The 41,060-nt window shown below is 58.4% G+C and carries 55 protein-coding genes (1 of these 55 cut by a window edge); 42 read left to right on the plus strand and 13 right to left on the minus strand.

The window, feature by feature from the left end:
- The 4 genes from LRL22_RS17205 to gntU all read right to left on the minus strand — a co-directional run.
- Positions 1-255 carry the start of an AsmA-like C-terminal region-containing protein gene (locus LRL22_RS17205; RefSeq protein ID WP_270905946.1) on the minus strand. 1,863 nt of this gene lie to the left of the window's left edge, so only the first 255 of its 2,118 coding nucleotides appear in the window; the start codon lies at positions 253-255; its stop codon lies off the left edge, out of view.
- Positions 256-398: 143 nt separating this feature from the next.
- Complete coding sequence (gene recG / locus LRL22_RS17210; RefSeq protein ID WP_270905947.1) at positions 399-2,468, minus strand: ATP-dependent DNA helicase RecG; 2,070 nt, start codon at positions 2,466-2,468, stop codon at positions 399-401.
- A gap of 190 nt (positions 2,469-2,658) precedes the next feature.
- Positions 2,659-4,008: a CDP-diacylglycerol--serine O-phosphatidyltransferase gene (gene pssA / locus LRL22_RS17215; protein ID WP_021230775.1), complete on the minus strand. Its 1,350-nt coding sequence runs from the start codon at positions 4,006-4,008 to the stop codon at positions 2,659-2,661.
- Positions 4,009-4,158: 150 nt separating this feature from the next.
- Positions 4,159-5,499, minus strand: a complete 1,341-nt coding sequence (gene gntU, locus LRL22_RS17220; protein WP_005355418.1) for a gluconate transporter — start codon at positions 5,497-5,499, stop codon at positions 4,159-4,161.
- Positions 5,500-5,744: 245 nt separating this feature from the next.
- Between gntU and LRL22_RS17225 the strand changes: the two genes are divergently transcribed.
- The 4 genes from LRL22_RS17225 to LRL22_RS17240 all read left to right on the plus strand — a co-directional run bounded on the left by LRL22_RS17225 (position 5,745) and on the right by LRL22_RS17240 (position 9,532).
- On the plus strand, positions 5,745-6,254 hold the full coding sequence (locus LRL22_RS17225) for a gluconokinase (protein WP_005340649.1): 510 nt from the start codon (positions 5,745-5,747) through the stop codon (positions 6,252-6,254).
- Positions 6,251-8,047 carry a phosphogluconate dehydratase gene (edd, locus tag LRL22_RS17230; protein ID WP_270905948.1) on the plus strand — a complete coding sequence of 599 codons (1,797 nt, stop codon included), beginning with the start codon at positions 6,251-6,253 and terminating at the stop codon, positions 8,045-8,047. The genes LRL22_RS17225 and edd overlap by 4 nt, the downstream gene beginning before the upstream one ends.
- Positions 8,048-8,056: 9 nt before the next feature.
- A complete protein-coding gene (locus LRL22_RS17235; RefSeq protein ID WP_005342660.1) occupies positions 8,057-8,698 on the plus strand; it encodes a bifunctional 4-hydroxy-2-oxoglutarate aldolase/2-dehydro-3-deoxy-phosphogluconate aldolase in 642 nt (213 codons plus the stop codon).
- Positions 8,699-8,839: 141 nt separating this feature from the next.
- Complete coding sequence (locus LRL22_RS17240) at positions 8,840-9,532, plus strand: helix-turn-helix domain-containing protein (RefSeq protein WP_270905949.1); 693 nt, start codon at positions 8,840-8,842, stop codon at positions 9,530-9,532.
- On the opposite strand, the gene LRL22_RS17245 is transcribed toward LRL22_RS17240, so the two are convergent.
- Both LRL22_RS17245 and LRL22_RS17250 read right to left on the minus strand, forming a co-directional pair.
- Entirely contained in the window at positions 9,521-9,910 is a 390-nt protein-coding gene (locus LRL22_RS17245) for a nuclear transport factor 2 family protein (RefSeq protein WP_270905950.1), read from the minus strand. The two genes, LRL22_RS17240 and LRL22_RS17245, sit on opposite strands and share 12 nt — an antisense overlap.
- Before the next feature lie 113 nt (positions 9,911-10,023).
- Entirely contained in the window at positions 10,024-11,031 is a 1,008-nt protein-coding gene (locus tag LRL22_RS17250; protein WP_270905951.1) for a substrate-binding domain-containing protein, read from the minus strand.
- Between the two features lie 89 nt (positions 11,032-11,120).
- Here LRL22_RS17250 and LRL22_RS17255 point away from each other — a divergent pair, with 89 nt between their 5' ends.
- Positions 11,121-11,771, plus strand: a complete 651-nt coding sequence (locus LRL22_RS17255) for a Qnr family pentapeptide repeat protein (RefSeq protein WP_270905952.1) — start codon at positions 11,121-11,123, stop codon at positions 11,769-11,771.
- 133 nt (positions 11,772-11,904) lie between these two features.
- On the opposite strand, the gene envC is transcribed toward LRL22_RS17255, so the two are convergent.
- Both envC and gpmM read right to left on the minus strand, forming a co-directional pair.
- Entirely contained in the window at positions 11,905-13,257 is a 1,353-nt protein-coding gene (gene envC / locus LRL22_RS17260) for a murein hydrolase activator EnvC (RefSeq protein WP_236322889.1), read from the minus strand.
- Between the two features lie 9 nt (positions 13,258-13,266).
- Positions 13,267-14,796: a 2,3-bisphosphoglycerate-independent phosphoglycerate mutase gene (gene gpmM / locus LRL22_RS17265; RefSeq protein ID WP_005356867.1), complete on the minus strand. Its 1,530-nt coding sequence runs from the start codon at positions 14,794-14,796 to the stop codon at positions 13,267-13,269.
- Between the two features lie 246 nt (positions 14,797-15,042).
- Here gpmM and LRL22_RS17270 point away from each other — a divergent pair, with 246 nt between their 5' ends.
- The 3 genes from LRL22_RS17270 to gpsA are packed head-to-tail and all read left to right on the plus strand — an operon-like array spanning position 15,043 to position 17,002.
- Positions 15,043-15,474: a rhodanese-like domain-containing protein gene (locus LRL22_RS17270; RefSeq protein ID WP_005340640.1), complete on the plus strand. Its 432-nt coding sequence runs from the start codon at positions 15,043-15,045 to the stop codon at positions 15,472-15,474.
- A gap of 50 nt (positions 15,475-15,524) precedes the next feature.
- Positions 15,525-15,995 carry a protein-export chaperone SecB gene (secB, locus tag LRL22_RS17275; protein ID WP_042054222.1) on the plus strand — a complete coding sequence of 157 codons (471 nt, stop codon included), beginning with the start codon at positions 15,525-15,527 and terminating at the stop codon, positions 15,993-15,995.
- A 2-nt stretch (positions 15,996-15,997) separates the two neighbouring features.
- Positions 15,998-17,002 carry an NAD(P)H-dependent glycerol-3-phosphate dehydrogenase gene (gene gpsA / locus LRL22_RS17280; RefSeq protein ID WP_005356865.1) on the plus strand — a complete coding sequence of 335 codons (1,005 nt, stop codon included), beginning with the start codon at positions 15,998-16,000 and terminating at the stop codon, positions 17,000-17,002.
- A gap of 69 nt (positions 17,003-17,071) precedes the next feature.
- Here gpsA and nfuA read toward each other — a convergent pair whose 3' ends face one another.
- Both nfuA and LRL22_RS17290 read right to left on the minus strand, forming a co-directional pair.
- Positions 17,072-17,650, minus strand: coding sequence for a Fe-S biogenesis protein NfuA (nfuA, locus tag LRL22_RS17285; RefSeq protein ID WP_005340636.1), 579 nt, complete (start codon positions 17,648-17,650; stop codon positions 17,072-17,074).
- Positions 17,651-17,730: 80 nt separating this feature from the next.
- The gene (locus LRL22_RS17290; RefSeq protein ID WP_270905953.1) at positions 17,731-18,459 is read right to left on the minus strand and encodes a ComF family protein; all 729 of its coding nucleotides are present in this window, start codon (positions 18,457-18,459) and stop codon (positions 17,731-17,733) included.
- 38 nt (positions 18,460-18,497) lie between these two features.
- Here LRL22_RS17290 and bioH point away from each other — a divergent pair, with 38 nt between their 5' ends.
- From bioH to LRL22_RS17310, 4 genes are all read left to right on the plus strand, one after another.
- Positions 18,498-19,262 (plus strand): pimeloyl-ACP methyl ester esterase BioH, encoded by a 765-nt coding sequence (gene bioH, locus LRL22_RS17295; RefSeq protein WP_042054220.1) that lies wholly within the window; start codon positions 18,498-18,500, stop codon positions 19,260-19,262.
- A 71-nt stretch (positions 19,263-19,333) separates the two neighbouring features.
- The gene (locus tag LRL22_RS17300) at positions 19,334-19,567 is read left to right on the plus strand and encodes a flagellar hook protein FlgE (RefSeq protein WP_042054219.1); all 234 of its coding nucleotides are present in this window, start codon (positions 19,334-19,336) and stop codon (positions 19,565-19,567) included.
- A gap of 1 nt (position 19,568) precedes the next feature.
- A complete protein-coding gene (locus LRL22_RS17305; RefSeq protein WP_204384907.1) occupies positions 19,569-20,336 on the plus strand; it encodes a putative metalloprotease CJM1_0395 family protein in 768 nt (255 codons plus the stop codon).
- A gap of 86 nt (positions 20,337-20,422) precedes the next feature.
- Positions 20,423-20,701, plus strand: a complete 279-nt coding sequence (locus tag LRL22_RS17310; RefSeq protein ID WP_204384908.1) for a hypothetical protein — start codon at positions 20,423-20,425, stop codon at positions 20,699-20,701.
- Positions 20,702-20,771: 70 nt separating this feature from the next.
- Here LRL22_RS17310 and LRL22_RS17315 read toward each other — a convergent pair whose 3' ends face one another.
- Positions 20,772-23,081, minus strand: a complete 2,310-nt coding sequence (locus tag LRL22_RS17315; RefSeq protein WP_270905954.1) for a Tex family protein — start codon at positions 23,079-23,081, stop codon at positions 20,772-20,774.
- A gap of 190 nt (positions 23,082-23,271) precedes the next feature.
- A complete protein-coding gene (gene greB / locus LRL22_RS17320) occupies positions 23,272-23,745 on the minus strand; it encodes a transcription elongation factor GreB (protein ID WP_167565218.1) in 474 nt (157 codons plus the stop codon).
- A gap of 248 nt (positions 23,746-23,993) precedes the next feature.
- Here greB and ompR point away from each other — a divergent pair, with 248 nt between their 5' ends.
- Both ompR and envZ read left to right on the plus strand, forming a co-directional pair.
- A complete protein-coding gene (gene ompR, locus LRL22_RS17325) occupies positions 23,994-24,716 on the plus strand; it encodes an osmolarity response regulator transcription factor OmpR (RefSeq protein WP_005340625.1) in 723 nt (240 codons plus the stop codon).
- Positions 24,713-26,023 carry a two-component system sensor histidine kinase EnvZ gene (envZ, locus tag LRL22_RS17330; RefSeq protein WP_270905955.1) on the plus strand — a complete coding sequence of 437 codons (1,311 nt, stop codon included), beginning with the start codon at positions 24,713-24,715 and terminating at the stop codon, positions 26,021-26,023. The genes ompR and envZ overlap by 4 nt, the downstream gene beginning before the upstream one ends.
- 37 nt (positions 26,024-26,060) lie before the next feature.
- Here the strand turns inward: envZ and LRL22_RS17335 are convergent, their stop codons facing one another.
- Positions 26,061-26,975: a DMT family transporter gene (locus LRL22_RS17335; protein ID WP_005355344.1), complete on the minus strand. Its 915-nt coding sequence runs from the start codon at positions 26,973-26,975 to the stop codon at positions 26,061-26,063.
- 356 nt (positions 26,976-27,331) lie between these two features.
- Between LRL22_RS17335 and rpsJ the strand changes: the two genes are divergently transcribed.
- From rpsJ to rplQ, 28 genes are all read left to right on the plus strand, one after another.
- Entirely contained in the window at positions 27,332-27,643 is a 312-nt protein-coding gene (rpsJ, locus tag LRL22_RS17340) for a 30S ribosomal protein S10 (protein WP_005307944.1), read from the plus strand.
- A 22-nt stretch (positions 27,644-27,665) separates the two neighbouring features.
- The gene (gene rplC, locus LRL22_RS17345; RefSeq protein WP_005340620.1) at positions 27,666-28,298 is read left to right on the plus strand and encodes a 50S ribosomal protein L3; all 633 of its coding nucleotides are present in this window, start codon (positions 27,666-27,668) and stop codon (positions 28,296-28,298) included.
- 17 nt (positions 28,299-28,315) lie between these two features.
- Positions 28,316-28,921: a 50S ribosomal protein L4 gene (rplD, locus tag LRL22_RS17350; RefSeq protein ID WP_005340616.1), complete on the plus strand. Its 606-nt coding sequence runs from the start codon at positions 28,316-28,318 to the stop codon at positions 28,919-28,921.
- On the plus strand, positions 28,918-29,220 hold the full coding sequence (gene rplW, locus LRL22_RS17355; RefSeq protein WP_005307955.1) for a 50S ribosomal protein L23: 303 nt from the start codon (positions 28,918-28,920) through the stop codon (positions 29,218-29,220). The genes rplD and rplW overlap by 4 nt, the downstream gene beginning before the upstream one ends.
- A 15-nt stretch (positions 29,221-29,235) precedes the next feature.
- Positions 29,236-30,057, plus strand: a complete 822-nt coding sequence (rplB, locus tag LRL22_RS17360) for a 50S ribosomal protein L2 (RefSeq protein ID WP_005340614.1) — start codon at positions 29,236-29,238, stop codon at positions 30,055-30,057.
- 22 nt (positions 30,058-30,079) lie between these two features.
- On the plus strand, positions 30,080-30,358 hold the full coding sequence (gene rpsS, locus LRL22_RS17365) for a 30S ribosomal protein S19 (protein WP_005307960.1): 279 nt from the start codon (positions 30,080-30,082) through the stop codon (positions 30,356-30,358).
- Between the two features lie 10 nt (positions 30,359-30,368).
- Positions 30,369-30,713, plus strand: coding sequence for a 50S ribosomal protein L22 (rplV, locus tag LRL22_RS17370; protein ID WP_005319741.1), 345 nt, complete (start codon positions 30,369-30,371; stop codon positions 30,711-30,713).
- A gap of 3 nt (positions 30,714-30,716) precedes the next feature.
- Positions 30,717-31,430: a 30S ribosomal protein S3 gene (gene rpsC / locus LRL22_RS17375; protein ID WP_005307962.1), complete on the plus strand. Its 714-nt coding sequence runs from the start codon at positions 30,717-30,719 to the stop codon at positions 31,428-31,430.
- A gap of 13 nt (positions 31,431-31,443) precedes the next feature.
- Positions 31,444-31,857: a 50S ribosomal protein L16 gene (gene rplP / locus LRL22_RS17380; RefSeq protein ID WP_005340612.1), complete on the plus strand. Its 414-nt coding sequence runs from the start codon at positions 31,444-31,446 to the stop codon at positions 31,855-31,857.
- Positions 31,857-32,048 carry a 50S ribosomal protein L29 gene (gene rpmC, locus LRL22_RS17385; protein WP_005307965.1) on the plus strand — a complete coding sequence of 64 codons (192 nt, stop codon included), beginning with the start codon at positions 31,857-31,859 and terminating at the stop codon, positions 32,046-32,048. Before rplP ends, rpmC begins: the two co-directional genes overlap by 1 nt.
- A complete protein-coding gene (gene rpsQ, locus LRL22_RS17390; RefSeq protein ID WP_005307966.1) occupies positions 32,048-32,296 on the plus strand; it encodes a 30S ribosomal protein S17 in 249 nt (82 codons plus the stop codon). The genes rpmC and rpsQ overlap by 1 nt, the downstream gene beginning before the upstream one ends.
- A gap of 147 nt (positions 32,297-32,443) precedes the next feature.
- Positions 32,444-32,812, plus strand: a complete 369-nt coding sequence (gene rplN, locus LRL22_RS17395; protein WP_005307975.1) for a 50S ribosomal protein L14 — start codon at positions 32,444-32,446, stop codon at positions 32,810-32,812.
- An 11-nt stretch (positions 32,813-32,823) separates the two neighbouring features.
- Positions 32,824-33,141 (plus strand): 50S ribosomal protein L24, encoded by a 318-nt coding sequence (gene rplX, locus LRL22_RS17400; protein ID WP_005307977.1) that lies wholly within the window; start codon positions 32,824-32,826, stop codon positions 33,139-33,141.
- Between the two features lie 13 nt (positions 33,142-33,154).
- Entirely contained in the window at positions 33,155-33,694 is a 540-nt protein-coding gene (rplE, locus tag LRL22_RS17405) for a 50S ribosomal protein L5 (protein ID WP_005331162.1), read from the plus strand.
- A gap of 10 nt (positions 33,695-33,704) precedes the next feature.
- Positions 33,705-34,010 carry a 30S ribosomal protein S14 gene (rpsN, locus tag LRL22_RS17410; RefSeq protein WP_005340609.1) on the plus strand — a complete coding sequence of 102 codons (306 nt, stop codon included), beginning with the start codon at positions 33,705-33,707 and terminating at the stop codon, positions 34,008-34,010.
- Between the two features lie 21 nt (positions 34,011-34,031).
- Entirely contained in the window at positions 34,032-34,424 is a 393-nt protein-coding gene (rpsH, locus tag LRL22_RS17415; protein ID WP_005307980.1) for a 30S ribosomal protein S8, read from the plus strand.
- A 13-nt stretch (positions 34,425-34,437) separates the two neighbouring features.
- Positions 34,438-34,971: a 50S ribosomal protein L6 gene (gene rplF, locus LRL22_RS17420; RefSeq protein WP_005340607.1), complete on the plus strand. Its 534-nt coding sequence runs from the start codon at positions 34,438-34,440 to the stop codon at positions 34,969-34,971.
- A 9-nt stretch (positions 34,972-34,980) separates the two neighbouring features.
- Positions 34,981-35,334: a 50S ribosomal protein L18 gene (gene rplR / locus LRL22_RS17425; protein ID WP_005340606.1), complete on the plus strand. Its 354-nt coding sequence runs from the start codon at positions 34,981-34,983 to the stop codon at positions 35,332-35,334.
- Positions 35,335-35,348: 14 nt separating this feature from the next.
- Positions 35,349-35,849 carry a 30S ribosomal protein S5 gene (rpsE, locus tag LRL22_RS17430; protein ID WP_005340605.1) on the plus strand — a complete coding sequence of 167 codons (501 nt, stop codon included), beginning with the start codon at positions 35,349-35,351 and terminating at the stop codon, positions 35,847-35,849.
- A gap of 6 nt (positions 35,850-35,855) precedes the next feature.
- Positions 35,856-36,035, plus strand: a complete 180-nt coding sequence (rpmD, locus tag LRL22_RS17435) for a 50S ribosomal protein L30 (protein WP_005307985.1) — start codon at positions 35,856-35,858, stop codon at positions 36,033-36,035.
- A gap of 2 nt (positions 36,036-36,037) precedes the next feature.
- Positions 36,038-36,475: a 50S ribosomal protein L15 gene (gene rplO, locus LRL22_RS17440; RefSeq protein WP_005340604.1), complete on the plus strand. Its 438-nt coding sequence runs from the start codon at positions 36,038-36,040 to the stop codon at positions 36,473-36,475.
- An 8-nt stretch (positions 36,476-36,483) separates the two neighbouring features.
- Complete coding sequence (gene secY, locus LRL22_RS17445) at positions 36,484-37,812, plus strand: preprotein translocase subunit SecY (RefSeq protein ID WP_005340602.1); 1,329 nt, start codon at positions 36,484-36,486, stop codon at positions 37,810-37,812.
- A gap of 27 nt (positions 37,813-37,839) precedes the next feature.
- Entirely contained in the window at positions 37,840-37,953 is a 114-nt protein-coding gene (gene rpmJ / locus LRL22_RS17450; protein ID WP_005319705.1) for a 50S ribosomal protein L36, read from the plus strand.
- Positions 37,954-38,092: 139 nt separating this feature from the next.
- On the plus strand, positions 38,093-38,449 hold the full coding sequence (gene rpsM, locus LRL22_RS17455) for a 30S ribosomal protein S13 (RefSeq protein WP_005307991.1): 357 nt from the start codon (positions 38,093-38,095) through the stop codon (positions 38,447-38,449).
- 14 nt (positions 38,450-38,463) lie between these two features.
- Complete coding sequence (rpsK, locus tag LRL22_RS17460) at positions 38,464-38,853, plus strand: 30S ribosomal protein S11 (protein ID WP_005307993.1); 390 nt, start codon at positions 38,464-38,466, stop codon at positions 38,851-38,853.
- Positions 38,854-38,892: 39 nt separating this feature from the next.
- Positions 38,893-39,513, plus strand: coding sequence for a 30S ribosomal protein S4 (gene rpsD / locus LRL22_RS17465; protein WP_005340600.1), 621 nt, complete (start codon positions 38,893-38,895; stop codon positions 39,511-39,513).
- 25 nt (positions 39,514-39,538) lie between these two features.
- Positions 39,539-40,528, plus strand: coding sequence for a DNA-directed RNA polymerase subunit alpha (locus LRL22_RS17470; protein WP_005307997.1), 990 nt, complete (start codon positions 39,539-39,541; stop codon positions 40,526-40,528).
- Between the two features lie 43 nt (positions 40,529-40,571).
- Positions 40,572-40,955, plus strand: coding sequence for a 50S ribosomal protein L17 (gene rplQ / locus LRL22_RS17475; protein WP_005307999.1), 384 nt, complete (start codon positions 40,572-40,574; stop codon positions 40,953-40,955).
- Positions 40,956-41,060: the final 105 nt, after the last annotated feature.

A 41,060-nucleotide genomic window follows, 5' to 3' on the forward strand; every position in this document is an offset into this window, starting at 1 on the left:
GATGCTCTCGATCTCCAGATAGATCTTGTCGAGGGAGACCGCATCGCCGTAACGCACCTGCTCAGCCAGCAGGGTGTAGGGGTGGAGCGGGTTGAATACCAGCCGCCCTATGGTGACCGGCACACCTGTCTGCTGGCTGATCCAGCTGGCGATGGGGCCTTTGGCGCGCTCGGCGTCGAACAGGCCGAGGGCAACCCAGACAAACAGCAGCAGGAAGGCGAAGGTGTAGAGCAGGCCGCGTAGCCAGGAATTCATGGTTGCTTTCCTCCTGTTTTGGGGTGTGTTGTCAGGCGTTTGAGTAGTGGTCTCGCAGACCGAGCCAACGCCGTATCAAGGGTTCGACATGACTCGGATGCCTATCCATAAGGAGATGTGCCCATCTTCTGCATCTATTTCGATCAGGCATTGGAATAGTGATCCCGTAAGCCGAGCCAGCGCCGTATCAAGGGTTCGACATGACTCGGGTGCCTATCCATCAGGAAGCGCGCCATTTTTTGCACCTGCGGAATAAGCGGCTGATCCCGCACCAGATCAGCGATCTTGAGATCGGCCAGACCGGTCTGGCGAGTGCCGAGCAGTTCCCCCGGGCCGCGCAGTTCCAGATCGCGCTGGGCGATGAGGAAGCCGTCGTTGGTCTCCCGCAGCACCCCGAGCCGGCTCTGGGCCGTCTTGGACAAGGGGGCATGATAGAGCAGCACGCAGTGTGAGGCCACCGCCCCCCGGCCAACCCGACCGCGCAGCTGGTGCAGCTGCGCCAGCCCGAGCCGCTCCGGGTTCTCGATGATCATCAGGCTGGCGTTGGGCACATCCACCCCCACCTCGATGACGGTGGTGGCGACCAGCAGTTGCAGTATGCCTGCCTTGAACTCCTCCATCACCCGCTGTTTCTCGACCGGCCGCATTCGGCCGTGTACCAGCCCGATATGCAGGCCGGGCAGCAGGTTTTGCAGCTCGGCGGCGGTATCCTCGGCAGCCTGACACTCCAGCACCTCCGACTCCTCGATCAGGGTGCAGACCCAGTAGGCCTGCTTGCCCTCGGTGCAGGCGAGCTTGACCCGTTCGATCACATCGCCACGACGACTGTCGGGCAGCGCGACTGTGGTGATGGGGGTGCGGCCCGGCGGCAGTTCGTCGATGACCGAAGTATCGAGGTCGGCATAGGCGGTCATCGCCAGGGTGCGGGGGATGGGGGTGGCGGTCATGATGAGCTGATGGGGATGTACCCCTTCCCGCTCCCCTTTCTCGCGCAGGGCGAGGCGCTGATGCACCCCGAATCTGTGCTGTTCATCGATGATGACCAGCGCCAGGCGCTGGAACACCACCTGCTCCTGAAAGATGGCGTGGGTGCCCACCACCATCTTGACGCTGCCATCGGCGATGGCGGCCAGCGACTCTTCCCGCGCCTTGCCTTTCTGTTTGCCAGCCAGCCAGCCGACCCCGATGCCGAGCGGCTCCAGCCACTTGGCGAAGTTGATGGCGTGCTGTTCCGCCAGCAGCTCGGTCGGCGCCATCAAGCCCACCTGACAGCCATTGCCGATAGCCTGCAGGGCGGCCAGCGCTGCGACCAGGGTCTTGCCGGATCCCACATCCCCCTGCACCAGCCGCATCATGGGGTGACTCTGTTGCAGATCCTTACTTATCTCGGCCACCACCCGGCTCTGGGCGCCGGTGGGCTTGAACGGCAGGGCGCCGAGCAGCTGTTCAACCAGCGCGGGCGCCGGTTTGAGGGCGCGAGCCAGCTGGGTTTGCGCCTGAGCGCGCACCTTGAGTACCGAGAGGTTGTGAGCCAGCAGCTCCTCCAGTACCAGTCGCTGCTGGGCCGGATGCTGGCCGCTTTCCAGCAGCGGCAGCGCCACCGAGGGGGGTGGGCGGTGCAGCAGCTTCAGAGCAGCGGCCAGCTCAATCTGGTGGGGATAGAGGCCGGCGGGCAGCAGCTCCTCGACGCCATAGAGGTCGAGCTGAGCCAGCGCCTGATCGGTGAGGCTGCGCAGGGTGAGCTGGCGCAGCCCTTCGGTCGTCGGGTAGACGGGGGTGAGCGCCTCTTCGGTCTGACCTGCCTGCTCCTCGCCGAGCAGCTTGTACTCGGGGTGGGCCATCTCCAGCCCGTATTTGCCGGGGCGCACCTCGCCAAAACAGCGGATCAGGCGGCCCGCCGCCAGACTGTTTTTCTGGGCGGCGGTGAAGTTGAAGAAGCGCAGGGTGAGGGTGCCGGTGCCATCGCTGATGCGACAGACCATCATGCGGCGGCGCCCCATCACCAGCTGAGTGTCCTGGATTTCGCCCTCGACTGCGCCGTGCAGGCCGGGCGGCAGATCGCCGATGGGCCACACCTGGGTGCGGTCCTCGTAGCGCAGGGGAAGGTGGAACAGCAGATCCTGTACCGTGGCCAGCCCCAGCCGCTCGAGCTTCTCCAGCATCTTGCTGCCGACACCCTTGAGGCTATCGAGAGGAATTTTATCCAATTTCATCAATTAGATGCCCGAAAACACTGTAAATATGTCCAGATGATAGGGGTTGTTGAGGGGCCGATGCAAGCCGAGTTGCTGCTGGCAGGGCCGTCAAGGCGGGGGAAACGGCGGATATAACAAAGGCCTGCCGAAAACGGGAGGCCTTTGTGCGGCTGCCAACAGGCAAGGTGCGGGCGCATGGCGCCCGGAGTCAGATGATGCGTTTGAGCAGCAGGTGGGCTTTGACCCTGTGGATCCGTCCCAGCAGCTTGCGCACCTGTTCCGGGTAGTCCTGAATCTGCTCAACCTGATCAAAGTGGCTGATCCGCTTGGTGTTGGTCAGGATGTTCTCCCGCTCCGCGTTGAACTGGGGACGCAGCAGGTGGCGACGATCGTGTACCAGCAGGCCATTCTCCAGATCCAGCGCCCAGGCGCGCGGGTTGAGGTTGTTGCCGGTGAGCAGGGCCCACTCGTCATCCACGAAGATCCCCTTGAGATGGTAGGAGTTGCGTTCGCAACACCAGAGCATCAGGTTGAGGCGGCCGTCGTCGATGTGACGCTGGTTGCGCTCGGCAAACTTGCGCAGGTTGGTCTCGTAGAGATAGGGCAGGCCACCGATGGTGGAGAACTTCTCTTCCGGCGGAATGAAGAAGTCGTTGGCGGTCTTGTCGCCCACTACGATGGTGACTTTGCAACCGCGCTGCAGCAGATCCTCGATATCCTTGCTCAACTCCTTGGGCGGGTTGAAGTAAGGGGTGCAGATGAAGATCTCCCGCTCGGTGGCGCGCACCAGATTGCGGATCATCAGGTTGAGCTGATTGTTGCGTTTGCCCAGACCCACCATGGGGGTGACGGCCACCTCCTGGGTGTTGACCGGCATGGTGCTGAAACGGTACTGGCTCTGGCGCAGGCTCTGCTTGAAGCGGCGGATCGGCCCCTTCAGCTGTTTGGCGCTGGGGATATCGCTGTGATCCAGTCGCTGCACCGCGTCGCTCTTCACGAACAGGTCATCCACATAGTTGACCATGCTGCGGGCCAGCTCCGGGCTGGTGATCTGGTGATAGCGATCGAAGCGGTAGCGATCCTGCTGGTGCAGGTAGATGTCGTTGAGGCTGGCACCGGAGTAGAGCACCACATCATCAAAGATGAAGCCCTTGAGGTGGAGCACGCCGAGCAGCTCGCGCCCCTTGACCGGTACGCCGTAGATTTCGATCTGGTGCTCGTGTTCGGCAGCCATGGCCTGATACATCAGGTGGTTGCCGCCCTGCTTGCCCTTGCCGATCAGGCCGCGCTGGGCACGGTGGAAGTCGACGAACAGCTTGATGTCGAGGGCCGGATTGCGCTGCTTGGCGGCGTAGAGGGCGGAGAGGATCTCCCGGCCTGCTTCGTCATCCTGCAGATAGAGCGCGACCAGATAGATGCGCCGGGTGGCACTGGCGATAAGCGCAAGAATGCGGCGTTTGAAATCCTGGGCGCTGTAGAGCACTTCAAACTGATCCGCTGCGACGGCGATCTGGGGCAGGCGCGCCAGCAGTTGTCGATAATGGGCCGATGAATGCATAGATAAACCTGAAATCACGGGGTTAAGCGTTCCACTCGGAGCGATGAATAGGCGATTCTAGCAATCTCGCCCTCTGGGCCAAAGCAAGAATCATCAGAAAGATGAAAAAGGCCTCACGAGTGAGGCCTTTTTGTCAGCATTTCGCCCTTGTCAGAGGAAGCTGTAGATGATCATCGCCATCACGCCGCCGGTGGTGCCGATGATGGTCTCCATCACGGTCCAGGTCTGCAGAGTCTGCTTCTCGGTCAGGCCGAGGTAGCGGTTCGCCAGCCAGAAACCGGAGTCGTTGACGTGGGAGAGCACGATGGCACCGCCGCCGATGGCGATGGTGACGGCCGCCAGCTGGGCACCGTTCAGGCCGAGGGGTTCCAGCATCGGCAGCACCAGACCGCAGGCGGTCAGCATGGCGACGGTGGCGGAACCCTGAATCACCCGTACCGCAGCGGCCAGAATGAAGGCCAGCGCGACGATGGGCAGACCGGAGTCGGCCAGCATGTTGCCCAGAGCGGCACCCACACCGGAATCAACCAGTACCTGTTTGAACACGCCACCGGCACCGGTCACCAGGATGATGACACCGGCGGGCTGGATGGCGCTGTTGCAGACGCTCATCACCTCGTCACGGGACATGCCGCGGCGAATACCCAGCAGATAGAAGGCGGCCAGACAGGCGACCATGATGGCAGTGAAGGGGTGACCGATGAACTCCAGCCAGTTGTGCAGGGTGGAGCCCGCCTCGACGAAGCGACCGACGATGGTCTTGAGGCCGATCAGCAGCAGCGGCAGGCCGATCAGACCCATGGCCAGCCCGAAGGAGGGCAGGGATTTGCTGTCATCGTGGACGCTGTTCTGGGCATCGGCAGGCAGCGGTACATCGACGATCTTGCTGATGAAGTCGCCGAACAGCGGGCCAGCAAGGATCAGCGCCGGTACGGCAGCGATCAGACCGAACAGGATCATGTAGCCGAAGTCGGCACCCAGCTGGGATGCCACCAGGATCGGGCCCGGCGCCGGGATAAGGAAGGCCTGGCAAGTGGCGATACCGGCCAGCAGAGCGATACCAATCTTCACCACGCTGCCGCCACCACGACGGACGATGGCGAAGGCGACGCCGATCAGCAGCACCACGGCCACATCAAAGAACAGCGGCAGGGCGCAGACAAAGCCGGTCAGGGCCATGGCCCAGTTGGCGCGCTTGACGCCGAACTTGCCGAGCAGGGTGTGAGCCACCCGGTCGAGGGCACCGGTCACTTCCATCACCTTGCCGAACATGGCGCCCAGCGCCACCACTACCGCGACGAAACCGAGGGTGCCACCCATCCCTTTCTGGATGGTGTTGGCGATATCGGCCGGGTTCATGCCAGCGGCGAGACCCGCCACCATGGAGACCAGGATCAGGGCTACCACGGCGTGGAGCCGGGCCTTCATCACCAGGAAGAGCAGCAGCACAATCGAGCCGGCGGCTGTCATGATCAGGGAGAGGTCAGACATTGTTATGCGTTCCTTTTTCCAAGTTCAGTCGTGACACCTTGCCGATCCGTCGGCAAACCATATCTTTATGATTTATTTAGATTTATGGCAAGGGCTCAACATCATATGCCCAGGTGACTATGGGTTTGCTCAGTCTGTGGCAGACTTCACATTTTCAATGGTTACCGGTAACATGTTACCGGTAACGTGTTAGATTAGAACCCATCAACAGCTGGTTTTTTGAAAAGTGGGACAGAGGTCAAATTATGGCGGGTAAGTGCATTATCGTGATGGGTGTGTGTGGTAGCGGCAAATCCAGCGTGGGTCTGAAAGTGGCCGAAGCGCTGGGTGCCAAGTTCATCGATGGTGATGACCTGCACCCCAAGGCCAACATCCAGAAGATGGCTGGCGGCAACCCCCTCAACGATGAGGATCGTGCCCCCTGGCTGGAGCGGATCCGCGACGCCGCCTACAGTCTCGAGCAGAAGAACGAGACCGGCATCATCGTCTGTTCCGCTCTCAAAAAGAAGTACCGCGACCAGATCCGCGAAGGCAACGAGTCGGTCAGCTTCATCTTCCTCGATGGCAGCCAGCCGCTGATCCTCGAGCGGATGCGTGCCCGCAAGGGCCACTTCATGCGCGAAAGCATGGTACAAAGTCAGTTCGATACCCTGGAGCGCCCGGATGGCGAAGCCGGTGTATTCCACATTGATATAGACGGCACCTTCGAACAGGTGGTTGACCGCGCCGTCACAGCATTGGAGCAAGCCCAATGATTCATAAGGTAATTTCCGACGTCACTGCCCGCATCCGCGAGCGCAGTGCCGCCCGCCGTCAGGCCTTTATGGCCCGCATCCAGCGTCAGGCCGAGCAAGGCAAGACCCGCGCCGCACTGGCCTGCGGCAACCTGGCCCACGCCGTGGCCGCCTGCAGCAGTGACGAGAAGGGTCGCATCCTCGACATGACCCGTGCCAACGTCGGTATCGTCACCGCCTACAACGACATGCTGAGTGCCCATCAGCCCTATCAGGGCTATCCGGATATCATCAAGGGCGCGCTGGCCGAACTGGGCCACAGTGCTCAGGTCGCCGGCGGCGTGCCCGCCATGTGCGATGGCGTGACCCAGGGGCAGCCGGGGATGGACATGTCCCTCTTCTCCCGCGACCTGATCGCCCAGGCGACCGCGCTGTCGCTCTCTCACAACACCTTCGACGCCACCCTGCTGCTCGGCATCTGCGACAAGATCGCTCCGGGCCAGATCATGGGGGCCCTCTCCCACGCCCACCTGCCGACTGCATTTGTTCCTGCTGGCCCGATGGCGAGCGGCATCAGCAACGACGAGAAGGTGAAGGTGCGTCAGAAGTACGCCGCCGGTGAAGTGGGTCGCGATGCTCTGCTGGAGATGGAGTGCGGCGCCTACCACGCGGCAGGCACCTGCACCTTCTACGGCACCGCCAACACCAACCAGCTGGTGTTCGAGGCCATGGGCCTGATGCTGCCGGGCTCCGCCTTTGTGCACCCGCATAGCGAGCTGCGCCGCGCCCTGACCGCTGAAGCGGCCCGCCGCATCAGCGCCATGATCCCGGGTTCCCCGGCCTATCGCCCGCTGAGCGAGGTGCTGGATGAGCGCTCGCTGGTCAACGGTCTGGTGGCCCTGCTCGCCTCTGGCGGCAGCACCAACCACAGCATCCACATGGTGGCGCTGGCCCGCGCGGCCGGTCTGGTACTGACCTGGGATGACATCAGCGATCTCTCCGACGTGGTGCCGCTGCTGGTTCGCATGTACCCGAACGGCCCGGCCGACGTCAACGCCTTCGAACAGGCAGGCGGCGTGCCCGGCCTGATGCGCCGTCTGGCAGAAGAGGGGCTGATCCACATGGACGCTACTCCGGTCTTTGGCGAGATGCAGGATTACCTCAGCCGTCCGGCACTGGTGGATGGCCAGCTGGTATGGCAGCCGGTGGGCGAAAGCGGCGATGCGAGCGTGTTGTCACCTTCCGGCAGCGTATTCCAGGCCACCGGCGGCACCAAGCTGCTGGCGGGCAATCTGGGCCGCGCCGTGGTCAAGGTCTCCGCCGTGGCTCCCGAGTATCGGGTGATTGAAGCACCGGCGCGGGTCTTCTCCTCCCAGCATGCGGTGGAAGCAGCCTACAAGGCGGGCGATCTCAATCAGGACGCCGTGATCGTGGTGCGCCACAATGGCCCGGCCGCCAACGGCATGCCGGAGCTGCACAAGCTGATGCCGGTGCTCGGCAACCTGCAGAAGGCGGGTTACAAGGTGGCGCTGGTCACCGATGGCCGTCTCTCCGGCGCCTCCGGCAAGATCCCGGCCGCCATCCACGTCACCCCGGAAGCGCTGCACGGCGGGGCCATCGGTCTGCTGGCTGACGGCGACCTGCTGCGGGTTGACGCGGTAAACGGCAGCCTCGACTGCCTGACTGATTTGAGTGGCCGTACCCAGGCCGAGATTGACCTCACTCTGGAACAAGAGGGGTGGGGCCGTGAACTGTTCAGCGTGATGCGTCGCGCGGTATCGAGCGCCGAGTGTGGCGCTACCATCTTTGACTAAGGAAGAGCTATGCAGAACTGGAAAGTGACCCCGGCCGAGGTGTTTGCCGCCTCCCCGCTGGTACCCGTGATGGTTATCAACGAGCTGGATCAGGCCCTGCCGATGGCCAAGGCGCTGCTCGACGGCGGCATCTCTGTCTTCGAAATCACCCTGCGCACCCCGGTGGCGCTCGATGCCATCGCCCTTATCGCCAAGGCGATGCCGGATGCCATGGTCGGTGCCGGTACCGTGCTCAACTGCGAGCAGTTTGATGCAGCCGTTGCTGCCGGTGCCCGCTTCGTCATCTCCCCGGGGATGACCCCGGCCCTGCTGGCCCACGCGGCCAAGAGCACTGCACCGCTGATCCCGGGCGTGGCTACTCCGTCTGAAGTGATGCAGGCGCTGGAAGCGGGCTACGACCATCTGAAGTTCTTCCCGGCTGAAGCGAACGGCGGCACCAAGGCGCTCTCTGCCATTGCCGCGCCGTTGCCCCAGGTGAAGTTCTGCCCGACCGGCGGTATCGGCCCGAAAAACGTGGCCGACTATCTGGCGCTCAAGTGCGTCGCCACCGTCGGCGGTTCCTGGATGCTGCCGGCCGATGCGGTCAAGAGCGGCAACTGGGAAGAGGTGACTCGCCTCTCCCGCGAAGCGGTTGAGCTGGTAAAACGCTAAGCATCAGTTGTGTCCAGAAAACCAAACAGGCCACCCTCGGGTGGCCTGCTTCTTTTGGCCATTCTGACGGCGGAAAAGCCATTTACAGGGTGCCGTCTGCTCCCTTATGGTCGTGGTCGGTTTCTTATCCGGCTGGCCGACATGTCTTTTCTCCATCGCTCCTGCCCGCAAGGGCACTTCACTCCGCTGCACTGCCATCCGCAGGCCCAGTATTGCTACATGCACGACGGTGGCGGCGTTATCACCGGCGGTGCTGCCAGCGAGCTGCTGGTTGCCGGCCAGCTCTGCTTTATTCCGGCGGGCTGGGAGCACGAATTTCGCGTGCTGCGCCACTCTCGCCTCTCGCTTATCTATACCCCATCGTCCGCATCAGCTCCTTTTGGCCTGCGCCAGCTGACACCACTGCTGGCCGGCCTCTTTGCCCGTCTCAGTGAGTTGGAGGAGGGGGCCGAGCGGGAGGCCTATCTGACGGTGATTGGCCACGAGTTGGCGCGAGCTGCCCCGCAAGCGGCCCAGCCTGCGCTGGCGGCCAACCTCGACCCGCGCCTGCTGCGGGTGCTGGATCGCTTCTGTCAGGCTCCCTCCATCAACACCACGCTTGCCGAGCTGGCCGTGGATTGCGGCGCTTCGCTACGCACTCTGAACCGGCTTTTCCTTCTGCAGCTGGGCTGTACCTTCCGCCAGTGGCGCGAGCAGGTGGTGATGGGGCGGGCCTGCCAGTTGCAGTATCAGGGGGTCACATCGGCGCAGATTGCCGACCTGCTCGGTTACGAAGATCCTGCCGCCTTCTCCCGCGCGCTCCAGCGCTTCGCCCGGCGCGACTCAGCGTCGTGAACCTATGTCGGCATCCTGCTCGCAGCCGCTCAGCAGGCAGGTCACCTCGTCGGTCTGGCAGATCTTGCCGTCGCGAAAGGTGAAGAGACCGCTCACCTTGCAGACCAGCGGGGCGCCATCGTGGCGGGTGGCTCGTACCACATGGGTCGAGTGCACCCTGTCCCCTTGCGCGATGGTGGCGACAAACTCGATGGTGGCTTCGGCCAGATGATCTCTGAGCGTCGCAATGTGCTGGCGAAAGTCGGCGTAGTCGAGCTGCTCGCCGTTTACCTGCTGGCAGTAATCCAGGGTGAACCACTGGTCAAGCTCGGCTAGGGTAAAGCGGGGATTGCAGACAACGCGCTGCAGGCAGGCTTGCAATCGTTCGGTGTTGTTCATCTTCTGCTCCTGACATGTGGTTGGTATGCCGGGCCAGCATAGAGCAGAGGATGGCGATAAGAGGTTGCAGGATGCGCCATCATGACGGGCGAACGCGCCATGATGGCAAGGGATCAGCCCAGACTCTCCCCGACATAGAGGGAGAAGCCGATATCCTTGCGGGTGTCGGGTTGGGATGGGCCGTTGAGACGCGCCAGCAGCATGGTGGCCGCCTCCCGACCTATCGCTTCCCGCGGGGTGGCGATACTGGCCAGCTTGGGGGTCATGGCGTGGCCGATGTCGAGGGCGTTGCAACCGGCGATGGCGATCTGCTGGGGCACCGGGATCCACTTGGCCTGACACTGCAGCAGAGCACCCACCGCCAGGTCATCGTTGGTGCAGAACAGGCCGTCGAGGTCGGGATAGCGCACCAGCGCCTGATCCAGCAGCTCGCTCCCCAGAGTGAAGCTGGAGGATTGTTCGGTCAGCAGATGCTGGCCGGTGAGGCCGAAGTCGGTCATCGCCTGATAGTAACCCTCCATCCGCAGTTGGGTACGCACGTCGAGCCGCGCCCCCAGATAGACCACCTTGCGTCGGCCCCGGCGCAGCATCTCTGTTACCATGGCCCGGGCCGCGGCTCTATGGTCCATGCCGACCACCATGTCGATGGGGGTTTGCGGCAGATCCATGGTCTCCACCACCGGAATGCCGGCGGTGGCGATCATTTTGCGGGTGCGTTCGGTGTGCTGGCTGTCGGAGAGGATCAGCCCATCCACGTGATAGGAGAGCAGGGACGCGACCTGCTCCTCCTCCCGCTCCGGACTATAGCCGTAGTGGGCCAGCAGGGTCTGGTAACCGGCCGGTCGGGTCACCGACTCGATGCCGTGGATCACCGCCGAGAAGACCTGGTTGGAGAGGGAAGGGATCAGGATGCCGATCGCCTTGCTGGTCGCGTTGGAGAGAATATCCGGCGCCCGATTGGGGATATAACCCAGCTCTTCCACTACAGCTGCGATCCGCTCGCGGGTCCCCTCCGCTACGGTCTGCGGGTCGCGCAGATAGCGGCTGACAGTCATCTTGGTCACGCCGGTCTGGTCGGCGATATCTTGCAGGGTGGGGCGGCGCTTGCGGGTGGGGCTCATAGGGGTGTCCAGCGTGGATGTTACATGTAACATTACCGTTTTTGGCGGATAAAGTCAGCATATGAAGCCGTTTTTGCAGGAGTTTTCCGATGATCAGAGGCAAGCAGTTCGTGGATGTCCGGTTCGAGCAACAGGATGTGGAGGGGGAGCAGTTCTCGGAGTGCCGCTTTATCGGCTGCAACTTCTCCTGGCTGGATTTGAACGATAGCCGCTTCATCGACTGCAGCTTCTACGATCGGGAGAGTGAACGGGGCTGCCTGTTGCAGGGTTGCGATCTGCGCGAGGCCAGCTTCCTGCGCTGCGATCTCACCATGGCCGATTGCAGCCGCAGCCAGTGTCTGGGGTTGGAGATGCGCGACTGTCAGGCGGTCGGTATCAACTTCAGCCATGCCAGCTTCGCCAACCAGATCACCGCCAAAAGCTACTTCTGCGAGGCCCATCTGACCGGCAACAACTTCAGCTATGCCAGCTTCGAGGGTTGTCTGCTGGAGAAGTGCGAGCTGACCGGCAACCGCTGGCAGGGAGCCAACCTGTTTGGTGCCTCGCTTGCGGGTTCCGATCTCAGCGGCTCCGAGTTTGGCCAGATTGACTGGACCAGCTTCAAGCTGCAGGGCTGCGATCTGCGCCAGTGCGATCTGCCGGGGCTGGATCTGCGCCGGGTCGATCTGCAAGGGGTGCAGATCAACGAGGATCAGCAGCAGACCTTGCTGGAGCAGATCGGTCTGGTTGTCTTCCCCTGAGCCGAGCGAAAAATTAGGTAATTTTTCATCAAATGGGAGCGACAGCGGGTTGCTGTACTCCTGAAACGACAAAAGCCTGCGTGATGCAGGCTTTTGCTAGTGAGCGTGTGATGCGTTTGTCGGCCGGGTTGACTCAACCCTTGGCCAGCCATTTGGTTGGGTTGATGGCCTCGCCCTGATAGCGAATTTCGAAATAGAGGCCCGGTCTGTCCTGACCGCCACTGTCACCGACCAGTGCCACAGGTTCACCCTGTTCCACATTCTGGCCCACCTGACGAAGCAGCGACTGATTGTGACCGTAGAGGCTCATATAGCCCTTACCGTGATCGATTACCAGCAGCATACCGAAGCCATCGAGCCAGTCGGCGTAAACCACTTGTCCCGGTGCGACCGCCTTGACCTGAGTTCCTTCGCTGGCGCCGATCAGGGTGCCTTTCCACTTAAGCTGGGCGGTGCGCGGCGAACCGTAAGAGATGAGGATCGGTCCCTGCACCGGCCAGCGCAGGCTGCCATTGGTCTTGAGGCCGCTATAGTGACCGGCACTGCTGATGCCCGAGCCGCGCTCCGGTTTGCTGCTGGCCACCTCTTCGGCAGGTTCTGCCGGTTTGACGGTTTTATTCTGCTGGGCGGCGAGTCGTTGTTGCTCGGCGCGGCGCTGTTCGGCCAGCTTGCGCTGACGCTCCTGCTCCGCTTTCAGCTTGGCCAGCCGTTCGCGCTCGGCCCGTTCACGGCGCTCCTGCTCTTCCCGCTTGCGACGCAGCTCTTCCAGCCGGGCTTTCAGCGCTTTCTCCGCCTTGACCAGCTTGGTGAGCTTCTGCTCGTCATCCTGTACCGACTGCTGCAACTGGTTGCGCACCTTGGCCCGGCTCTGCTGGCTGGCCAGCAGGGTCTGGTGATGCTCCTGCTGTTCGGCAAGCAGGGTCTGCAGTCTGGTTTCGGTCTCTTTGGTTGCCTGCTGGTTTTTCGCCAGCTTGTCGCGGGTGGCGCGCAGGGCGTCGATGGCCTCGATGCGGGCCTTGTTGAGGTAGTCGTAGTAGTCGAGTGAGCGGCTCAGTTTGGCCGGATCCTGCTGATTGAGCAGCAGTTTGAGGTAGTCGTGGTTGCCCGCTTGAAAGGCGCTCTCCGCCTGTTTGGCCAGCAACTGTTTTTGATGTTTGGCTTGAACTTCCAGCCCCAGCTTGTCTTTTTGCAGGGTCGCCAGCGTCTGCTGGTTCTGCTTCAACTGTTGCCTGGTCTGGTTGAGTTTGGCGGCGGCGGCCGAGATGGCCTGCTCGTCAGCCTTGAGCTGGGTATTGAGCTTGGCAAGCTCCTGCTTGCTGAGCTTGATGGTCTTCTGTTGTTCTTTGATCTGGGACTGCATGGTCCCCAGCTGCTGATTGGCGGCCAAAGCCGGTGTGCTGGCGCCAATCGACAGGCAAAAAAACAGCGCGCCGGCCAACAGGCCGACGCGACTGGTTTTCTGTGAAATAACTTCGCATCCCCGCATGGGGAAGGATTATTTCAGAATCATCAGGGGCTTGCCAGTCATTTCCGGCGGCACCGGCAGACCCATCAGGGTCAGCATGGTGGGGGCCAGATCGGACAGTTTGCCACCTTCAACCACCTCGGCTTTGCGACCGAAATAGATGAGCGGAACCGGCAGATTGGTGTGGGCGGTGTGGGCCTGACCAGTCTCTTCGTCCAGCATCTTCTCGGCGTTACCGTGGTCGGCAGTGATCAGGCACTCGCCACCCACTTCGGCCAGGGCGTCGGTCACGCGACCGATGCAGTGGTCAACGGCTTCACAGGCTTTGACGGCGGCATCGAACACACCTGTGTGACCAACCATGTCGCCATTCGGGTAGTTACAGATGATGACGTCGTACTTGCCGCTCTTGATGGCCGCAACCAGCTTGTCGGTCAGCTCTTCGGAGCTCATCTCCGGCTGCAGGTCATAGGTCGCCACTTTCGGGCTGGCCACGATCTCGCGATCTTCGCCTGTGAAGCAGGACTCTTCGCCACCGTTGAAGAAGAAGGTGACGTGAGCATACTTCTCTGTTTCGGAGATGCGCAGCTGGGTCTTGCCCTGCTTGGCCAGCCACTCACCCAGGGTGTTGACCAGAGCGGTCGGCGGGTAGGCACAGGCAGTTTTGATGTCGGCCGCGTATTCGGTCAGCATCACGAAGTTCAGCTTCGGCTCAACGGCACGGGCGAAGCCGGTGAAGTCGGTGTCAACGAAGGCGCGGGTGATTTCACGGGCACGGTCGGCACGGAAATTCATGAAAATCAGCGCATCGCCATCTTCCATCGGTGCAGCTTCGCCGATGCGGGTGGCTTTGACGAACTCGTCGTTCTCGTCGCGGGCATAGGCGGCAGCCAGCGCTTCGGTGGCGCTCTCGGCGGTGAACTCGCCCTTGCCCTGGGTCATCAGGTCATAGGCTTGCTGCACGCGATCCCAGCGGTTGTCACGGTCCATGGCGAAGTAACGGCCGATCATGGAGGCGAAGCGACCCTTGCCCAGCTTGGCGAACAGGGCGTCGAACAGCTCGATGGAGGACTGGGCGGAGCGCGGCGGAACGTCGCGGCCATCCAGGAAGGCGTGCAGGTAGATCTTCTCGGCGCCACGCTTGGCTGCCATTTCGATCATGCCCATGATGTGCTCTTCGTGGCTGTGTACGCCACCCGGGGACATCAGGCCCATGATGTGAACTGCTTTGCCGTTGGTCACGGCAGCGTCAACAGCCTTGGCCAGCTCGACGTTCTGGAAGAATTCGCCATCCTGGATGTCTTTGGAGATGCGGGTCAGCTCCTGATAGACGATGCGACCGGCACCGATGTTGACGTGGCCCACTTCGGAGTTGCCCATCTGGCCATCCGGCAGACCGACATCCAGACCGGAGCCGGAGATAAGGGTGCTGGTGTAGTCACGGGCCAGACGATCGAGGTTGGGAGTCTTGGCGGCAGCGACGGCGTTGTGCTCTTGCTTGGTGCTGTAGCCCCAACCGTCCATGATGACCAGAACCAAAGGTTTCTTAGCTGTTGACATAAGACTATGTCCTCTCGGATTGGAAAAAATGCGGGAAATGAAACTAGCGTAATATTACTACATCTGCCGAAATAGTCACCTGATAGCCAAGGGGCGCTCCCGTGGCCCCGCAAGCCACGCTCTTCTTGCCATGCTCGCAGCCCAATGATGATGGGAGCCTGCTCGCGCTTTGCCGCCAAGATGGCTGATCTTATCAATACCCCCATGTATACTCGGGCCCTTGTCTTGGTCCCTGGATAGTAGAAGATGCAAGAGTATTTGGATTTTGCGGCCCGTAACCCGCTGCTGACCGCAGCCTGGTTGGGTCTGGCTGGCACCCTGGTTTACACCACTGTGCGTGCCCGTTTGTCTCCGGTAAAAACCGTCAACAATCACACCGCGACCCTGCTGATCAACCGCGAGAATGCTACCGTGGTGGATATTCGCAGTCAGGAAGAGTACGCCAAGGGCCATCTGGCCGGTGCCCAGCACCTGCCGCTGACCCAGATCCAGAGCAATAATCTGGGCCCGGTTGAAAAGCATAAAGATGCCCCCATCATAGTGGTGTGCGAGTCGGGAATGACTGCGGGCGGCGCGGGCCGTCAGCTGAGCAAAGCTGGCTTCAAGCAGGTTTATGTGCTCGGCGGTGGCATGGCCCAATGGCGTGCAGAAAATCTGCCGGTAACCAAGAAACGCTGATTTAAGCAGGGCCTGAGCCCACTTATCCATATAACAAGGAATCAAACGAAATGGCTGACGAGATCAACAACCAGGAAGTACAACCGGAATTCCACATCCAGCGTGTTTACACCAAGGATGTCTCTTTCGAAGCGCCGAACACCCCGCACATCTTCCAGAAAGAGTGGCAGCCGGACGTCAAGCTGGATATGGATACCAAGACCAACATCCTGGCTGAGAGCGTGTACGAGGTTGTCCTGACCCTGACCGTAACCTGCAAACTGGAAACCGAAACTGCCTTCCTGTGCGAAGTACAGCAAGCCGGTATCTTCACCATCGGTAACCTGCCGGAGCCGCAACTGGCCCACTGCCTGGCTGCCTTCTGCCCGAACATCCTGTTCCCGTATGCCCGCGAAGCCGTGGCCAACATGGTGAGCAAGGGTTCCTTCCCGCAGCTGAACCTGGCACCGGTCAACTTCGATGCCCTGTTTGCCCAGCACATGGCGCAAGCACAGGCCCAGCAGGCGACTGCGGAAGCCTGATAATGGCTGACCAGATCGCTATCTCGGTCTTGGGGGCGGGGTCTTATGGCTCCGCCCTTGCCATTTCTCTGGCGCGCAACGGTCATCCGACCCTGCTGTGGGGTCACGACCCTGCTCATGTCGCCGAGCTGGAACAAGACCGCTGCAACAAGGCTTTTCTGCCTGATGTCCCTTTTCCTGCCGATCTGCAGCTAACTGCGGATCTGCAACGTGCGGTACAGGCTGCCCCCGTGCTGCTGCTGGTCGTGCCGAGCCATGTATTTGGCGATGTGCTGACCCGGATCAAGCCCTTCCTGCGCCCCGATACCCGTATCGCCTGGGCCACCAAGGGTCTGGAGCCGGACAGTGGCCGTCTGCTGCAGGATGTGGCTCGTGAAGTGCTGGGTGACGAGATACCACTGGCGGTGATCTCTGGTCCCACCTTCGCCAAGGAGCTGGCTGCCGGTTTGCCGACCGCCATCTCGGTCGCTTCGACCCACGACGAGTTCGCCGACGATCTCTCCCACCTGCTGCACTGTGGCCGCTCGTTCCGGGTCTATACCAATCCGGACTTCGTCGGTCTGCAGCTGGGTGGGGCGGTGAAGAACGTCATCGCCATCGGTGCCGGTCTCTCCGACGGGCTCGGGTTTGGCGCCAATGCCAGAACCGCGCTCATCACCCGGGGCCTGGTGGAGATGCAGCGTCTGGGTGCGGCGCTGGGTGCCGATGCCAAAACCTTTATGGGGATGGCGGGGCTCGGGGATCTGGTGCTCACATGTACCGACAACCAGTCGCGCAACCGTCGCTTCGGGCTGGCCCTCGGGGCTGGCAAGGATGTGAACACCGCCATGACCGAGATCGGTCAGGTGGTGGAGGGGTATCGCAACACCAAAGAGGTGCATCTGCTGGCGGCCCGCTGCGGCGTCGAGATGCCCATCTGCGAGCAGATCTTCAAGGTGCTCTACGAGGGTAAGAACCCGAAAGAGGCGGCCATCGCCCTGCTGTCGCGAGACAAGAAGGACGAGTAATCTGCCGATTGCCCATGCAAAAGGCCCCGCCAGATGGCGGGGCCTTTTCTTTGCTGCAAGGGCTGCAAATCAGTAGTAGGAGTGGTCGCCGCGCTGGTGCTCGGTGGCGTCTTTCACACCGTTGAGTTCGCCCGGGAACTTCTCCAGCAGCTGCTTCTCGATCCCCTCTTTCAGGGTGTAATCGACCATGGAGCAACCGTTGCAACCACCGCCAAACTGCAGGATGGCCAGTTTGTCTTCAGTCAGCTCGACCAGGGTGACCTTGCCACCGTGACCGGCCAGCATGGGGTTCACTTCGGACATCAGCACGTACTCGATGCGCTCGATCAGTGGCGCGTCATCGGCCACTTTACGCATCTTGGCGTTCGGTGCCTTCAGGGTGAGCTGGGAGCCCATCTGATCGGTCACGAAGTCGATGGTGGCATCCACCAGGAAGGGGGCGCTCAGGGGATCGACCATGCAGTCGAAGCCGCTGAAGGGCAGGTGTTGATCTTCCGGGTCCACGGCATCGGGCGGGCAATAAGATACGCCACACTCGGCATTCTGGGTTCCCGGATTGACCACAAACACCCGGATATTGGTGCCATCAGGCTGTTTTTCCAGCAGTTTACGGAAATGGGCCTGGGCGGCGTCGGAAATGCTGATCATCACTATCCTCATAAACCTGAGTGTACGACTAGGGTATTCATGATAACGCGGTTATTAATGCTTGGGTAGCATGCCGATGGCTACTTGCTGTGTCGCAGGGTACGACAGATTGCCCACACTTCTACCTTTGTGATGCCGCTCTCATGGAGCAAACGGCTGAGCTGCCCAGCGGTGGCGCCTGTGGTCACGACGTCATCGAGCAGGGCGACATGGCGATAGTGGTGGGGGCGGATCCGGAATGCCCCGCGCAGATTGCGCCGCCGCTGCCCGGCGCTCAAGGTTGTTTGTTGCGGGGTCGCCTTGATGCGTTGCAATAGAGTGTTGTCGCAGGGAATACCGGTGAACTCGCCAAGGGCTTGTGCGATCTCCCCCGCCTGATTGAACCCACGCCGCCACTGCCGCCACCAGTGCAGGGGAACCGGAATGATCGCCTCCGGCGGCTCGCTGCTATCCAGATGATCGGCCAAGAGGCGTGCCAGTAGCGGCGCCAGCAGGATCTGGCCGGAATATTTGAGCCGGGGGATCAGCATGGGGTAGGGGGTTTGGTAGTCGCCGATCACCTGCAGCCGCTCCCAGGGGGGAGGTCTGCGTTGGCAGCGGCCGCAGACCGGTATGTTCTCTTTTATATAGTCAGCCAGCGGTGCGGCGCAGAGGCGGCATCTTGGCTCTGATTGGTGCAACGCCTGCCGACACCAGCTGCAGAGCAGGGGCTCGTTGTCACAAGGCTGATTACAGAGCAGGCAGCTCCCTTGCCAGTCGGCGTGGCTGCCGAGCAGTGGGCTTGCTTTAGCGAGCAGTCGCTTTAACATGCTGACCCCAAGAGCATGAACAGGGATCTTTAGTCTAGATGAGCATATCGGTAGAGCAGTTTGGCCAGGGGCCCGATCTGGTGCTGTTGCACGGTTGGGGGATGAATGGTGCGGTCTGGCATGGCATTGCCCAACAGTTGGCGTCCCACTATCGGGTTCATCTGGTGGATTTGCCCGGTTTTGGCAACAGCCCGCTGGCAGACGAGGTGGATTACAGCCTGCCCTGGCTTGCCGAGCAGGTGGCTGCCATCATGCCGCAGAAGTGCCATCTGCTTGGTTGGTCGCTCGGGGGGCTGGTGGCAAGCCAGTTGGCGCTGATGCATCCCGATCGGCTGCACTCCCTGATCACCGTGGCCAGCTCCCCTTGTTTTATGGCCCGCGACGAGTGGCCGGGGATCGCCCCCAAGGTACTGACCGGCTTCAACCAGATGCTGGCGGGGGATTTTCGCCAGACCATAGAGCGCTTTCTGGCGATCCAGGCGATGGGCAGCGAACATGCCCGGGACGATATCCGTCAGTTGCGCCACTGGCTGGCCGAGCGGCCGGCGCCCGAGTTTGCCGCACTCGAGGCTGGACTGACACTGTTGGCCGAGATTGACCTGCGCGAACCGCTGCAGGAGCTCGATCTGCCCTGGTTGCGGATCTATGGGCGACTGGATTCATTGGTACCCAAGGCGGCCATTCCCCTGCTGGATGATCTCTATCCTGCCAGCCGCAGCGTGACCCTCAATAAGGCCTCACACGCACCTTTTATCTCCCACCCTGACGAATTCATTGAAATCGTTCGAGATTTTGTTGGATAAAAAATAGTCAACAAGCTTCATTAATCCTCTGGTCTGGCGGATAATTAAGCTGTGACCAGAGGAGTAACATCATGCGTATTGATTCTGCTTTCAACAGCGGGGTACAGGGATTTCAGCGAGCCGAGCAGATTGCCGACAAGGCATCCAATCAGATCGCCCGTCTCAACACCCCCAGCGGGGATCAGGTGCAAGTGACCGATGAGCTCGTCAATCTCAAGGTGGCCGAGCTGCAGGCTGGCGCTTCCGCCAAGGTAGTGCAGACCGCCAGCGATATGATGGGAACCCTGATCGACATCCGGGTGTGAGATGAACATCAATGTCAGTCTGCCCCCCCTTATTCCGACACAGCTGCAACCTCAGGTGGAAGCAGCGAGGACGGATAATCGCCGGGCAGAACTGATCCCGCAGGCCCGGGCGGGCCAAGCCTCCGTTGCCGAATCTGAAGTCGGCTCCCAGAAAGAGAAATCCAAAGCCGGTCAGGCCTCCAGCAATCAGAGCTCCCAGAACAGCCGTGAAACCGGGCAACCGGCGCCGACGACACTGCCAGACAATCGCTTTGTCGAGGCCACCGGTGAGGATGGGCAGCGCAAGCAGCAAGATCCCAAACAGCAGGAGCAGCAACAGCGGCAAGAGCAGCAGGTTCAGGATCTTGTCGAGCGTGACAAGGAGGTGCGCACTCACGAGCAGGCTCACCAGTCTGCGGGTGGAGAGTACGCCAGCTCGCCCACCTATCAGTTTACGCAAGGGCCGGATGGCAAGCGTTATGCTACGGGTGGCGAAGTCCAGATCGATACCAGTGTCGTACCCGGTGACCCTGCGGCTACCATCGCCAAGATGCAGCAGATCCGCTCTGCAGCGCTGGCGCCTGCCGAGCCTTCCGCGCAGGATTTGGCCGTTGCACGCAGCGCCGCCGCGAGTGAAGCCAAGGCGCGCAAAGAGCTGATGGCCGAGCAGAGCGCGAAATCGGGCGGTGTGCTGAGTGCCTATATGGACAAGCGCAACAGCGTCATCGCGGGCCACTATCAACAGGCTGTCAGCCCGGCCTCGACCCAGTCCCTCAGTCTGCATATCTGAATCCCCCCTCACCAAACTTTCAGCTGCTTTGCCTGTTTTGCAACTAACCTGAAGATCAGGCCCATTCCAATTTCACAGGAGCTGTCATGCATTTCGATGAAGTCAAAGCGGAAGATTTCGCCACCTTCTCCCGTGTACCGCCCCCCCACCTGCAGATGGAGCAGTTTCTGATGCAGCTCGGGGGAGGGGGAACTGAAGGAACCAGTTTCAAGAAGAAAGTGATGCTGGCGGCTGGTTGGAGCCACACCGGTGTCGTCTCTTACGGCAAATATCCGCAAGAGGCCTGCAAGGCATTCAACCGACTGCGGGAGGTGCTGGCCCAGCATGGAGAGCCCGAGAGCATTCTTGCTGCCCTGACGCAGTGATCCTGATCTTCGCGTGTAAAAAAGCCCCTTGCGGGGCTTTTTGCATTCAGAGGACTTCTGGAAGGCTTCGCTACTTTTTCGCTTTGGAGAGCGCTGCCGCGAAGGCGTTGCCCATGGCACCACCCATAGGGGGGCTTTGGCGCGGCTCATTTCTTGGTTTGGTGTTGCCAGCACTGCTGTTGCGCGCTTCAGCCGGCTTGCGGGCGGGTTGCCCTGCCTTTTCGTCGAGGCGCATGGTCAGACTGATCCGCTTGCGCGGGGCGTCCACTTCCAGCACCTTGACCCGAACAATGTCGCCCGCCTTGACCACCTCACGGGGATCCTTGACGAAACGGTCGGTCAGGGAGGAGATGTGCACCAGACCGTCCTGATGAACACCGATATCGACGAAGGCGCCGAAGTTGGTGACGTTGGTGACTACACCTTCCAGTACCATCTCTGGCACCAGGTCGCTGATCTGCTCCACACCTTCCTTGAAGGTCGCGGTTTTGAACTCGGGGCGCGGGTCGCGGCCCGGCTTGTCCAGCTCGCCGATGATGTCGGTGACGGTAGGTACGCCGAATTGCTCATCGGTGTAATCGGCCGGTTTCAGGCTGCGCAGCAGGCTGCTGTTGCCGAGCAGGCTCTCCACTGTCTGCTCCAGCTTGGCGAGGATCCGCTCCACGACCGGATAAGACTCAGGGTGCACCGCCGAGCTGTCGAGGGGGTTGCTGCCGCCGCGAATGCGCAGGAAGCCGGCACACTGTTCGAAGGCTTTGGGGCCGAGTCGGCTCACTTTCAGCAACTGCTGACGGCTCTTGAATGCGCCGTGCTCATCCCGGTAGGCAACGATGTTCTGGGCCAACGTCTGGGAGAGGCCGGAAACCCGGTTGAGCAGGGCGACCGAGGCGGTGTTCACATCGACCCCGACCGCGTTTACGCAATCCTCAACCACGGCATCCAGCCGGCGGGCCAGCTGGCTTTGGCCGACGTCGTGCTGATACTGGCCGACCCCGATACTCTTGGGATCGATTTTGACCAGTTCGGCCAACGGGTCTTGCAGGCGGCGGGCGATGGAGACGGCGCCACGGATCGAGACGTCGAGATCCGGGAACTCCTGGGAGGCGAGTTCGGAGGCGGAGTAGACCGAGGCTCCTGCTTCGCTCACCACTATCTTCTGCGCCTTGGCGGCGGGGTAGCGCTCGAACAGGTCGCTCACCAGCCGGTCGGTCTCCCGCGAGGCGGTGCCGTTGCCGATGCTGATGAGCTCGACCTTGTGTTTCTGGCACAGCTCGCTCAGGGTCTTGAGGCTCTGATCAATCTGGCGTTTTGGTTCGAACGGATAGATGGTGGCGTGATCGACCAGTTTGCCGGTGGCATCCACCACGGCAACCTTGACCCCGGTACGGATGCCCGGATCCAGCCCCATGGTGCAGCGCATGCCCGCCGGGGCCGCCATCAGCAGATCCTTGAGGTTCATGGCGAACACCTTGATCGCCTCCTCCTCTGCCGATTCGCGGATACGGCCGATCAGCTCGGTCTCCATCTGAAGCGACAACTTGATCTTCCAGGTCCAGCTCACCACCCCTTGCAGCCATTTGTCGGCCGGGCGGTTCTGCAGATTGAGCTTGAAGTGGTGGGCAATGATCCCTTCGCAGGGGCTGGCACTATCATCGTCACCGGTTACCAGCGCCAGATTGAGGATCCCTTCATTACGGCCGCGCAGCATGGCCAGCACCCGGTGGGAGGGGGCCTTGTGCAGTGGTTCGTCGTGTTCGAAATAGTCCTTGAACTTGGCCCCTTCCTGCTCCTTGCCTGCCACCACGCGGGCGCTCAGGGTGGCATTTTGCCACAGGTAGTCACGCAGCTTCTCCAGCAAGTCGGCCTGCTCGGCAAAGCGCTCCATCAGGATATAGCGGGCGCCGTCGAGGGCAGCCTTGCTGTCGGCAATGCCCTGTTCGGGATTGAGGAAGGTGGCTGCAGCGTGCTCGGGATCCTGCATCGGGTCGCTGAGCAGCAGGGTGGCCAGCGGCTCCAGCCCCGCTTCGATGGCCATCTGTCCCTTGGTGCGGCGTTTGGGCTTGTAGGGGAGGTAGAGGTCTTCCAGCCGGGTCTTGCTGTCGGCGCCATTCAATTCGCGCATCAGCTCGGGGGTCAGCTTGCCCTGCTCTTCGATGGAGCGAATGATCACCTGACGGCGATCTTCCAGTTCACGCAGATAGCCGAGGCGGCTCTCCAGAGTACGTAGTTGGCTGTCGTCCAGACCGCCGGTCACCTCTTTACGGTAACGGGCGATAAAGGGCACGGTCGAGCCTTCATCCAGCAGGCGAACTGCGGCCTGCACCTGCTCCGGGCGAGCATTGAGCTCACCGGCAATCTGTCTCTCTATGGTTTGCATCATGATGTTGTTGAGGGCCTCTGTGGTCGAGTCCGCGCCATCAGGCGCCAAGTGTGAGCACTATATGGGGTCGTGTTGCGGGATGCCACCCTGCGCTGGGGGCTGCACCCGTCAGACTGAGAAAGTCGCAGGGGAGGCGTTTATCTTGCCATTGCACCTGTGACTCAGAATGTGCCTGTGGCAAGCAGTCCGGCTATTTGGGGTAGTTGATCTCGTTGATATACCAGCAGACGTCACCAACTGGCGTACGGACGATGGCCTCATCACCGACCTCTTTCTTGAGCAGGGCGCGGGCCATGGGGGAGTCGATGGAGATGTAATCCTTGCGCTCGAAGATCTCGTCATAGCCGACGATGCGAAAGCGCTTGGTCTCGCCCTCTTCGTTTTCCACCTCGACCCAGGCGCCGAAGAAGACCTTGCCCTCCTGCGCGGGGGCATAGTCGACGATCCCCAGCTCTTCGAGACATTTGCGCAGGTAACGCACCCGCCGGTCGATCTCCCGCAGCCGCTTCTTGTTGTACTGGTAGTCGGCATTTTCGCTGCGATCCCCCAGGCTGGCGGCCCATGCCACCTTCCTGGTGACCTCGGGGCGCTCCTGACGCCAGAGGAAATCGAGCTCTTCTTTCAGCTTGTTGTAGCCTTCGCGGGTGATCAGCTTTGTCTTCATGGTGATGCGGACCTGTCAAAGAGGGGTATTCATCGCTAACTGCTCGGGAATATTAGCTTTTGTCCTCTTGCTGTCGAGGGAAATCGTGATGGCTCGGCTGGCGCCATTCAGGGAGTCGCTGGCCAGCGCAGTGACTTGATGGCTGTCACGCTCTCGGGACGGGTAATAACCGGTAACATATTTGTGCTTTGCTCCCGCTATATCCCCCCCTAGTATTGGGGGCAGCTAAAGAATGAAGAGGCAAAGCAATGAGTCAGCAGCAATACAAGGTCCTGGTCGTGGACGATGACCTGAAATTACGTTCCCTGTTGGAGCGCTATCTCACCGAGCAGGGATTCGTAGTGCGCGGCGTGGCCAATGGCGAGCAGGCCGATCGCTTGCTGACTCGTGAAAACTTCAGCCTGATGGTGCTCGACCTGATGTTGCCGGGGGAGGATGGGCTCTCCATCTGCCGTCGTCTGCGGGAAGCGGGCAACCAGATCCCGGTGTTGATGCTCACCGCCAAGGGGGATGAAGTGGATCGCATCGTCGGGCTCGAGATGGGGGCCGATGACTATCTGCCCAAGCCGTTCAATCCCCGCGAACTGCTGGCGCGGATCCGTGCCGTGCTGCGCCGCCATACCGTCGAGTTGCCGGGGGCCCCTTCTGCTGCAGAGAAGGTGGTCAACTTCGGCGCCTTCCAGCTCAATCTGGCGACCCGCGAGCTGAGCCGGGATGGTGAGCCGATGGCGCTCACCAGTGGTGAATTTGCGGTGCTCAAGGTACTGGTCAGCCATCCGCGCGAGCCGCTTTCCCGCGACAAGTTGATGAATCTGGCACGTGGCCGCGAATATACCGCCACCGAGCGCAGTATCGACGTACAGGTCTCTCGTCTGCGCCGCCTGCTGGAGCAGGATCCGGCCCAGCCCCGCTACCTGCAGACCGTCTGGGGTCTGGGGTATGTGTTCGTGCCAGATGGTGACGGTGCATGAAAAAGGTCGGCAGCATGTTCTCGCGCATGCTCTGGTTTCTGGCCGCCGTTCTGGTGGTCTATCAAGCAGTCTCCTACGTCACCTTCTATAACTATCTGCTGGCGCCAACCGTCAAGCAGATCAGTCACTTGCTGGCCAATCAGGTCAAGCTGATCTTTCCGGTCAACACTGAACAACTGGCGCTGAGTGAAGATGCCGAGGCGCTGGTCTATGTGACGACCGGTACCGACATCTATACCCAGAGCGAAGCGGTGCAGCATGGCTTCAACAATGCCAAGCCATACCCCTATCTGGAGGAGAACATCAGTCGCGAGCTGGGTGGCCCGGCCAAGGTGCGGGTCGAGATCCAGGATCACTACATCATCTGGATCCAGCCGCCGCAGGCCAGCAAAATCTGGGTGCGGATCCCGCTGACCGAGATTGAAGATGACGATATCGAACCCCTCATCATCTATCTGAGCGTGCTGCTGGTGATCACCCTGTTTGCGGCCTGGCGCTTTGCCCGGCAGCTGGTGCGCCCGCTCGAGGATCTCGAGGCTGGTGCAGTTGCTGTTGCCAGGGGGCATTTCCCCGAGGCGCTGGGGGAGCTGGGCTCAAGGGAGGTGCGGCGGCTGACCCGCACCTTCAACCATATGTCGCACTCCATCAAGAGCCTGATCGAAGAGCGTAACCTGATGATGGCGGGGGTCTCCCATGATCTGCGTACCCCGCTGACCCGCATCCGGCTGGCGACCGAGATGATGTCCTCCGGTGACGAGTACCTCAAGGAGAGCATCAACGCCGACATCGATGAGTCCAATGCCATCATCGATCAGTTCATCGACTACATCCGACCGGATGAGGGGCAGGATTTGGAGCCTATCGACCTGACCCAGCTGGTGCATGATACCTTGCTGATCTACTCGGAGCAGGGGCTGGAGGTCGATCTGGCGCTGCCGCAAGAGGCGGTGCGGGTGGCCTGCAATCCGGTAAGTATCCGGCGGGTGTTGAACAACCTCTCAAGCAACTCGCAGCGTTATGGGGCGAGCCGCTTGCATGCCGAGCTCAAGGACGACGGGCACTGGGTGCGCTTGCGCCTTTCCGATGATGGCCCCGGCATTCCGGAGCAGGACTACTCCCGGGTGCTCAAGCCGTTTACTCAGGGGAATGTGGCGCGTACCGTTGGCGGCAGTGGCTTGGGGTTGGCCATCGTGGCCAAGATAGTCGCCCAGCACCACGGCACTATCCGGTTGGGAAGTTCGGAGCTCGGCGGCCTGCTGGTCGAGATGCGGCTGCCGAAACATCAGCCACAGGAGTGGATGGATTGAGAGAAGGGCGTATCCGTGGATACGCCCTTCTGCATGGTCAGCTCTTTGTTTCGACTGATGCACGATAGCGTTTGCCGTACTTGAGCTGCTGGATCAGCAGGGCGGCAACGATGAGCGCCAACCCGATGGGGGTGGCCGGATGGATGGCTTCGCCGATCAACAGGTTGAGCAGTACCAGTGAGGCAAACGGCGAGATAAAGATGAGGTTGCTGATGGGGGCCGTGTTGGTGGCATGGCGCAGCGCCATCAGCCAGAGCACGAAACCGAAGCCCATTTCGAACAGTCCCACATAGATGGCACCAGCCCATCCCTGCCAGGCGGTCATGGCAAAATCGGAGAGCAACCAGGTCGCCACGACTATAAAAGGCAGGCTGATCATAAAGCCGAGCAACAGGCTGACAATGGGATCGCCCTGATTGCGGGTGTTGAGGATCCAGTAGCTGGCCCAGATGAGGGTCGAGACCAGCGCCAGCGTCACGCCGAGGGGGCTGTCGAACTGCAGGCCGAATACATCCCCTCTGGTGGCGATCACCAGCGCGCCAAAATACCCCAGCACGATAGCGACGCCATCGCGCCGACGCAGCTTCTGGCCGAGGAAGGGGACGGCCAGCAGACTGAGGGTAATGGCCCAGGTGTAGTTGAGGGTCTGTGCCTGCTGGGCAGGTAGCAGATCATAGGCTTTGAACAGCAACAGGTAATAGAGAAAGGGATTAAGCACGCCCAGAGTCAGATAGTAGAAAGGGCGGGCCTTGATGTAGCTCCCCAGCAGCGGCAGTTTGCCCTGTTTGGCGACGACGGCTGTCAGCGTGAGAGTCGAGGTGAAGGCGGCCACAAGCAACAGTTGCACAGGTTCGAAATAGGCGAGGGAGATCTTGAAGGCGGTGGCGACCGTCGACCAGAGGGCAACGGCGCAAAGGCCATACTGATAGGCTTTCTTTTGATCTTTGAGCATGGGATGTCGTTCCACTGACAGAGGCAAGCGCACAGTCTACCAGTCTGCTTGTAACATTGTCGTTACCTGGGTGTCGGCAGCATAGTGTGTTGCCGCAGGCGAGATCCATCTGTCACATAAAACTGCGCATAATCTGTTCGCTCTCCCTTGCGCAAATTTGAAAAATCCGTATAATCCCCTCCGCTTACCCATGAGGTAAGCCAGACGATATGTCTGCTGCTGAGTTTCCTGTTTACAGGAGCCAGCCATACAGTCCTCCCGATATGGGGGGAAACGTGAAAAATCACACCTCTGGCGGGAGTAATCTCGGTCGGGCGGTGTTGATTTATGTTCTTTTATCTATTGGAGCTCTGTCAATGCAGAACCAAAGAATCCGTATCCGCCTGAAGGCTTTTGATCATCGCCTGATTGATCAATCCACTGCGGAAATCGTTGAAACTGCTAAGCGCACTGGCGCGCAGGTTCGCGGTCCTATTCCGCTGCCGACTCGCAAAGAGCGCTTCACCGTCCTGATCTCCCCGCACGTCAACAAAGATGCGCGTGATCAGTACGAGATCCGCACTCACAAGCGTCTGGTAGACATCGTTGAGCCGACTGACAAGACCGTAGACGCCCTGATGCGTCTGGATCTGGCAGCTGGTGTAGACGTCCAGATCAGCCTGGGTTAATTACGGAAAGAGGTTGATAACAATGACAATCGGTCTTGTAGGTCGCAAAGTGGGTATGACTCGCATCTTCACTGAAGATGGCGTTTCTATCCCGGTGACTGTTATCGAAGTTGAAGCTAACCGTGTAACTCAGGTCAAATCTGTAGAAACCGACGGCTACAACGCTATTCAGGTTACCACTGGCGCCAAGAAAGCCAGCCGTGTGACCAAGCCGGAAGCTGGCCACTTCGCCAAAGCTGGTGTAGAAGCCGGTCGCGGTCTGTGGGAATTCCGCCTGAACAACGGTGAAACTTTCACTGTTGGTAGCGAGCTGAAAGTAGATCTTCTCGCTGACGTTAAGCTGGTAGACGTTACCGGCACATCCAAAGGTAAGGGCTTTGCTGGTACTGTTAAGCGCCACAACTTCCGCACCCAGGATATGACCCACGGTAACTCCTTGTCTCACCGCGTTCCGGGTTCTATCGGTCAGAACCAGACTCCGGGTCGTGTATTCAAGGGCAAAAAGATGGCTGGTCACATGGGTGCTGAGCGTGTAACGACTCAGAACCTGGAACTGGTTCGTGTTGACGCTGAACGCAACCTGCTGCTCATCAAAGGTGCAGTACCGGGTGCAACCAACGGCAACGTGATCGTCAAACCTGCCGTCAAAGCGTAACGTCTGAGGAGATAGTAATGGAATTGGTAATGAAAGACGCCAAGAGCGCTCTTGAAGTTTCCGAGACTACCTTCGGGCGCGAATTCAACGAAGCTCTGGTTCACCAGGTCGTCGTTGCATATGCCGCTGGTGCCCGTCAGGGTACTCGTGCGCAGCTGACTCGCTCTGAAGTGTCTGGTGGCGGCAAAAAGCCGTGGCGTCAGAAGGGTACTGGTCGTGCCCGTGCTGGCTCCATCCGTTCGCCCATCTGGCGTTCCGGTGGTGTGACTTTTGCCGCTAAGCCGCAAGATCACAGCCAGAAAGTAAACAAGAAGATGTACCGCGGCGCTATCCGTAGCATTCTGTCCGAGCTGGTACGTCAAGAGCGCCTGATCGTTGTTGAGAAGTTCGGCATCGAAGCTCCGAAGACCAAAGAACTGATCGCCAAGCTGAAAGAAATGGAACTGACTGACGTTCTGATCGTGACTGCTGAAGTCGATGAGAACCTGTTCCTGGCTGCTCGCAACCTGTACAAAGTTGACGTGCGTGACGTTGCCGGTATCGACCCGGTCAGCCTGATCGCTTTCGACAAGGTTCTGATGACTGCTGATGCAGTTAAGCAAATCGAGGAGATGCTGGCATGATCCGTGAAGAGCGTCTGCTGAAAGTTCTGAAGGCTCCGCACATCTCTGAAAAGAGCACCATGGTTGCAGAAAAGCAGAACACTATCGTGTTCAAAGTTGCTGTTGATGCTACCAAGGCGGAAGTCAAAGCTGCAGTTGCGAAACTGTTCGAGGTCGAAGTTGAGACCGTCCGTACCCTGAACATGAAGGGTAAGACCAAGCGCGCAGGTGCACGCGTAGGCCGTCGTTCCGATTGGAAAAAGGCTTATGTGACCCTGAAAGCTGGTCAGGACATCGACTTCATGGGCGCAGCCGAGTAAGAGGAGTTCTCAAAAATGGCAATCGTTAAGTGCAAGCCTACTTCTCCGGGCCGCCGCCACGTCGTCAAGATCGTCAATCAAGAGCTGTACAAGGGCAAGCCCTTCGCCGCTCTGCTGGACAGCAAAAGCAAGTCCGGTGGTCGTAACAACAACGGCCGTATCACTACCCGTCATATCGGTGGTGGTCACAAGCAGCACTACCGTATCGTCGACTTCAAGCGCGACAAAGACGGTATCCCGGCTAAAGTAGAGCGCCTGGAATACGATCCGAACCGTACCGCTAACATCGCTCTGGTGTTGTATGCAGACGGTGAGCGTCGTTACATCCTGGCTCCGAAAGGCCTGAAAGCTGGTGACGCGATCGCTTCTGGTGCTGATGCAGCCATCAAGGTAGGTAACGCCCTGCCGATGCGCAACATCCCGGTTGGTTCTACCGTTCACGCTGTAGAGATGAAGCCTGGTAAAGGTGCCCAGCTGGCTCGTTCCGCTGGTACTTTCATCCAGATCCTGGCTCGTGAAGGTAACTATGTAACTCTGCGTCTGCGTTCCGGCGAAGTACGTAAAGTTCTGGCCGAGTGCCGCGCTACCATCGGTGAAGTCGGTAACTCCGAGCACATGTTGCGTCAACTGGGTAAAGCCGGTGCAAACCGCTGGCGTGGTATTCGTCCGACCGTTCGCGGTATGGCGATGAACCCGGTTGACCACCCGCACGGTGGTGGTGAGGGTCGTAACAAGGGCATGCAGCCTGTGTCCCCATGGGGCCAGAAGGCTAAAGGCTTCAAGACCCGTAAGAACAAGCGTACCGACAAGTACATCGTACGTCGTCGTAACAAGTAATTGTTAACATAGAGGAATCACCATGCCACGTTCTCTCAAGAAGGGTCCATTTATTGACCTGCACTTGCTGAAGAAGGTAGAGAAAGCGGTGGAAAGCGGGGATAAAAAGCCGGTTAAAACCTGGTCCCGTCGTTCAATGATCATCCCGAACATGATCGGTTTGACCATCGCTGTCCATAATGGTCGTCAGCACGTTCCGGTTTTCGTTACCGAAGAAATGATCGGTCACAAACTGGGTGAATTCGCACCGACTCGTACTTATCGCGGCCATGCTGCTGATAAGAAGGCTAAGAAGCGCTAAGGGATAAATGATGGAAGCTATCGCTAAACACCGTTATGCCCGTACTTCTGCCCAGAAAGCTCGTCTGGTAGCCGATCAAGTACGTGGTCTGTCCGTAGACAAGGCTCTGAATATCCTGACCTTCAGCCCGAAAAAGGCTGCAGTGCTGGTTAAGAAAGTGCTGGAATCTGCCATTGCAAACGCTGAGCACAACGAAGGCGCCGATATCGACGCGCTGCGTGTTGCTACTATCATGGTCGACGAAGGTCCCTCCATGAAGCGCATCCGTCCGCGTGCCAAAGGTCGTGCGGATCGTATCCTCAAGCGTACCGCTCACATCACTGTAGTGGTATCCGACGCTAAGGCTGGGAGATAAGCAATGGGTCAGAAAGTACATCCTAATGGCATTCGCCTGGGTATTACCAAGCCTTGGAATTCTACCTGGTTCGCGAACACCAAAGACTTCGCTGACAACCTGTACAGCGATTTTCAAGTACGCCAGTTCCTGACCAAGGAACTGAAAAACGCGTCCTTGTCCAAGATCACCATTGAGCGTCCGGCCAAGAGCATCCGTGTGACCATTCACACCGCTCGTCCGGGTGTTGTAATCGGTAAGAAAGGCGAAGACGTTGAGAAGCTGCGCAAAGCTGTAGCCACTATTGCTGGCGTGCCTGCTCAGATCAACATTTCCGAAGTCCGCAAGCCGGAGCTGGATGGCAAACTCGTTGCCGACAGCATCACTTCCCAGCTGGAGCGTCGTGTAATGTTCCGTCGTGCTATGAAGCGCGCCGTACAGAACGCAATGCGCCTGGGTGCCAAGGGCATCAAAGTGGAAGTTTCCGGTCGTCTGGGCGGCGCTGAAATCGCGCGTACCGAATGGTACCGTGAAGGTCGTGTGCCGTTGCACACCCTGCGTGCCGACATCGACTACGCAACTTCTGAAGCCCACACCACTTACGGTGTGATCGGCGTTAAAGTTTGGATCTTCAAGGGCGAAGTTCTGGGCGGTCTGGCTGCTGTTAACGCTGCCGCTGCTCAAGAGCAAGCTCCTGCAAAGCCCAAGCGTGACAACAAGCGCCGCGCTGCTAAGTAAGGAGATTCGGTAAATGTTGCAACCTAAGCGTACTAAATTCCGCAAGACCCACAAGGGTCGTAACCGCGGTCTGGCCACCTCTGGTAACGAAGTATCCTTCGGTACCTTTGGCCTGAAGGCGACATCCCGTGGTCAACTGACTGCTCGTCAAATCGAAGCAGCCCGTCGTGCCATGACCCGTCACGTTAAGCGTCAAGGTAAGATCTGGATCCGTGTGTTCCCGGACAAGCCCATCACCGAAAAGCCCCTCGAAGTTCGTATGGGTAAAGGTAAGGGTAACGTGGAATACTGGGTTTGCCCGATCCAGCCTGGCAAGGTTCTGTACGAGATGGACGGTGTACCTGAGGCTCTGGCGCGTGAAGCGTTTGCCCTGGCCGCAGCTAAGCTGTCTGTTCAGACCACTTTCGTAATTAAGACGGTGATGTGATGAAAGCCCAAGATCTGCGTCAAAAGAGCGTCGAAGAACTGAACCAGGAGCTGCTGGGCCTGCTGCGTGAGCAATTCAACATGCGCATGCAAGCGTCCACCGGCCAGCTGGCTCAGACTCACACTCTGAAACAAGTGCGTCGTGACGTCGCACGTATCAAGACTGTACTGACTGAGAAGGCAGGTGCGTAATGACTGACAAGATCCGTACTCTGCAAGGTCGTGTAATCAGCGACAAGATGGACAAGTCCATCACTGTTGCTATCGAGCGCAAGGTAAAGCACCCGATCTACGGTAAGATCATCAAGCGCACTACCAAGCTGCACGTACATGACGAAAACAACGAGTGCAAAGCTGGCGACCTCGTGGAAATCCGCGAATGCCGCCCGCTGTCCAAGACCAAGTCCTGGACCCTAGTTGCCGTTGTAGAAAAGGCCTAATCGGTACTTTGTAGTCCAAGCGGCCCCTTTCAGGGGCCGTTTGTTTTTTAGGCTACCTTTTCTGAAAATCCTGTGTTATAGTTTCGCGCCTTTTGAAGGCAGCCAGATCCCATTAGGGATAAGAAGTAAACAAAGCGGAGCACTAAGATGATCCAGATGCAAAGTATGCTGGGTGTTGCCGACAACTCCGGCGCTCGCAGTGTAATGTGTATTAAGGTTCTGGGTGGCTCGCACCGCCGTTACGCCGGCATCGGCGACATCATCAAGGTTTCCATCAAGGAAGCCATTCCTCGCGGTAAAGTGAAGAAAGGTGATGTGTATAACGCGGTGGTCGTACGCACCCGTAAAGGCGTTCGTCGTCCGGACGGCTCTGTCATCCGTTTCGACAACAATGCGGCTGTGTTGCTTAACAACAACCAACAGCCAATCGGTACTCGTATTTTTGGCCCGGTGACCCGTGAACTGCGTAATGAGAAGTTCATGAAGATTGTGTCCCTGGCACCCGAAGTACTGTAAGGAGTCGAACGATGGCAGCTAAAATCCGTCGCGAAGACGAAGTGATTGTTCTTACCGGCAAAGACAAGGGCAAGCGTGGCAAAGTCACTCAAGTCCTGATTGCAAAAGGTAAGGTAATCGTGGAAGGCATCAACCAGGTGAAGAAACACCAGAAGCCGGTACCCGCACTGGGTCAGGCTGGCGGTATCGTCACCAAAGAAGCCCCCATCGATGTATCAAACGTAGCGCTGTTCAACTCTGCCACTGGCAAAGCTGACCGCGTTGGTTTCCGGATTGAAGACGGCAAAAAAGTCCGTTTCTTCAAATCCACCGGCGAACTTGTGAAGTAATTGGAGTTTAACGATGGCGAAACTGCATGATTACTACAAATCCGATGTAGTAAATGAACTGTCCAAGCAGTTCGGTTACAAGACTATCATGCAAGTCCCTCGGATCGAGAAAATCACCCTGAACATGGGTGTTGGTGAAGCGATCTCTGACAAGAAGTTGCTGGAAAATGCTGCTGCCGATATGGCTGCCATTTCCGGTCAGAAGCCGCTGATCACCAAAGCTCGCAAATCTGTTGCGGGCTTCAAGATTCGTGAAGGCTACCCGATAGGTTGTAAAGTAACCCTGCGTGGCGAGCGTATGTGGGAGTTCCTGGAACGGCTGATCTGCATCTCCGTACCGCGTATCCGTGACTTCCGTGGCCTGAACGCTAAAGCGTTCGACGGTCGTGGTAACTACTCCATGGGCGTGCGTGAGCAGATCATCTTCCCGGAAATCGACTATGACAAAGTCGATCGCGTCCGTGGTCTGGATATCACCATCACCACTTCCGCGAATACCGATGAAGAAGGCCGTGCTCTGCTGGCTGCCTTTAACTTCCCATTCCGCAAGTAAGGTTAGGGTTATGGCTAAAACATCCATGAAAGCGCGCGAAGCAAAGCGTGCCAAGCTGGTAGCCAAGTACGCGACCAAGCGTGCCGAGCTGAAAGCTATCATCGTTGACATGAACGCTTCTGAAGAAGCGCGTTGGGATGCTGTACTGCAACTGCAACAGCTGCCCCGTGATTCCAGTCCGTCCCGCCAGCGTAACCGTTGCAATATTACTGGTCGTCCGCACGGTTTCCTGCGCAAGTTTGGCCTGTCTCGCATCAAGGTGCGTGAGCATGCCATGAAGGGCGAAATTCCGGGCCTGAAGAAGGCTTCTTGGTAACGAATCTCGGGAGTTAGACTTATGAGCATGCAAGATCCGATCGCGGATATGCTGACCCGCATCCGTAACGGTCAGGCGGCGAGCAAAGTTGCGGTTTCCATGCCTTCTTCCAAGCTGAAAGTGGCTATCGCCAAAGTGCTGAAAGAAGAAGGTTACATCGCTGGCTACTCCGTAGCTGGTGACGTGAAGCCGGAACTGGAAATTGAACTGAAATATTTCCAGGGCAAGCCAGTTGTAGAACTGATCCAACGCGTAAGCCGTCCAGGCCTGCGTATTTACAAGCGCACTACTGATCTGCCGAAAGTTATGGGCGGTCTCGGTGTTGCTATCGTGTCCACGTCTAAAGGTGTGATGACTGACCGTGCTGCTCGCAAAGCAAGCATGGGCGGTGAGATCATCTGCTACGTCGCTTAATAGGAGGTAGGAAATGTCTCGTGTTGCTAAGGCACCCGTCACTATTCCTGCTGGCGTAGAGGTGACTCTGAACGGCCAGGAACTGACCATCAAAGGTGGTAAAGGTTCTCTGGTTCGCTCTATTCACGCCGGTGTAGAAGTGACCAAAGAAGACAATGTACTGAAGTTCGCCCCGCGCGGCAGCATCGCTGGTGCTGACGCTCAGGCCGGTACTGCCCGTGCATTGGTCAACAACATGGTAATCGGTGTTACCCAAGGCTTCGAGCGCAAGCTGCAGCTGGTTGGTGTAGGTTATAAAGCCTCCATCAAGGGCAATGCTGTTGCGCTGGCTCTGGGCTTCTCTCACCCGGTAGAGCATGCGCTGCCGGCTGGTGTGACCGCTGAGTGCCCGACTGCTACAGAAATCGTTCTGCGTGGCGTCGACAAGCAGCTGGTTGGCCAAGTCGCCGCCGATATCCGTGCTTACCGCGCTCCGGAGCCCTACAAGGGCAAGGGTGTACGCTATGCCAACGAGCAAGTGCGTACTAAAGAAGCTAAGAAGAAGTAAGGTAACACTATGGACAAGAAAGCAGCTCGTCTCCGTCGTGCTACTCGTGCTCGGAAAAAGATGCAGGAACTGGGAGCTACCCGTCTGGTTGTTCACCGTACCCCGCGTCATATCTATGCGCAGGTTATTGCAGCCAACGGTTCCGAAGTTCTGGCCTCTGCTTCCACAGTAGAGAAAGCCATCAGTGAAGCTCTGAAATACACCGGTAACGCAGATGCTGCTACCGCTGTAGGTAAGGCTATCGCTGAGCGTGCTATTGCCAAAGGCGTTCAGAACGTATCTTTCGATCGTTCCGGTTTCAAGTATCACGGTCGCATCGCTGCCCTGGCAGCTGCCGCACGTGACGCTGGTCTTCAGTTCTAAGCTAGGAGTCGAAGATGGCTAAAGTCGAATCTCAAGCCGGCGAACTGCAAGAAAAGCTCATTGCAGTAAACCGTGTTTCGAAAACTGTTAAAGGTGGTCGTATCATGTCCTTCACCGCGTTGACCGTGGTGGGTGATGGTAACGGCCGTGTAGGTTACGGTTACGGTAAAGCCCGTGAAGTTCCGGCTGCTATTCAAAAAGCCATGGAACAGGCTAAGCGTAACCTGAACAAGGTTGAGCTGAACAACGGCACTCTGCACCACCCGGTGCGTGGTGTTCACTCTGGCTCCACCGTGTTCATGAAGCCGGCCTCCCAAGGTACTGGTATCATTGCAGGCGGCGCTATGCGTGCTGTTCTGGAAGTTGCCGGTATTCACAACGTGCTGGCCAAGACCTACGGTTCCACCAACCCAATCAACGTTGTTCGCGCTACTGTAGACGCTCTGGTTCACGGTCAATCACCGGAACAGATCGCTGCCAAGCGTGGTCTGCGCGTTGAAGAAATTCTGGGGTAATGCGACATGGCTAACACTGTAAAAGTAACTCAAACTCGCAGCTCTATCGGCCGTCTGCCAAAGCACAAGGCGACTCTGCGTGGTCTGGGTCTGCGTCGCATTGGTCACACCGTTGAGCTGGAAGATACTCCTTGCGTACGCGGCATGATCAACCAGGTTTATTACATGGTTAAGGTGGAGGGCTAAGCATGCGTCTGAACACTCTGTCTCCGGCCGCTGGTTCCAAGCCTGAAAAACAACGTCGTGGTCGTGGTATCGGCTCCGGCCTGGGCAAGACTGGTGGTCGTGGTGTTAAAGGCCAAACCTCTCGTTCCGGTGGCGGTAAAGTCCGCAACGGTTTCGAAGGCGGCCAGATGCCTTTGAAAATCCGTCTGCCGAAGTTCGGTTTCTTCTCTCGCAAATCTTTGGTTTCTGCCGAAGTGCGTCTGAACGAAATCGCCCTGGTAGAAGGTGATGTGGTCGACCTGAGCACTCTGAAGCAAGCCGGTGTTGTTACTAAGAACATCGTGTTCGCTAAAGTTGTTCTGTCAGGCAACATTGACCGTGCTGTGACCGTTCGTGGTCTGTCCGTCACCAAAGGTGCACGCGCAGCCATCGAGGCCGCTGGCGGTAAAATCGAGGAATAATCAGTACAATGGCTAAGAAACCAGGATTGGATGTTAAAGCACAGGGTGGTCTGAGTGAACTGAAGAGCCGTCTGCTCTTCGTTCTCGGGGCGATTATCGTTTTCCGTGCAGGCTCTTATGTGCCGATTCCTGGTATTGACGCCGCCGTACTGGCCGAGTTGTTCCAGCAACAGAAGGGCACCATCATTGAGATGTTCAACATGTTCAGTGGTGGTGCACTCTCGCGTGCTTCTATTCTTGCGTTGGGGATCATGCCGTACATTTCGGCGTCGATCATTATCCAGCTGCTGACAGTGGTTCACCCCGCTCTTGCTGAACTCAAGAAAGAAGGTGAATCCGGCCGTCGCAAGATTAGCCAATATACCCGTTGGGGCACGCTGGTTTTGGGAACTTTCCAGGCCATTGGTATTGCAACCGGTCTGCCGAATATGATGCATGGACTCGTGACTAATCCGGGTCTGGGCTTCTATTTCACAGCGGTTGTGAGTCTGGTCACCGGTACCATGTTTTTGATGTGGTTGGGTGAACAGATTACCGAGCGTGGGATTGGTAATGGTATCTCGTTGATTATTTTCACAGGTATCGTTGCTGGTCTGCCGCATGCCATTGGCGCTACGGCCGAACAGGCACGTCAAGGGGAATTGCACATCCTGCTGTTGTTGTTGCTGGGCTTGATTGTTTTCGCAGTGACTTACTTTGTGGTGTTCGTGGAGCGTGGTCAGCGTCGTATCGTCGTTAACTATGCCAAGCGTCAACAAGGCCGCCAGGTATTTGCCGCGCAAAGCACACACCTGCCGTTGAAAGTGAATATGGCTGGTGTGATTCCTGCGATTTTCGCATCCAGTATCATCCTCTTCCCGGGGACCATTACCTCCTGGTTTGGTCAGGGTGAGGGTAAAGTAGCTGATATCCTGCAACAGGTCTCTATGGTCCTGCAGCCGGGTCAACCGCTTTACGAGATGCTGTATGCAGCAGCCATTATCTTCTTCTGCTTCTTCTATACCGCGCTGGTGTTCAACCCCCGCGAGACAGCAGATAATCTGAAGAAGAGTGGAGCCTTTATCCCGGGGATCCGCCCGGGCGAGCAGACAGCACGTTACATCGATAAGGTTATGACTCGCCTGACATTGGCAGGTGCGCTCTATATAACCTTTATCTGTCTGGTACCCCAGTTCTTGATGACTGCCTGGAACGTACAGTTCTACTTCGGTGGCACTTCGCTGCTGATTATCGTGGTAGTTATCATGGACTTCATGGCTCAGGTACAAACCCATATGATGTCTCATCAATATGGCGACGTCCTGAGGAAGGCCAACCTGAAGGGCTACGGCCGCTAAAGGTCGGCGTAGTTACGGAGTTAAGCAATGAAAGTTCGTGCTTCCGTTAAGGCAATCTGCCGTAACTGCAAAATCATCAAGCGTCACGGTGTGGTGCGTGTGATTTGCAGCGAGCCAAAGCATAAACAGCGCCAAGGCTAATTTTTTACGGTTAGTACTTGCAACAAATAGTTGTGCTGGCTAATATAGCCAGCCAACTTTTGTTGTGTATTGGTTGACCGCCACGTATCCGCTCACGGGCTTTGTGGTGGTCGTAATCTACTATATGTAGGAGTGAATAGTGGCCCGTATCGCTGGCATTAACATTCCTGACCATAAGCATGCAGTCATCGCTTTGACTGCTATTTATGGCGTCGGTCGTACCCGCTCCAAGGCCATCTGTGCCGCAGCCGGTATCGCTGAGAATGTGAAAATTAAAGACCTGGACGAAGCTCAGATCGAGAGTCTGCGTGAACAAGTAGGTAAATTCACCGTTGAAGGTGACCTGCGTCGTCAGATTTCCATGAACATCAAGCGATTGATGGATCTGGGTTGCTACCGTGGTTTGCGTCACCGTCGTAGCCTGCCTGTTCGTGGTCAACGTACCAAGACCAACGCTCGTACCCGTAAGGGTCCGCGCAAGGCTATCAAGAAGTAACGGGAAGGTAGAAAATGGCTAAAACTCCGACTCGTGCTCGCAAGCGCGTTAAAAAGCAAGTGAGCGACGGTATTGCGCACGTTCATGCATCTTTCAACAACACAATCGTGACCATTACTGACCGTCAGGGCAATGCTCTGTCTTGGGCTACTTCTGGTGGTTCCGGTTTCCGTGGTTCTCGTAAGTCCACCCCGTTCGCTGCTCAGGTAGCTGCCGAACGCGCTGGTGAGATGGCCAAAGAATATGGCGTCAAGAACCTGGAAGTCATGGTCAAAGGTCCGGGTCCCGGTCGTGAGTCTTCCATCCGCGCCCTGAACGCGGCTGGTTTCCGCATCACTAACATTACTGATGTGACTCCGATCCCGCACAACGGTTGTCGTCCTCCCAAGAAGCGCCGCGTATAACGCTGTAGCTACTTGGTCTAGGATTGTTGGAGAAAGAAGATGGCAAGATATATCGGTCCTAAGCTTAAGCTTAGCCGTCGTGAGGGCACCGACCTCTTCCTGAAGTCAGGTGTTCGTGCGATTGATTCTAAGTGCAAGATTGACACCGCCCCTGGTCAGCACGGTGCGCGTAAAGCGCGTCTGTCCGACTACGGTGTTCAGCTGCGCGAGAAACAAAAAGTTCGTCGTATCTACGGCGTATTGGAAAAACAGTTCCGCAACTACTACCGCGACGCTGCCCGTCAAAAGGGTAACACCGGTGAAAACCTGTTGCAGCTGCTGGAAGGTCGTTTGGACAACGTTGTTTACCGTATGGGCTTCGGCGCTACCCGTGCTGAATCTCGTCAGCTGGTGAGCCACAAGGCCATCATGGTAAACGGTCGCGTTGTGAACATTCCTTCTTTCCAGGTTTCCCCTGAGGATGTGATCTGCGTTCGTGAGAAGGCTAAGAAGCAAGCGCGTATCAAAGCTTCCCTGGAAGTTGCTGGTCAGCGTGAGAAGCCGACTTGGGTAGAGGTTGACGCCGCTAAAATGGAAGGTGCTTTCAAGCGTCTGCCAGAGCGTTCCGACCTGTCTGCCGACATTAACGAACAGCTGATCGTCGAGCTTTACTCCAAGTAAAGCTAGCTTCTAAAGAGAGGACACAATGCTGGGTTCTGTAACAGATTTTCTTAAACCGCGGCTAGTTGACATCGAGCAAGTTAGCCCGACTCATGCGAAAGTGACTCTTGAGCCACTCGAGCGTGGCTTTGGTCACACGCTGGGCAACGCCCTGCGTCGTATTTTGCTGTCTTCTATGCCCGGTTGTGCAGTTACTGAAGTCGAAATTGACGGGGTACTGCATGAGTACAGCAGCAAAGAAGGTGTACAGGAAGACATTCTTGAAATCCTGCTCAACCTGAAAGGTATCGCTGTGAAGCTGGAAGGCAAGGACGAGGTAACTCTGTCCCTGACCAAGTCTGGAACAGGCCCCGTTACCGCAGGTGATATCACTCACGGTGATGAAGTCGAGATCGTAAACCCGGAGCACGTAATCTGCCACCTGACTGGTGCCAATGCTGAAATCAGCATGCGCTTGAAAGTTCAGCGCGGTCGTGGTTATGTGCCTGCTTCTGCTCGTGTTCACAACGATGACGAAGAGCGTCCTATCGGTCGCCTGCTGCTGGACTCCGCGTTCAGCCCCATCGTTCGTATTGCCTACAATGTTGAGGCAGCACGTGTGGAACAGCGTACCGACTTGGACAAGCTGGTCATCGACATGGAGACCAATGGTACCCTGGATCCTGAGGAAGCTATCCGTCGTTCTGCCACTATTCTGGCTGAGCAACTGGAAGCCTTCGTGGATCTGCGCGATGTCAGCGTGCCCGAGAAGAAAGAAGAGAAACCCGAGTTTGATCCGATTCTGCTGCGTCCTGTCGATGATTTGGAGCTGACAGTTCGTTCTGCGAACTGTCTGAAGGCAGAAGCTATCCACTATATTGGTGATCTGGTACAGCGTACCGAAGTTGAGTTGCTTAAGACTCCTAACCTCGGTAAGAAGTCCCTGACTGAGATCAAGGACGTGTTGGCCTCCCGTGGTCTGTCTCTTGGCATGCGCCTTGAGAACTGGCCGCCCGCCAGCATCGCTGACGAGTAATCCAGATTACGGGTTTCACAGATTTAGTTAGAAGGATAAGGTCATGCGCCATCGTTTGAGTGGTCGTCAACTGAACCGGAACAGCAGCCATCGTCAGGCTATGTTCCGCAACATGGCCAGCTCCCTGGTTCGTCATGAGATCATCAAGACGACTCTGCCTAAGGCAAAAGAGCTGCGTCGTGTAGTTGAACCGCTGATCACCCTTGCCAAGACTGATAGCGTTGCTAATCGTCGTCTGGCATTTGCCCGCACTCGCGACAACGCGATCGTGGCTAAGCTGTTCAATGAACTGGGCCCGCGCTACCTGGAGCGCGCCGGCGGTTATACTCGCATTCTGAAATGCGGTTTCCGTGCTGGCGACAACGCCCCTATGGCTTATATTGAGCTGGTAGACCGCCCGGCCGCTGCTGAAGCAGCTGCTGAGTGATAAAGAAAAAGCCGGGCTTGTCCCGGCTTTTCTTTTAATCCATTCTGATCCTGCCTCAACTGCCTCAACTGCCTCAACTGCCTCAACTGCCTCAACTGCCTCAAC

Origin of the sequence: Aeromonas sp. PI_26 (assembly GCF_027854445.1) — a bacterium.
Classification (GTDB): domain Bacteria; phylum Pseudomonadota; class Gammaproteobacteria; order Enterobacterales; family Aeromonadaceae; genus Aeromonas; species Aeromonas veronii.

Coding starts and splice junctions, on each gene's coding strand:
- recG (WP_270905947.1), bottom strand. CDS start 2,468: ATGAAATTGGATAAAATTCCTCTCGATAGCCTCAAGGGTGTCGGCAGC.
- pssA (WP_021230775.1), bottom strand. CDS start 4,008: ATGCATTCATCGGCCCATTATCGACAACTGCTGGCGCGCCTGCCCCAG.
- gntU (WP_005355418.1), bottom strand. CDS start 5,499: ATGTCTGACCTCTCCCTGATCATGACAGCCGCCGGCTCGATTGTGCTG.
- LRL22_RS17225 (WP_005340649.1), top strand. CDS start 5,745: ATGGCGGGTAAGTGCATTATCGTGATGGGTGTGTGTGGTAGCGGCAAA.
- edd (WP_270905948.1), top strand. CDS start 6,251: ATGATTCATAAGGTAATTTCCGACGTCACTGCCCGCATCCGCGAGCGC.
- LRL22_RS17235 (WP_005342660.1), top strand. CDS start 8,057: ATGCAGAACTGGAAAGTGACCCCGGCCGAGGTGTTTGCCGCCTCCCCG.
- LRL22_RS17240 (WP_270905949.1), top strand. CDS start 8,840: ATGTCTTTTCTCCATCGCTCCTGCCCGCAAGGGCACTTCACTCCGCTG.
- LRL22_RS17245 (WP_270905950.1), bottom strand. CDS start 9,910: ATGAACAACACCGAACGATTGCAAGCCTGCCTGCAGCGCGTTGTCTGC.
- LRL22_RS17250 (WP_270905951.1), bottom strand. CDS start 11,031: ATGAGCCCCACCCGCAAGCGCCGCCCCACCCTGCAAGATATCGCCGAC.
- LRL22_RS17255 (WP_270905952.1), top strand. CDS start 11,121: ATGATCAGAGGCAAGCAGTTCGTGGATGTCCGGTTCGAGCAACAGGAT.
- envC (WP_236322889.1), bottom strand. CDS start 13,257: ATGCGGGGATGCGAAGTTATTTCACAGAAAACCAGTCGCGTCGGCCTG.
- gpmM (WP_005356867.1), bottom strand. CDS start 14,796: ATGTCAACAGCTAAGAAACCTTTGGTTCTGGTCATCATGGACGGTTGG.
- LRL22_RS17270 (WP_005340640.1), top strand. CDS start 15,043: ATGCAAGAGTATTTGGATTTTGCGGCCCGTAACCCGCTGCTGACCGCA.
- secB (WP_042054222.1), top strand. CDS start 15,525: ATGGCTGACGAGATCAACAACCAGGAAGTACAACCGGAATTCCACATC.
- gpsA (WP_005356865.1), top strand. CDS start 15,998: ATGGCTGACCAGATCGCTATCTCGGTCTTGGGGGCGGGGTCTTATGGC.
- nfuA (WP_005340636.1), bottom strand. CDS start 17,650: ATGATCAGCATTTCCGACGCCGCCCAGGCCCATTTCCGTAAACTGCTG.
- LRL22_RS17290 (WP_270905953.1), bottom strand. CDS start 18,459: ATGTTAAAGCGACTGCTCGCTAAAGCAAGCCCACTGCTCGGCAGCCAC.
- bioH (WP_042054220.1), top strand. CDS start 18,498: ATGAGCATATCGGTAGAGCAGTTTGGCCAGGGGCCCGATCTGGTGCTG.
- LRL22_RS17300 (WP_042054219.1), top strand. CDS start 19,334: ATGCGTATTGATTCTGCTTTCAACAGCGGGGTACAGGGATTTCAGCGA.
- LRL22_RS17305 (WP_204384907.1), top strand. CDS start 19,569: ATGAACATCAATGTCAGTCTGCCCCCCCTTATTCCGACACAGCTGCAA.
- LRL22_RS17310 (WP_204384908.1), top strand. CDS start 20,423: ATGCATTTCGATGAAGTCAAAGCGGAAGATTTCGCCACCTTCTCCCGT.
- LRL22_RS17315 (WP_270905954.1), bottom strand. CDS start 23,081: ATGATGCAAACCATAGAGAGACAGATTGCCGGTGAGCTCAATGCTCGC.
- greB (WP_167565218.1), bottom strand. CDS start 23,745: ATGAAGACAAAGCTGATCACCCGCGAAGGCTACAACAAGCTGAAAGAA.
- ompR (WP_005340625.1), top strand. CDS start 23,994: ATGAGTCAGCAGCAATACAAGGTCCTGGTCGTGGACGATGACCTGAAA.
- envZ (WP_270905955.1), top strand. CDS start 24,713: ATGAAAAAGGTCGGCAGCATGTTCTCGCGCATGCTCTGGTTTCTGGCC.
- LRL22_RS17335 (WP_005355344.1), bottom strand. CDS start 26,975: ATGCTCAAAGATCAAAAGAAAGCCTATCAGTATGGCCTTTGCGCCGTT.
- rpsJ (WP_005307944.1), top strand. CDS start 27,332: ATGCAGAACCAAAGAATCCGTATCCGCCTGAAGGCTTTTGATCATCGC.
- rplC (WP_005340620.1), top strand. CDS start 27,666: ATGACAATCGGTCTTGTAGGTCGCAAAGTGGGTATGACTCGCATCTTC.
- rplD (WP_005340616.1), top strand. CDS start 28,316: ATGGAATTGGTAATGAAAGACGCCAAGAGCGCTCTTGAAGTTTCCGAG.
- rplW (WP_005307955.1), top strand. CDS start 28,918: ATGATCCGTGAAGAGCGTCTGCTGAAAGTTCTGAAGGCTCCGCACATC.
- rplB (WP_005340614.1), top strand. CDS start 29,236: ATGGCAATCGTTAAGTGCAAGCCTACTTCTCCGGGCCGCCGCCACGTC.
- rpsS (WP_005307960.1), top strand. CDS start 30,080: ATGCCACGTTCTCTCAAGAAGGGTCCATTTATTGACCTGCACTTGCTG.
- rplV (WP_005319741.1), top strand. CDS start 30,369: ATGGAAGCTATCGCTAAACACCGTTATGCCCGTACTTCTGCCCAGAAA.
- rpsC (WP_005307962.1), top strand. CDS start 30,717: ATGGGTCAGAAAGTACATCCTAATGGCATTCGCCTGGGTATTACCAAG.
- rplP (WP_005340612.1), top strand. CDS start 31,444: ATGTTGCAACCTAAGCGTACTAAATTCCGCAAGACCCACAAGGGTCGT.
- rpmC (WP_005307965.1), top strand. CDS start 31,857: ATGAAAGCCCAAGATCTGCGTCAAAAGAGCGTCGAAGAACTGAACCAG.
- rpsQ (WP_005307966.1), top strand. CDS start 32,048: ATGACTGACAAGATCCGTACTCTGCAAGGTCGTGTAATCAGCGACAAG.
- rplN (WP_005307975.1), top strand. CDS start 32,444: ATGATCCAGATGCAAAGTATGCTGGGTGTTGCCGACAACTCCGGCGCT.
- rplX (WP_005307977.1), top strand. CDS start 32,824: ATGGCAGCTAAAATCCGTCGCGAAGACGAAGTGATTGTTCTTACCGGC.
- rplE (WP_005331162.1), top strand. CDS start 33,155: ATGGCGAAACTGCATGATTACTACAAATCCGATGTAGTAAATGAACTG.
- rpsN (WP_005340609.1), top strand. CDS start 33,705: ATGGCTAAAACATCCATGAAAGCGCGCGAAGCAAAGCGTGCCAAGCTG.
- rpsH (WP_005307980.1), top strand. CDS start 34,032: ATGAGCATGCAAGATCCGATCGCGGATATGCTGACCCGCATCCGTAAC.
- rplF (WP_005340607.1), top strand. CDS start 34,438: ATGTCTCGTGTTGCTAAGGCACCCGTCACTATTCCTGCTGGCGTAGAG.
- rplR (WP_005340606.1), top strand. CDS start 34,981: ATGGACAAGAAAGCAGCTCGTCTCCGTCGTGCTACTCGTGCTCGGAAA.
- rpsE (WP_005340605.1), top strand. CDS start 35,349: ATGGCTAAAGTCGAATCTCAAGCCGGCGAACTGCAAGAAAAGCTCATT.
- rpmD (WP_005307985.1), top strand. CDS start 35,856: ATGGCTAACACTGTAAAAGTAACTCAAACTCGCAGCTCTATCGGCCGT.
- rplO (WP_005340604.1), top strand. CDS start 36,038: ATGCGTCTGAACACTCTGTCTCCGGCCGCTGGTTCCAAGCCTGAAAAA.
- secY (WP_005340602.1), top strand. CDS start 36,484: ATGGCTAAGAAACCAGGATTGGATGTTAAAGCACAGGGTGGTCTGAGT.
- rpmJ (WP_005319705.1), top strand. CDS start 37,840: ATGAAAGTTCGTGCTTCCGTTAAGGCAATCTGCCGTAACTGCAAAATC.
- rpsK (WP_005307993.1), top strand. CDS start 38,464: ATGGCTAAAACTCCGACTCGTGCTCGCAAGCGCGTTAAAAAGCAAGTG.
- rpsD (WP_005340600.1), top strand. CDS start 38,893: ATGGCAAGATATATCGGTCCTAAGCTTAAGCTTAGCCGTCGTGAGGGC.
- LRL22_RS17470 (WP_005307997.1), top strand. CDS start 39,539: ATGCTGGGTTCTGTAACAGATTTTCTTAAACCGCGGCTAGTTGACATC.
- rplQ (WP_005307999.1), top strand. CDS start 40,572: ATGCGCCATCGTTTGAGTGGTCGTCAACTGAACCGGAACAGCAGCCAT.